56 protein-coding genes (2 of these 56 cut by a window edge) are annotated in these 56619 nt (G+C 73.2%); 44 read left to right on the top strand and 12 right to left on the bottom strand.

The genetic code is table 11. The annotated features are described in order from the left end of the window. Positions 1 to 673, top strand: partial view of a glycogen debranching N-terminal domain-containing protein gene (locus ACFUUZ_RS01885; protein WP_378691391.1) — the 3' end only. It extends 1451 nt beyond the left edge of the window; only the last 673 of its 2124 coding nucleotides appear in the window; its start codon lies off the left edge, out of view; it ends in the stop codon at positions 671 to 673. 10 nt (positions 674 to 683) lie between these two features. Further along, positions 684 to 890, top strand: coding sequence for a hypothetical protein (locus tag ACFUUZ_RS01880; protein ID WP_378691388.1), 207 nt, complete (start codon positions 684 to 686; stop codon positions 888 to 890). Here ACFUUZ_RS01880 and ACFUUZ_RS01875 read toward each other — a convergent pair. The 3 genes from ACFUUZ_RS01875 to kdpA are packed head-to-tail and all read right to left on the bottom strand — an operon-like array spanning position 875 to position 5551. Continuing rightward, positions 875 to 1741: a potassium-transporting ATPase subunit C gene (locus ACFUUZ_RS01875; protein WP_378691385.1), complete on the bottom strand. Its 867-nt coding sequence runs from the start codon at positions 1739 to 1741 to the stop codon at positions 875 to 877. The two genes, ACFUUZ_RS01880 and ACFUUZ_RS01875, sit on opposite strands and share 16 nt — an antisense overlap. A 1-nt stretch (position 1742) precedes the next feature. After that, complete coding sequence (gene kdpB / locus ACFUUZ_RS01870; protein ID WP_378691382.1) at positions 1743 to 3881, bottom strand: potassium-transporting ATPase subunit KdpB; 2139 nt, start codon at positions 3879 to 3881, stop codon at positions 1743 to 1745. Continuing rightward, the gene (gene kdpA / locus ACFUUZ_RS01865) at positions 3878 to 5551 is read right to left on the bottom strand and encodes a potassium-transporting ATPase subunit KdpA (RefSeq protein WP_378691379.1); all 1674 of its coding nucleotides are present in this window, start codon (positions 5549 to 5551) and stop codon (positions 3878 to 3880) included. Before kdpA ends, kdpB begins: the two co-directional genes overlap by 4 nt. A gap of 545 nt (positions 5552 to 6096) precedes the next feature. On the opposite strand from kdpA, the gene ACFUUZ_RS01860 reads away from it, so the two are divergent. The 8 genes from ACFUUZ_RS01860 (at position 6097) to ACFUUZ_RS01825 (ending at position 13188) form a co-directional block, all read left to right on the top strand. Continuing rightward, positions 6097 to 8592 carry an ATP-binding protein gene (locus tag ACFUUZ_RS01860; RefSeq protein WP_378691515.1) on the top strand — a complete coding sequence of 832 codons (2496 nt, stop codon included), beginning with the start codon at positions 6097 to 6099 and terminating at the stop codon, positions 8590 to 8592. Next, the gene (locus ACFUUZ_RS01855; protein WP_378691376.1) at positions 8589 to 9287 is read left to right on the top strand and encodes a response regulator; all 699 of its coding nucleotides are present in this window, start codon (positions 8589 to 8591) and stop codon (positions 9285 to 9287) included. The genes ACFUUZ_RS01860 and ACFUUZ_RS01855 overlap by 4 nt, the downstream gene beginning before the upstream one ends. Positions 9288 to 9355: 68 nt before the next feature. Beyond that, on the top strand, positions 9356 to 9781 hold the full coding sequence (locus ACFUUZ_RS01850; RefSeq protein ID WP_378691373.1) for an OsmC family protein: 426 nt from the start codon (positions 9356 to 9358) through the stop codon (positions 9779 to 9781). Beyond that, positions 9781 to 10059 carry an acylphosphatase gene (locus ACFUUZ_RS01845; RefSeq protein WP_378691370.1) on the top strand — a complete coding sequence of 93 codons (279 nt, stop codon included), beginning with the start codon at positions 9781 to 9783 and terminating at the stop codon, positions 10057 to 10059. Before ACFUUZ_RS01850 ends, ACFUUZ_RS01845 begins: the two co-directional genes overlap by 1 nt. A gap of 472 nt (positions 10060 to 10531) precedes the next feature. Next, on the top strand, positions 10532 to 11005 hold the full coding sequence (locus tag ACFUUZ_RS01840) for a hypothetical protein (protein WP_378691368.1): 474 nt from the start codon (positions 10532 to 10534) through the stop codon (positions 11003 to 11005). A gap of 2 nt (positions 11006 to 11007) precedes the next feature. After that, positions 11008 to 12177, top strand: coding sequence for a glutathionylspermidine synthase family protein (locus ACFUUZ_RS01835; RefSeq protein ID WP_378691365.1), 1170 nt, complete (start codon positions 11008 to 11010; stop codon positions 12175 to 12177). A 25-nt stretch (positions 12178 to 12202) separates the two neighbouring features. Next, complete coding sequence (locus ACFUUZ_RS01830) at positions 12203 to 12655, top strand: DUF350 domain-containing protein (RefSeq protein ID WP_378691362.1); 453 nt, start codon at positions 12203 to 12205, stop codon at positions 12653 to 12655. A 95-nt stretch (positions 12656 to 12750) separates the two neighbouring features. Next, complete coding sequence (locus ACFUUZ_RS01825; protein ID WP_378691359.1) at positions 12751 to 13188, top strand: DUF1707 domain-containing protein; 438 nt, start codon at positions 12751 to 12753, stop codon at positions 13186 to 13188. 7 nt (positions 13189 to 13195) lie between these two features. On the opposite strand, the gene ACFUUZ_RS01820 is transcribed toward ACFUUZ_RS01825, so the two are convergent. Continuing rightward, positions 13196 to 14413: a hypothetical protein gene (locus tag ACFUUZ_RS01820; protein ID WP_378691356.1), complete on the bottom strand. Its 1218-nt coding sequence runs from the start codon at positions 14411 to 14413 to the stop codon at positions 13196 to 13198. Positions 14414 to 14665: 252 nt separating this feature from the next. Here ACFUUZ_RS01820 and smc point away from each other — a divergent pair, with 252 nt between their 5' ends. Then, positions 14666 to 18283: a chromosome segregation protein SMC gene (smc, locus tag ACFUUZ_RS01815; RefSeq protein WP_378691354.1), complete on the top strand. Its 3618-nt coding sequence runs from the start codon at positions 14666 to 14668 to the stop codon at positions 18281 to 18283. A gap of 61 nt (positions 18284 to 18344) precedes the next feature. Here the strand turns inward: smc and ACFUUZ_RS01810 are convergent, their stop codons facing one another. Continuing rightward, entirely contained in the window at positions 18345 to 18734 is a 390-nt protein-coding gene (locus tag ACFUUZ_RS01810; protein WP_378691352.1) for a DUF2237 family protein, read from the bottom strand. Between the two features lie 121 nt (positions 18735 to 18855). On the opposite strand from ACFUUZ_RS01810, the gene ftsY reads away from it, so the two are divergent. The 12 genes from ftsY (at position 18856) to trmD (ending at position 30880) form a co-directional block, all read left to right on the top strand. Then, positions 18856 to 20400 carry a signal recognition particle-docking protein FtsY gene (gene ftsY, locus ACFUUZ_RS01805; protein WP_378691350.1) on the top strand — a complete coding sequence of 515 codons (1545 nt, stop codon included), beginning with the start codon at positions 18856 to 18858 and terminating at the stop codon, positions 20398 to 20400. A gap of 195 nt (positions 20401 to 20595) precedes the next feature. Continuing rightward, the gene (locus tag ACFUUZ_RS01800) at positions 20596 to 21942 is read left to right on the top strand and encodes an ammonium transporter (RefSeq protein WP_378691348.1); all 1347 of its coding nucleotides are present in this window, start codon (positions 20596 to 20598) and stop codon (positions 21940 to 21942) included. Positions 21943 to 21945: 3 nt separating this feature from the next. Then, on the top strand, positions 21946 to 22284 hold the full coding sequence (locus ACFUUZ_RS01795; protein ID WP_378691345.1) for a P-II family nitrogen regulator: 339 nt from the start codon (positions 21946 to 21948) through the stop codon (positions 22282 to 22284). A gap of 113 nt (positions 22285 to 22397) precedes the next feature. Continuing rightward, positions 22398 to 24818, top strand: coding sequence for a [protein-PII] uridylyltransferase (locus ACFUUZ_RS01790; protein WP_378691342.1), 2421 nt, complete (start codon positions 22398 to 22400; stop codon positions 24816 to 24818). Between the two features lie 114 nt (positions 24819 to 24932). After that, complete coding sequence (locus ACFUUZ_RS01785) at positions 24933 to 25199, top strand: hypothetical protein (RefSeq protein ID WP_378691339.1); 267 nt, start codon at positions 24933 to 24935, stop codon at positions 25197 to 25199. Between the two features lie 111 nt (positions 25200 to 25310). Beyond that, positions 25311 to 26861: a signal recognition particle protein gene (gene ffh / locus ACFUUZ_RS01780; RefSeq protein WP_378691337.1), complete on the top strand. Its 1551-nt coding sequence runs from the start codon at positions 25311 to 25313 to the stop codon at positions 26859 to 26861. A gap of 185 nt (positions 26862 to 27046) precedes the next feature. Continuing rightward, on the top strand, positions 27047 to 28141 hold the full coding sequence (locus ACFUUZ_RS01775; protein WP_378691334.1) for an amidohydrolase family protein: 1095 nt from the start codon (positions 27047 to 27049) through the stop codon (positions 28139 to 28141). Between the two features lie 58 nt (positions 28142 to 28199). Continuing rightward, positions 28200 to 28757: a dihydrofolate reductase family protein gene (locus ACFUUZ_RS01770; protein WP_378691331.1), complete on the top strand. Its 558-nt coding sequence runs from the start codon at positions 28200 to 28202 to the stop codon at positions 28755 to 28757. Positions 28758 to 28969: 212 nt separating this feature from the next. After that, on the top strand, positions 28970 to 29401 hold the full coding sequence (gene rpsP, locus ACFUUZ_RS01765) for a 30S ribosomal protein S16 (protein WP_378691329.1): 432 nt from the start codon (positions 28970 to 28972) through the stop codon (positions 29399 to 29401). After that, the gene (locus tag ACFUUZ_RS01760) at positions 29401 to 29643 is read left to right on the top strand and encodes an RNA-binding protein (RefSeq protein ID WP_233019760.1); all 243 of its coding nucleotides are present in this window, start codon (positions 29401 to 29403) and stop codon (positions 29641 to 29643) included. Before rpsP ends, ACFUUZ_RS01760 begins: the two co-directional genes overlap by 1 nt. Further along, entirely contained in the window at positions 29644 to 30168 is a 525-nt protein-coding gene (gene rimM, locus ACFUUZ_RS01755; protein WP_378691326.1) for a ribosome maturation factor RimM, read from the top strand. It abuts the gene before it with no gap. A 7-nt stretch (positions 30169 to 30175) separates the two neighbouring features. Further along, positions 30176 to 30880: a tRNA (guanosine(37)-N1)-methyltransferase TrmD gene (gene trmD / locus ACFUUZ_RS01750; RefSeq protein ID WP_378691323.1), complete on the top strand. Its 705-nt coding sequence runs from the start codon at positions 30176 to 30178 to the stop codon at positions 30878 to 30880. Positions 30881 to 31033: 153 nt separating this feature from the next. Here trmD and ACFUUZ_RS01745 read toward each other — a convergent pair whose 3' ends face one another. Both ACFUUZ_RS01745 and ACFUUZ_RS01740 read right to left on the bottom strand, forming a co-directional pair. Next, the gene (locus ACFUUZ_RS01745) at positions 31034 to 32194 is read right to left on the bottom strand and encodes a PQQ-binding-like beta-propeller repeat protein (protein WP_378691320.1); all 1161 of its coding nucleotides are present in this window, start codon (positions 32192 to 32194) and stop codon (positions 31034 to 31036) included. 61 nt (positions 32195 to 32255) lie between these two features. Next, on the bottom strand, positions 32256 to 33116 hold the full coding sequence (locus tag ACFUUZ_RS01740; RefSeq protein WP_378691317.1) for a LuxR C-terminal-related transcriptional regulator: 861 nt from the start codon (positions 33114 to 33116) through the stop codon (positions 32256 to 32258). Positions 33117 to 33215: 99 nt separating this feature from the next. Here ACFUUZ_RS01740 and ACFUUZ_RS01735 point away from each other — a divergent pair, with 99 nt between their 5' ends. From ACFUUZ_RS01735 to ACFUUZ_RS01670, 14 genes are all read left to right on the top strand, one after another. Further along, positions 33216 to 34862, top strand: a complete 1647-nt coding sequence (locus tag ACFUUZ_RS01735; RefSeq protein WP_378691314.1) for an AMP-binding protein — start codon at positions 33216 to 33218, stop codon at positions 34860 to 34862. Beyond that, positions 34859 to 36484, top strand: a complete 1626-nt coding sequence (locus ACFUUZ_RS01730; protein ID WP_378691311.1) for an AMP-binding protein — start codon at positions 34859 to 34861, stop codon at positions 36482 to 36484. Before ACFUUZ_RS01735 ends, ACFUUZ_RS01730 begins: the two co-directional genes overlap by 4 nt. A gap of 37 nt (positions 36485 to 36521) precedes the next feature. Continuing rightward, positions 36522 to 38900, top strand: a complete 2379-nt coding sequence (locus ACFUUZ_RS01725) for a Tex family protein (protein ID WP_378691308.1) — start codon at positions 36522 to 36524, stop codon at positions 38898 to 38900. 18 nt (positions 38901 to 38918) lie between these two features. Continuing rightward, on the top strand, positions 38919 to 39785 hold the full coding sequence (locus ACFUUZ_RS01720; protein ID WP_378691305.1) for a hypothetical protein: 867 nt from the start codon (positions 38919 to 38921) through the stop codon (positions 39783 to 39785). A 159-nt stretch (positions 39786 to 39944) separates the two neighbouring features. Beyond that, the gene (rplS, locus tag ACFUUZ_RS01715; RefSeq protein WP_357027152.1) at positions 39945 to 40286 is read left to right on the top strand and encodes a 50S ribosomal protein L19; all 342 of its coding nucleotides are present in this window, start codon (positions 39945 to 39947) and stop codon (positions 40284 to 40286) included. Positions 40287 to 40414: 128 nt separating this feature from the next. Continuing rightward, positions 40415 to 41194: a signal peptidase I gene (gene lepB, locus ACFUUZ_RS01710; protein ID WP_378691301.1), complete on the top strand. Its 780-nt coding sequence runs from the start codon at positions 40415 to 40417 to the stop codon at positions 41192 to 41194. 61 nt (positions 41195 to 41255) lie between these two features. Then, positions 41256 to 41972 carry a ribonuclease HII gene (locus tag ACFUUZ_RS01705; protein WP_378691513.1) on the top strand — a complete coding sequence of 239 codons (717 nt, stop codon included), beginning with the start codon at positions 41256 to 41258 and terminating at the stop codon, positions 41970 to 41972. A 46-nt stretch (positions 41973 to 42018) separates the two neighbouring features. Then, positions 42019 to 42324, top strand: a complete 306-nt coding sequence (locus ACFUUZ_RS01700; protein WP_019929973.1) for a DUF2469 domain-containing protein — start codon at positions 42019 to 42021, stop codon at positions 42322 to 42324. A 173-nt stretch (positions 42325 to 42497) separates the two neighbouring features. Next, positions 42498 to 42872, top strand: a complete 375-nt coding sequence (locus ACFUUZ_RS01695) for a YraN family protein (RefSeq protein WP_378691511.1) — start codon at positions 42498 to 42500, stop codon at positions 42870 to 42872. After that, positions 42872 to 44380 (top strand): YifB family Mg chelatase-like AAA ATPase, encoded by a 1509-nt coding sequence (locus ACFUUZ_RS01690; RefSeq protein WP_378691299.1) that lies wholly within the window; start codon positions 42872 to 42874, stop codon positions 44378 to 44380. Before ACFUUZ_RS01695 ends, ACFUUZ_RS01690 begins: the two co-directional genes overlap by 1 nt. Continuing rightward, positions 44377 to 45333, top strand: a complete 957-nt coding sequence (gene dprA, locus ACFUUZ_RS01685; protein ID WP_378691296.1) for a DNA-processing protein DprA — start codon at positions 44377 to 44379, stop codon at positions 45331 to 45333. The genes ACFUUZ_RS01690 and dprA overlap by 4 nt, the downstream gene beginning before the upstream one ends. Before the next feature lie 203 nt (positions 45334 to 45536). Next, positions 45537 to 46460, top strand: a complete 924-nt coding sequence (locus tag ACFUUZ_RS01680) for a tyrosine recombinase XerC (protein ID WP_378691293.1) — start codon at positions 45537 to 45539, stop codon at positions 46458 to 46460. After that, complete coding sequence (locus ACFUUZ_RS01675; protein ID WP_378691290.1) at positions 46457 to 46852, top strand: YidH family protein; 396 nt, start codon at positions 46457 to 46459, stop codon at positions 46850 to 46852. The genes ACFUUZ_RS01680 and ACFUUZ_RS01675 overlap by 4 nt, the downstream gene beginning before the upstream one ends. Further along, positions 46849 to 47163 (top strand): DUF202 domain-containing protein, encoded by a 315-nt coding sequence (locus tag ACFUUZ_RS01670; protein ID WP_378691287.1) that lies wholly within the window; start codon positions 46849 to 46851, stop codon positions 47161 to 47163. Before ACFUUZ_RS01675 ends, ACFUUZ_RS01670 begins: the two co-directional genes overlap by 4 nt. A 223-nt stretch (positions 47164 to 47386) precedes the next feature. Here the strand turns inward: ACFUUZ_RS01670 and ACFUUZ_RS01665 are convergent, their stop codons facing one another. Both ACFUUZ_RS01665 and ACFUUZ_RS01660 read right to left on the bottom strand, forming a co-directional pair. Next, positions 47387 to 47905, bottom strand: a complete 519-nt coding sequence (locus tag ACFUUZ_RS01665; protein ID WP_378691284.1) for a DUF1990 family protein — start codon at positions 47903 to 47905, stop codon at positions 47387 to 47389. Positions 47906 to 48134: 229 nt separating this feature from the next. Then, a complete protein-coding gene (locus ACFUUZ_RS01660) occupies positions 48135 to 48707 on the bottom strand; it encodes a M23 family metallopeptidase (RefSeq protein ID WP_378691281.1) in 573 nt (190 codons plus the stop codon). Between the two features lie 363 nt (positions 48708 to 49070). Here ACFUUZ_RS01660 and rpsB point away from each other — a divergent pair, with 363 nt between their 5' ends. From rpsB to ACFUUZ_RS01635, 5 genes are all read left to right on the top strand, one after another. Continuing rightward, a complete protein-coding gene (gene rpsB, locus ACFUUZ_RS01655) occupies positions 49071 to 49910 on the top strand; it encodes a 30S ribosomal protein S2 (protein ID WP_378691278.1) in 840 nt (279 codons plus the stop codon). Between the two features lie 105 nt (positions 49911 to 50015). Continuing rightward, positions 50016 to 50843: a translation elongation factor Ts gene (gene tsf / locus ACFUUZ_RS01650; protein ID WP_378691275.1), complete on the top strand. Its 828-nt coding sequence runs from the start codon at positions 50016 to 50018 to the stop codon at positions 50841 to 50843. A 195-nt stretch (positions 50844 to 51038) separates the two neighbouring features. Continuing rightward, on the top strand, positions 51039 to 51767 hold the full coding sequence (pyrH, locus tag ACFUUZ_RS01645) for a UMP kinase (protein WP_378691272.1): 729 nt from the start codon (positions 51039 to 51041) through the stop codon (positions 51765 to 51767). Between the two features lie 66 nt (positions 51768 to 51833). Further along, positions 51834 to 52391, top strand: coding sequence for a ribosome recycling factor (frr, locus tag ACFUUZ_RS01640; RefSeq protein ID WP_378691269.1), 558 nt, complete (start codon positions 51834 to 51836; stop codon positions 52389 to 52391). Positions 52392 to 52443: 52 nt separating this feature from the next. Next, on the top strand, positions 52444 to 53394 hold the full coding sequence (locus ACFUUZ_RS01635; protein ID WP_378691266.1) for a phosphatidate cytidylyltransferase: 951 nt from the start codon (positions 52444 to 52446) through the stop codon (positions 53392 to 53394). Positions 53395 to 53398: 4 nt separating this feature from the next. On the opposite strand, the gene ACFUUZ_RS01630 is transcribed toward ACFUUZ_RS01635, so the two are convergent. Continuing rightward, a complete protein-coding gene (locus ACFUUZ_RS01630) occupies positions 53399 to 53764 on the bottom strand; it encodes a lipopolysaccharide assembly LapA domain-containing protein (RefSeq protein WP_378691263.1) in 366 nt (121 codons plus the stop codon). 57 nt (positions 53765 to 53821) lie between these two features. Here ACFUUZ_RS01630 and rlmN point away from each other — a divergent pair, with 57 nt between their 5' ends. Then, positions 53822 to 54931, top strand: coding sequence for a 23S rRNA (adenine(2503)-C(2))-methyltransferase RlmN (gene rlmN, locus ACFUUZ_RS01625; RefSeq protein WP_378691260.1), 1110 nt, complete (start codon positions 53822 to 53824; stop codon positions 54929 to 54931). On the opposite strand, the gene ACFUUZ_RS01620 is transcribed toward rlmN, so the two are convergent. Then, on the bottom strand, positions 54928 to 55338 hold the full coding sequence (locus tag ACFUUZ_RS01620; RefSeq protein ID WP_378691257.1) for a DUF5997 family protein: 411 nt from the start codon (positions 55336 to 55338) through the stop codon (positions 54928 to 54930). The genes rlmN and ACFUUZ_RS01620 overlap by 4 nt on opposite strands. A gap of 35 nt (positions 55339 to 55373) precedes the next feature. On the opposite strand from ACFUUZ_RS01620, the gene ACFUUZ_RS01615 reads away from it, so the two are divergent. Beyond that, entirely contained in the window at positions 55374 to 56297 is a 924-nt protein-coding gene (locus ACFUUZ_RS01615) for a LysR family transcriptional regulator (RefSeq protein WP_378691255.1), read from the top strand. Positions 56298 to 56463: 166 nt separating this feature from the next. Here the strand turns inward: ACFUUZ_RS01615 and ACFUUZ_RS01610 are convergent, their stop codons facing one another. Then, positions 56464 to 56619, bottom strand: the 3' portion of a protein-coding gene (locus ACFUUZ_RS01610) for a DUF2631 domain-containing protein (protein WP_378691252.1). It continues 114 nt past the right edge of the window; 156 of the gene's 270 nt are visible here — the last part of the coding sequence; the start codon falls outside the window, past its right edge; its stop codon occupies positions 56464 to 56466.

Below are 56619 nucleotides of genomic sequence, written 5' to 3'. Positions count from 1 at the left end.
GGAGCGGTTCTGGCTGCCCGAGCGCGGCTGGTACGCCGTCGCGCTGGACCGGGACAAGCGCCGGGTGGACGCGCTCACCAGCAATGTCGCGCACTGCCTGTGGTCCGGGATCGCCACCGACGAGCACGCCGAGCAGATCGTGCGGCGGCTCGGCGACCCGGCGATGGACAGCGGGTTCGGGCTGCGCACGCTCGGCTCCGACATGGGTGCCTACAACCCGATGAGCTACCACAACGGCTCGGTCTGGCCGCACGACACCGCGCTCGCGGTGGCCGGGCTGCTGCGCTACGAGCACGTGCCCGGCGCGGTCGAGCTGGCGACCCGGCTGGCGGGCGGGCTGCTGGACGCGGCCGCCGCCTTCGGCGGGCGGCTGCCCGAGCTGTTCTGCGGCTTCCCGCGTTCCCGCTTCGCGGCGCCGGTGCCGTACCCGACCTCCTGCTCGCCGCAGGCCTGGGCCAGCGCGGCGCCGCTGCTGCTGGTGCGCTCCTTCCTCGGCTTGGAGCCGAACGTGCCGGAGCGCACGCTCGGCGTGCGGCCGCGGCTGCCCGCGTCCTGGGGCACGGTGACGCTCTCCGCGCTGCGGCTCGGCGCGGTCACCCTCGACGTGCAGGCCAAGGGCGACGAGGTCGCCGAGGTGCAGCTGCCGGACGAGTGGAAGTTGATCGCGGAGTGACCGACCCCCGATGACCGAACCCCCGAGAGGCGCGACCATGCAGACCTCGCTGGACACCAGGGACCTGTGGAGCTCGCGGCACAGCGACTGCGCCGCCGAGCCCGCCACCCCGCTCGACCCGGAGCTGGCCCGCTTCATCTGCGGCATGCACGCGGGCCACGGACCGGAGTGCCGCCAGTACCTGGCCGCCGCCGCATTCTGCTACGGCGCCGGGTAGCGCCGGTCCAGCGCGAGATTCAGCTCGAGCACGCGCACCGTCGGCCGGCCGAGGAAGCCGAGGGCGCGGCCGTCGGTGTGCGCGTCGACGAGCTCGCGCACCTCGGCCTCCGGCACCCCGCGGGCCGCGGCCACCCGGCGCGACTGCAGCGCGGCGTACTCCGGCGAGATGTGCGGGTCGAGCCCGCTGCCGCTCGCGGTGACCGCGTCGGCGGGCACCGCCGGGGTGTCGCTCGCCGGGCCGCGCACCGGGACCAGCCTGGCCGCGGACCAGTCCTCCCGGTCCCCGGCGCATTCCACGGCGACGCCGCGGTAGGCGTCGAGGAAGGGGCGGGTCGGGCACGGCTGGTTCACGCTCACCACCCGCACCGGGGCGGCGACGGTGCCGTCGGCGGCGCGCGGGCCGAAGACGGCGAGCACCGCCCCGACGCCGTCGGGGGTGCAGAACGGGCGGGAGCCGTCCACGCCCTCGCGCGCGCCGATCTCCCTGCTGCGCGTGCAGACCTGGGTGAGCAGGCTCGGCGTGGCGGCCGTGTCCACGATGTCCTCGGGGCCGCGGTTGCTCGCGCCGCTGGCCAGCGTGTCGTAGCCGTCGCCCGCGGCGGACGGGCGGCTCTGGAAGTACGCGGGCAGCGCGGAGCCGTCGGCGGCGGTGAAGGACTGGCCGAGCAGCCGGGAGCCGACCGCGGTGCCGTCGACCGTGATCACCGACCCGTCGGCGCGCTGGTTCAGCCCGGGCAGCTGCCCGATCGCGGTCACCGCGAGCGGGTAGGCGATGCCGGTGACGACGGTGAGCGCGGCGAGCGCGCGCGCCGCGGCCAGGTGCTGCCGGAGCCAGGTGGTCGTACGCATGTCAGGACATCCCGGGGAGAAGGTGGACGAACAGGTCGATGAGCTTGATCCCGAGGAACGGGACCACGATGCCGCCGAGGCCGTAGATCGCGAGGTTGCGGCCGAGCAGCCCGGCGGCGTCGCCTGCCCGGTACCGCACTCCGCGCAGCGCCAGCGGGATGAGCGCGACGATCACCACCGCGTTGAAGATCACCGCGGAGAGGATCGCCGACTGCGGGCTCGCCAGCCGCATGACGTTCAGCGCGGCCAGGCCGGGGAAGAGCGGCACGAACAGCGCCGGGATGATCGCGAAGTACTTGGCGATGTCGTTGGCGATGGAGAAGGTGGTGAGCGCGCCGCGGGTGATCAGCAGCTGCTTGCCGATCGCCACGATCTCGATCAGCTTGGTCGGGTCGGAGTCGAGGTCGACCATGTTGCCCGCCTCCTTCGCCGCCGAGGTGCCGGTGTTCATGGCGACCCCGACGTCGGCCTGGGCCAGCGCGGGGGCGTCGTTGGTGCCGTCGCCGGTCATGGCGACCAGCTTCCCGCCCTCCTGCTCGGCGCGGATGAGCGCGAGCTTGTCCTCCGGGGTGGCCTCGGCGAGGAAGTCGTCCACCCCGGCCTGCGCGGCGATGGCGGCGGCGGTGGCCGGGTTGTCACCGGTGATCATCACCGTGCGGATGCCCATCCGGCGCATCTCGTCGAAGCGCTCGCGCATGCCGTCCTTGACCACGTCGACCAGCGCGAGCACGCCGAGCACCCGCGCGGTGCCGTCGCGCACCTCGCCGACGACCAGCGGGGTGCCGCCCGCGCCGGAGATCGACTCGACCCGCGCGCCGATCTCGTCCGGCACCGAACCGCCCTCGGCGCGAACCCACTCCACCACCGCGGCGGCGGCGCCCTTGCGCAGCCGGTGGCCGTCGGCGAGGTCGACGCCGGACATCCTGGTCTGCGCGGTGAAGGGCACCCAGGTGGCGCCGGTCAGCTCGCCGGTCGCGCGCTCGGGGCGGCCGTGCACCTGCCTGGCGTGCACGACGATCGAGCGGCCCTCGGGGGTCTCGTCGGCGAGGCTGGCGAGCTGGGCCGCGTCGGCCAGCTCGTCCGCGGTGACGCCGGGGGCGGGCAGGAACTCCGCGGCCTGCCGGTTGCCGAGCGTGATGGTGCCGGTCTTGTCCAGCAGCAGCGTGTTCACGTCGCCCGCCGCCTCCACCGCGCGGCCGGACATGGCCAGCACATTGCGCTGCACCAGCCGGTCCATCCCGGCGATGCCGATGGCCGAGAGCAGCGCGCCGATGGTCGTCGGGATCAAACACACCAGCAGCGCCACCAGCACGATGCCGGAGATGCCGTCGGCGCTGAGCGCGAGGGTGTCGGCGACCCCGGTGTCGTTGCCGCGGGCGTAGATCGCCATGGGCTGCAGCGTGACCACCGCGCAGAGGAAGACCACGGTGAGCGCGGCGAGCAGGATGTTCAGCGCGATCTCGTTCGGCGTCCGCTGCCGCTTCGCCCCCTCGACCAGGGCGATCATGGTGTCGATGAAGCCGGCGCCCGGCTCCTGGGTGATCCGCACGACGATCCGGTCCGAGAGCACCGTCGTGCCGCCGGTGACGGCCGAGCGGTCGCCGCCGGATTCCCGGATCACCGGCGCGGATTCGCCGGTGATGGCCGATTCGTCGACCGAGGCGATGCCGTCGACCACGTCGCCGTCGGCGGGCACCACCTCGCCCGCCTCGACCACGACCCGGTCGCCGCGGCGCAGCTCGGGGGCGGGTACCGGCTCTTCGGCATCGTCCGCGGTGAGCCTGCGGGCGACGGTGTCGGTGCGGGCTCTCCGGAGCGAGTCCGCCTGTGCGCGGCCCCGGCCCTCGGCGACCGCCTCGGCCAGGTTGGCGAAGAGCACGGTGAGCCAGAGCCAGGCGACGACGGCCCACGCGAAGAAGCTCGGGTCGGCGACCGCGAGCACCGTCGACCAGGCCGCGCCGATCTCGACGATGAGCATGACCGGGTTGCGCCAGAGCGTGCGCGGGTCCAGTTTGCGCAGCGCCTGCGGCAGGCAGGTGAGCAGCATGGCCGGGTCGAGCACGCCCGCGCGCACGGCGGCGGGGCGGCGGGGCGCGGGCGCTGCGGCGGCCGGGGCGGGGGAGGAGAGCGTGGAGGTCATGAACCGATTCCTTCGGCGAGCGGGCCGAGCGCGAGGGCGGGCAGGAAGGTGAGCGCGACCAGGACGACGGTCACGCCCGCGACCAGCCCGACGAACTGGGGGCGGTGCGTGGGCAGCGTGCCCGCCGACTCCGGGGTCCTGCCCTGCGCGGCGAGCGACCCCGCCAGCGCGAGCACCAGCACGATCGGCAGGAACCGGCCGAGCAGCATGGCAAGGCCGAGCGCGGTGTTGAACCACTCGGTGTTGCCGGAGAGCCCGCCGAAGGCCGAGCCGTTGTTGGCGGCGGCCGAGGTGAAGGCGTAGAGCACCTCGGAGAGGCCGTGCGGGCCGTCGGCGAGCATGCTCGCCCGCTGGCCGGGCATGGCCACCGCGAGCGCGGTGCCGATCAGGATCACCAGCGGCGTCACCAGGATGTAGGTCGCGGCCAGCTTGATCTCCCGCGGGGTGATCTTCTTGCCCAGGTACTCCGGGGTGCGGCCGACCATGAGCCCGGCGACGAACACGGTGATCACCGCGAGCACGAGGATGCCGTACAGCCCGGAGCCGACGCCGCCCGGCGCCACCTCGCCGAGCTGCATGTGGATCATCGTCATCATGCCGCCGAGGCTGGTGTAGGAATCGTGGAACGAGTTCACCGCGCCGGTCGAGGTGAGCGTGGTGTTCGCCGCGAAGACCGCGGAGTCCACGACGCCGAAGCGCTGCTCGACGCCCTCGGTGGCGGCGCCGACCGCGGTCGGCACGGTGCCGTCGGCGCGCACCTGGAAGAGCACGGTGAGCGCGATGCCGGTGAGTGCCAGCCCGGCCTGCACCGCGAGGATGGCGTACCCCTGCTTCGGGCTGCCGACCATCCGGCCGAAGGTGCGCGGCAGCGAGCAGGCGATGACCAGCAGCAGGAAGATCTCCACCCAGTTGGTCCAGGCGGAGGGGTTCTCGAACGGGTGCGCGGAGTTGGCGTTGAAGAAGCCGCCGCCATTGGTGCCGAGCTCCTTGACCGCCTCCTGGCTCGCCACCGGCCCGCCCGGGATCGGCTGCGCTGCACCGGCCACCGTCTGCGCGACCTGGTCGTGCAGCTGGAAGTTCTGCACGACGCCGCCGACCAGCAGCACCACCGCGCCGACGAAGGCCAGCGGCAGCAGGATGCGCACGGTGCCGCGCACCAGGTCGACCCAGAAGTTGCCGAGCTCGCCGCTGCGGGTGCGGGCGAAGCCGCGCACCAGCGCGACCGCGACCGCCATGCCGACCGCCGCGGAGACGAAGTTCTGCACCGCGAGCCCGGCCATCTGCACCAGGTGCCCCTGGGTGCTCTCGCCCGCGTAGTTCTGCCAGTTCGTGTTGGTCACGAAGCTGACCGCGGTGTTCCAGGCCAGCGCCGGGGTCAGCTCGGTGCCGGGGTCGGCCAGGTGCAGCGGCAGCACCCGCTGCACCAGCTGGAAGGCGAAGAGCGCCAGCACGCTCACCGCGGAGAAGGCGAGCACGCTGCGGGCGTACACCGGCCAGCTCTGCTCCACATCGGGGCGCACCCCGATCACCCGGTAGACGAGCCGCTCCGCGCGGGAGTGGGTCGTCCCGGAGTAGACGCGGTACATGTGGTCGCCGAGCGGCACGTGCACCAGCGCGAGCGCCGCCACCAGCGAGCCGACCACCAGCACCGCCTGGGTCGTGTCGTTCACCTAGAACCTCTCGGGGAAGAGCAGGGCGGCCAGCGCGAGCAGCGCGATCGGCACCGCGAGCACCAGCCCGGCGATATTCGCGATCACAGCCGCTCCACCCCGCGCTGGACCAGGCCCAACAGGGCGAACACGGCCACGGTGAGCACCGTGAACACGACGACGGACATCGGGTCGAACCTCCTCGAGCTGCTCCGCGGTGGAGCACGCCCGATCGAGTGAACGACGGCGGCGGCGCCTTTCCGCCGGTCCTTACGGCTTCTTGGCGGGGCTGCGCCTCGCCTTGACGGTTTGTTGACGCCCACCGCCCGCAGTCGGCGCCGCGGGGCGTGAACACCGCTGCGGGGCACCGCGATACGGAAGCGTCAGGAAAGGCGGCGGCGGCGTCAACGAACCGTAAAGAAGCCCGCCCGCGGCGGCGGAGGCGGGCAGAGTGATCGGGAATCCGGAGGAATGATGTCGAAGGTGGTGGTGACCGCGATGGCCGGTTTCCCGAGCGGCGTGATCGCGACCGACGCGGTGGCGTGGTGGCGGCACCACCGCGGGCGGTGACCCGCGGCGAGCTGCGGATTCACCTGGGCGCGGCGCCCGGCGTCGGCAAGACCTACGCCATGCTCGCCGAGGCGCACCGCCGGTTGGCGGCCGGCCGCGACGTCGTCGCCGCGGTCGTCGAGACGCACGGCCGGGCGCAGACCGCCGCGCTGCTGGAAGGGATCGAGCGGATCCCGCCCCGGCGGGTGCCGTACCGCGGCACCGTGCTGGACGAGCTCGATGTCGACGCGGTGCTGCGCCGCGCGCCCGGCGTCGCGCTGGTGGACGAGCTCGCGCACACCAACGCGCCGGGCAGCCGCAACCGCAAGCGCTGGCAGGACGTGAACGAGCTGCTCGACGCCGGGATCGACGTGGTCGCCACGGTCAACGTGCAGCACCTGGAGAGCCTGAACGACGTGGTCGAGCAGATCACCGGGGTCGAGCAGCGCGAGACCGTGCCGGACGCGGTGGTGCGCGGCGCGGACCAGGTCGAGCTGGTCGACATCACCCCGGAGGCGCTGCGCCGCAGGCTCGCGGACGGCGATGTCTACGCCGCCGACCGGGCCGACGCCGCGCTGCGCAACTACTTCCGCGCGGGCAACCTCACCGCGCTGCGCGAGCTGGCGCTGCTCTGGCTGGCCGACCAGGTGGACGCCGCGCTCGCCAAGTACCGCGCCGAGCACCGGATCACCGCGACCTGGGAGGCGCGCGAGCGGGTGGTGGTCGCGGTCACCGGCGGCCCGGAGTCGGAGACCATCGTGCGCCGCGCGGCCAGGATCGCAGGCCGGGCAGGCGCCGAGCTGGCGGTGGTGCACGTGGTGCGCGGCGACGGCCTGGCCGGGGTCTCCACCGCGCGGCTGGCCCGGCTGCGCGAGCTGGCGGGCGGGCTGGCGGCCTCGCTGCACACCGTCACCGGCGAGGACGTCCCGGCCGCGCTGCTCGGCTTCGCGCGCGAGGTCAACGCCACCCAGGTGGTGCTCGGCACCTCGCGCCGCTCGCGCTGGGCGCGGCTGCTCGACGAGGGGATCGGCGCCGCGGTGGTCAGGCAGTCGGGCAAGATCGACATTCACATGGTGACCCACTCCGAGACCCACCGCCCGCTGCGCCGCGCGGTGCTGCGGCCGCGGCGCCCGGCCGCCGCGTGGCCCGCGGCGGTGCTGGTGCCGCTGCTGGTCTGCGCGCTCTGCGCCTGGCTGCTGGACGGTGTGCTCGACCTGCCCGGGCTCTCCTCGGTCTTCGTGGTCGGGGTGGTCGCCGTCTCGCTCTTCGGCGGGGTGCTGCCCGCGACGCTCTCGGCGCTGCTCTCCGGGCTGCTGCTGAACTGGTTCTTCGCCACCCCCCGCTACAGCCTCTCGGTCGCCGAGCCGGACAACTTCGTCGCGGTGGTGGTGCTGCTGGTGGTCGCGCTCGCGGTGGCCGCGCTGGTCGACCTCTCCGCGGCGCGGGCCGAGCAGGCGCGCCGGGCCTCGCGCCAGGCCGAGCTGCTCACCCAGTTCGCGGGCGCGGTGCTGCACGGCGCCGACCTGCCCCGGCTGCTGGAGCAGCTCCGGGAGACCTACGCTCAGCGCTGGGTCGCCGTGCTGGACAGCGACGCCGTCGTCGCCGCGGTCGGGGCCGAGCCGCCCGCGCGGCCGAGCGAGGCCGACACCGTGGTCGGGGCCGGGGACGGGCAGTTGGTGCTCGCGCTCGCAGGCAGGCCGCTGGCCGCCGCCGACCGGCCGGTGCTCGCCGCCGTCGCCAACCAGGCGGCCGGGCTGGTGCGCCAGGCCGGACTCACCGAGGAGGCCGCCGCCGCGGTCGCGCTGCGCGAGACCGACCGGCTGCGCCGCGCGCTGCTCTCCGCCGTCGGGCACGACCTGCGCACCCCGCTGGCGGGCGCCAAGGTCGCCGTCTCCAGCCTGCGCAGCGAGGACGTCGAGTTCTCGCCGGAGGACACCGCCGAGCTGCTGGAGACGATCGAGGAGTCGGTGGACCAGCTCACCGCGCTGGTGGAGAACCTGCTCGACTCCTCGCGGCTCGCGGCGGGCGTGGTCGCGCCCCGGGTCGCCACGGTCTACCTGGACGAGGCGGTGCACCGCGCCCTCGTCGGCATCGGGATGGGCACCCGCGGGCTGCGCCGGGACTCCATGGCGCGGGTCGAGGTCGAGGTCGGCGAGGCCGCGGTGGCCGCCGACCCCGGGCTGCTGGAGCGGGTGCTGGCCAACCTGATCGACAACGCGCTGCGGCACGCCCCGCGCGGCACCCCGGTGCGGGTGACCGCCCAGCGCGGCGGTGCCGGGGTCACCATCGCGGTCGCCGACACCGGGCCGGGGCTGCCGCGCGGCGGTGCGGAGCACGCCTTCGAGCCGTTCCAGCGGCTCGGCGACCGGGACAACACCACCGGGGTCGGGCTCGGCCTCTCCGTGGTCCGCGGCTTCGTCGAGGCCATGGGCGGTACCGTGCACGCCGAGACCACGCCGGGCGGCGGGCTGACCATGCTCGTCGACCTGCCCGCAGCCCAGGAGCGCCCATGACCGATTCGGCCCCGGCGGCGACGACGGTGCTCGTGGTGGACGACGAGCCGCACATCGTGCGCGCGCTCCGGATCAACCTCTCGGTGCGCGGCTACGACGTGGTCACCGCCGCCACCGGCGCCGCCGCGCTGCGCGCCGCCGCCGACCGGCACCCGGACGTGGTGATCCTCGACCTCGGGCTGCCGGACATGGACGGCACCGAGGTGCTGGCCGGGCTGCGCGGCTGGACCGCCGCCCCGGTGATCGTGCTCTCCGCCCGCACCGACTCCGCGGACAAGGTGGAGGCGCTGGACGCGGGCGCCGACGACTACGTGACCAAGCCCTTCGGCATGGACGAGCTGCTGGCCCGGCTGCGCGCCGCGGTGCGCAGGGCGGGCGCCGACACCGGCGGCGAGCCGGTGGTGGTGACCGACTCCTTCACCGTCGACCTCGCCGCCAAGCGGGTGACCAGGCACGGCGAGCCGGTGCACCTCACCCCGACCGAGTGGGGCATGCTCGAGATGCTGGTGCGGCACCGCGGCAAGCTGGTCGGCCGCAAGGAGCTGCTGCGCGAGGTCTGGGGGCCCGCGTACGCCACCGAAACCCACTACCTGCGCGTGTATCTCGCGCAGCTGCGGCGCAAGCTGGAGGACGACCCGGCGCACCCCAGGCACCTGCTTACCGAGCCGGGCATGGGGTACCGGTTCCAGGAGTGAGCGGAATGCCGCCGCCCGGCGCGGTGTTGCCCGGCAGGTCCCACACCGCGAATGGCAGGATCGTGATCATGTCCGAGCAGAAAACCGCGGCGCTCCGGGTGGAGCGCACCGGCACCCGCGCCTACACCGGCCGCAACGACAGGGGCGCGCAGGTGCGCATCGCCTCCGCGGGCACCCCCGACACCTTCACCCCGGGGGAGCTGCTCAAGGTCGCGGTCGCGGCCTGCTCCGGGCTGGCCGCCGACTTCACGCTCTCCCGCAAGCTCGGCGACCACTTCGACGCCGCCGTGCGGGTCTCCGGCGACCCGGACCGGGAGAACGAGGTGTACCCCGAGATCGACGAGGTCTTCGAGCTCGACCTGAGCGAGCTCTCCGAGGTCGAGCGGGAGCGGCTGCTGGTCAGCGTGCAGCGCGCCGTGGACAAGGTGTGCACGGTCGGCCGCACCCTCAAGTCCGGGAGCAAGGTGACGCTCACCTTCGACGTGGAGCTGTAGTGGCCGCCGCCGAGCGGCTCTCCGCCTGGGTGCACGGGCAGGTGCAGGGCGTCGGATTCCGCTGGTGGACCCGGTCGCGCGCGCTGGAACTCGGGCTCACCGGGCACGCCACCAACACCGCGGACGGCCGGGTGCACGTGGTCGCCGAGGGGCCGCGGCAGGCAGCGGAGCGGTTGCTCGCCCTGCTCCGCTCGCCCGATACACCTGGCCGGGTGCGGCTGGTTGTGGAAAGCTGGGAGCCCGCGCGGGGCGATCTGTCCGGATTCGAGGAGCGGTAGCGGCGTGAGCACAGACGAACACCGTCCGGGGGACGATCGGAACGACGGCGGCAGGCCGCAGTGGGACGAGGGGACCGCCGCGTCCACCGGCCCGGTGTACGAGGAGGGCTCGGCGCCCAACGTGCCCGCGGCCGGCGCGGGATCCGGTTCGCCGACAGGCGCTCCCGGTTCGCGTCCGCCCGCGGAGGAGCCGGGTACCCGCTCCACGTCGGGCGCGGATCAGCCCGGTACGCAGCCGTTCCCGGCTGCGGGGCAACCCGGCACGCAGCCGTTCCCGGCGGCCGAGCAGCATGCCCCGCCCCCCTTTCCGTGGCCCGGTGCGGAGCCGCAGGCGGGCGGTTTCCAACCGCCTCCCGGCTCGTTGCCCGGCGCGGGCGCGCCACCTGCGGGAAGCACCCCGCCGGGAAGCGGTAAGCGCACGGGGCGCGTTCAGCAGCAGCGGGCGGGGGTCACGCAGCCGCGCCCGCCGACGGTGGCCGAGGCCCGCGCCAGGGACAAGTCGCGCAAGCAGGCCCGCGAGGCCGAGCGCGCCGCCGCCGAGGCCGCGGCGGCGAAGAAGCGCTCCCGCAACCGGGTGCTCATCGGCGGCGCCGCCGTCGTCGGGGTCGCCGCGCTGGTCGGCGGCGGCTACCTCGCCTACCTGGCGCTCACCGCACCGGACACGGTGACCGCGTCCTGCGTGCGCACCGACGAGAACGGCAACGAGATCGTCGTCGAGGACTCCTACTGCGGCACCGGCCGCCCCGGCTTCGTCGGCGACACCGCGAGCGTCGTCGTGCTGGCGGGCTGGCCGCAGTACCGGTACTACTACGGCGGCACCACCGCCATCGGCAGCAAGCCGACCGGCGGAACCACGGTGAAGCCGAAGAACACCGAGATCAAGACCAAGACCGGGACGACGGTGCAGCGCGGCGGGCTCGGCAGCAAGATCGGCGGAGGTTCCTAGCGGTGCGCAGGGTCCGCGTGGAACCGCGCCGGGGCTGGGAGCAGATCGTCGAGGGGCAGGGGCTGGTGTACGGCACCCCCGGCCGCGACGCGCAGGGGCAGCCGCGGCCCTACTGGGACGAGTCGGTCTACTACGAGTTCGACATGGCCGAGATCCTCGCCCTGGAGGCCGATGTCGAACTGCTGCACAGCATGTGCCTGAAGGCGGTCGAGCACGTCGTGCTGACCGAGCGCTACCGCGACTTCGGGTTGCCGGAGTGGAGCTGGCAGCCGATCGCGGAGTCGTGGCGCCGCGCCGACCCGCACGTCTACGGCCGCTTCGACCTGCGCTACGACGCCCGCCGCCCGGCCAAGCTGCTGGAGTACAACGCCGACACCCCGACCTCGCTGCTGGAGGCGGCGATCGTGCAGTGGCACTGGCTTACCGCGCTGTACCCCGGCTACGACCAGTGGAACTCGCTGCACGAGAAGCTGGTCGAGCGCTGGGGCGAGCTGCGCGCCGTGCTGCCCAGCGACCAGCTGCACTTCAGCTGGTCCGGCGCCGAGCCGACCGGCGAGGACGGCGTCACCACCGCCTACATCCAGGAGACCGCCGCCGAGGCCGGGTTCGACACCATCGGGCTGCCGATCGAGGAGGTCGGCGTCGATATCGACCTGGAGCGCTTCGTCGACCTCGCCGAGGACCCGATCCAGGCGATCTTCAAGCTCTACCCGTGGGAGTGGGTGCTCGACGACGACTTCGGCAAGCGGGTCGTCGCGAGCCTGCCGCAGACCATGTGGATCGAGCCGCTGTGGAAGACGCTGCTCAGCAACAAGGCGATCCTCGCGGTGCTCTGGGAGATGTACCCGGGACACCCGAACCTGCTGCCCGCCTACCTGGACCGGCCCAACGAACTCACCGAGTACATCCGCAAGCCCAAGCTCGGCCGCGAGGGCGCCAACATGACCATCGTCGGCGCCGGGATGGAGACCGCCACCGGCGGCATCTACGGCGAGGAGGGCTTCGTCTACCAGCTGCTCGACCCGCTGCCGCAGTTCGACGACATGCGGCCGGTACTCGGCGCCTGGATCGTCGGCGACAGCTCGGCCGGGCTCGGCATCCGCGAGACCGCGGGCCTGATCACCGACGACGGCTCCGCCTTCGTCCCGCACCGCATCCCCACCGACGACTGATCGTCAACCCCTCGGAAGGACCACGATGACCGCCGCTCTCGCCCTCGAATCGGGCTACTGGAGTTCGCTCGGCGAAGGGGTGGGCGCGATCCTGCTCTACGCCCTCGTCGGCCTGGTGCTCATGCTCGTCGGCTTCTACGCCATCGACCTCACCACCCCGGGGCACCTGCGCCAGCTGGTGCTCGAGGGCAAGCCGAACGCCATCGTCGTGACGGCGGCGGGCATGGTGAGCATGGCGTTCATCGTGGTGCTCGCCATCTTCGCGTCGTCCGGGAAGCTGCTGGAGGGGCTGATCGCCGCGCTGGTCTTCGGCCTGGTGGGGATCATCGCGCAGGTGGTCTCGGTGCGGGTGATCGAGAAGGCGCTCGGCATCGATATCGGGGAGGCGCTGCACGCCGAGGTCTACACCCCGGCGGTGCTCGTGGTCGCCGCCGCGCACTTCGCGCTCGGTCTCGTGGTGGCGTTCGCGATCCTCTGAGATCGCCTTGACATTCCACTGTGGAATAACCATGATGGTGCTATTCCGCAGTGGAGGGCGATGTCGCGTCTCCCTCCCGCCGAGAGGACTCGAGCATGGACATCGCACCCGGTACCCGCGCCTCCGACGCCGAACGGAACGTGGTGGTGCAGCTGCTCGGCAGGCACCTCGCGGACGGGCGGTTGGATCTCGGCGAGTACGACGAGCGGGTCGCCAGGGTGTACGCGACCAGGTCGCGCGAGGAGCTGGAGCCGGTCCTCGCCGACCTGCCGCAGCTCGCCGATCCCGGTGCCGCGCCCGCGAAGTCGCGGGCGAGCCGGCTGCGGCGGCAGCCGCTCTGGCTGCAGATCGAGTTCGCCACCTGGGCGGGCGTCGGGCTGCTCGTCCTGGTGATCTGGGCGGCGATCTCGCTCGGCGTCGGGGAGTTCACCTACTTCTGGCCGGTCTGGGTGATCGGGCCGTGGGGCGCGGTGCTCGCGTTCCGCGCGCTGACCGGGTTCGAGGGGCGGGCCTGCGTGTCCAGGGCCGCGTAGGGGCCGGTCACTCGTCGCGGCGGCGGCGCGGATTCGACAGGCGGGGCGGGGGCGGCTCCCGGTAGGTGCGATCCGTCGGGCCGTCGGCCGTCTCCCACCAGCTCTCCGGGTCGGGGCGCTGCTGCCTGCCCATCCCGCGCCGCCGGATCGGGCCGCTGTACTGCTGCCCCTGCGAGTCATCGTGCGACTGCGGGCGTTCCACCGGCCGCGGGCGATCCACCGGCCCCGGCGTCTCCCGTTGCTGCCGTCGCGCCCCCGGACGATCCGCCGCCGTCCGCCGCGCCCCTCGCTCGGCCGCTGCGCCGCCCCCGCGACCGTCGCGCGGACCGGTCCGCTCGGTCGCCGCCTCCGCCGAACCCGCGCCCCCATCGCCGGGTCGAGCCCGTCCGCGGCGCGGCGCGGCTTCGATGGCGTCGGCGGACCCGCCCCCGGACCCCCGTGTCCTGGTGGGCCTGCCGCCGGACCCCTGTGTCTCGGTGGGCCTGCCGCCGGACCCCTGTGTCTCGGTGGGTCTGCCCCCGGACCCCCGCCCTTCGGCCGATTTGCCGCCGGACCTCCGCGTCTCGCCCGAGTTGCGCGCAACTTCGCCCGCCGCCGTGCGCCGCTTCGCGCCCCCACCTCGCACCGGCCGGGCGAGCGGAGCGGTGATGATCGGCAGCGTCCGCGTGGTCCGCGTCGGATCCACCCCCCATTCGTGTCGCTCCCCGGGCACCCCGTGCCCGTGCAACCACGCCCCTGGATCGGCCTGCGCGACCGGGTCGAGCACCGCGGCCGCTTCGACGAGCAGGTCGAGCAGGTCGAGTTCGTCGGCGTCGGCATCGGGAAGGCAGGCGGCGGCGAGCACGCCGCGCACCGCGTGCGCGGATTCCGCCGGAAAACTCCAGACCCAGCCGGAGGGCGCGTCCTCGGGATCATCCGAATCCTTCGGCTCCTCGTCGTACCCCACGAACTCCAGCGCACCGTCGGGAGCGATCCTGGCCAGCACCCGCCAGCGCCCGTCCGCCATGGTGACCGTGCGCCGCGCCGCCCGCACGGCCCTGATCTCGAACCACCCGGCGACCAGCCCGCCCACCGCCGCCAGCCCGGCGAGCACCAGGTACTCCGGCACGTCCCCGAGCGTGGCGCTCCGGCTCACCTCGCACCCCCACAGGAACACCAGGCAGGCGACGATCAGCGCGCCGATCCGGAGCAACCGGAACGCGGTGCCGGACGACAGCGCAGCCACGGTGCGGAGCTCCTGACGGACGGGAAGCGGGAATCAGGTGGATCGTATGCGCGATCCATCCCCCGCGGCAGCCCCGCGAACACCGCTGTGACGTCGGCTAATGCCGAGCACACCGGCGCTGTGTGATGCCAGGGGCCCGGCACGCAGCGACACCGGGGAGCGGGGTCACCGGCGGCGGATACGATGGCAGGTCGCCGCGCCCCCTCGCTGTCGTCGGAGCAAACCCGCCACATCCACGGAAAGGTCCCGGCCGTGCACCTGAAGAGCTTGACGTTGAAGGGCTTCAAGTCCTTCGCGTCCGCGACGACGCTGCGCTTCGAGCCGGGCATCACCTGCGTGGTCGGCCCGAACGGCTCCGGCAAGTCGAACGTGGTGGACGCGCTGACCTGGGTGATGGGCGAGCAGGGCGCCAAGGCGCTGCGCGGCGGCAAGATGCAGGACGTGATCTTCGCGGGCACCGCGGGCCGGGCCGCGCTCGGCCGCGCCGAGGTCACCCTGACCATCGACAACTCCGACGGTGCGCTGCCGATCGACTACGCCGAGGTGTCGATCACCCGCCGGATGTTCCGGGACGGCGCGGGCGAGTACGAGATCAACGGCTCCTCCTGCAGGCTGATGGATGTCCAGGAGCTGCTCAGCGACTCCGGCATCGGCCGGGAGATGCACGTCATCGTCGGCCAGGGCCAGCTCGCCGCCATCCTGGAATCGCGCCCCGAGGACCGCCGCGCCTTCGTCGAGGAGGCCGCGGGCGTGCTCAAGCACCGCAAGCGCAAGGAGAAGGCGGTGCGCAAACTCGAGGCGATGCAGGCCAACCTGGCCCGCCTCACCGACCTCACCACCGAGCTGCGCAGGCAGCTGAAACCGCTCGGCAGGCAGGCCGAGGTGGCCCGCCGCGCCGCCACCGTGCAGGCCGACCTGCGCGACGCCAGGCTCCGGCTCGCCGCCGACGACCTGGTCACCCGGCGCGGCGAGCTGGCGGGCAGGCAGAGCAAGGAGGCCTACGCCCGCGAGCAGCAGATCACCGTGCAGGCCGAGCTGGACGCCGCGGGCGCCGCGCTGGCCGGGCAGGAGCACCAGCTCGCCGAGCTGACCCCGAGCTCGGAGGCCGCCGCGCAGACCTGGTTCCAGCTCTCCGCGCTGGCCGAGCGGGTCAACGCCACGATCCGGATCGCCCGCGACCGGGCCCGCCACCTGGACACCGCCACTCCGGCGGGCAGCGGCCGCGACCCGGACCAGCTGGAGGCCGAGGCCGACCGGGTGGCGGCCGAGGAGGCCGAGCTGCGCGAGACCGTCGAGATGACGGTGGAGACGCTGGAGGCCGCGCGCGACGCGCTGGCCGAGCGCGAGCAGGCCGCCAAGGCCGCCGAGCAGGCGCACCTCGCCGCCGTCCGCGCCATCGCCGACCGCCGCGAGGGGCTGGCCCGGCTCGCCGGGCAGGTCGAGACGCTGCGGCACAAGACCCAGTCCGCGGACGCCGAGATCACCAGGATCTCGGTCGCGATCACCGAGGCGGGCAGGCGCGCCGACACCGCGCGCGCCGAGTTCGACGACGTGCAGGGCGAGCTCGCCGAGCTGGACGCGGGCGAGGCCGGGCTGGACGCCCAGCACGAGCACGCCGTCGAGGCGCTGGAGCTGGCCGACCACCGCGTCGCCGAGCTGCGGCAGGAGGACCGGGACGCCACCAAGCGGGTGGCCTCGCTGAGCGCCAGGATCGAGGCGCTCGGCATGAACCTCACCCGCAAGGACGGCACCGCCTGGCTGGCCGAGCACAGCCCCGCCGGGCTGCTCGGCCCGCTCTCCGGGGTGCTGCGGGTGCGGGCGGGGTTCGAGGCCGCGGTGGCCGCCGTGCTCGGCCCGCTCGCCGACGCCACCGCCGCGGAGTCCACCGCCGCCGCCTACGCCGCGCTGCACGCCATCAAGGCGGCCGACGGCGGCCGGGTCGGGCTGGTGTTCCACACCGGGGAGCTGGCGGCGACCGCCGTCGCCGAGCTGCTCGACGGCGCCACCGCGCTGGCCGAGGTGGTCGAGTACCCGGACGAGCTGGCCCCCGCGGTACTCGCGCTGACCGCCGCCGTCGCCGTCGTCGACGACCTCGCCGCCGCGGCCGCGCTCCTCGCCGCCCGCCCCGAGCTGCGGATCGTCACCAGGGACGGCGACCTGGCAGGCACCGGCTGGGTGCTCGGCGGCTCCGAGCGGGCGCCGAGCAGGCTGGAGATCCAGGCCGAGATCGACGCCGCCGCCACCGAGCTCACCGCCGCCCAGCGCCGCGCCGCCGAGCTGGAGGCCGCGCTGGCGGGCGCGCTGGACGAGCAGACCGACCGCAGGCAGGCCGTCGACCACACCCTGCTCGCGCTGCACGAATCGGACCAGGCGCTGGTCGCGGTGTACGAACGGCTGGCCAGGCTGGGCGAGACCACCCGCACCGCGGAGAAGGAGAGCGCCCGCCTCTACGACCAGCGCACCGCCGCCGAGACCGGCCGGGAGCAGAGCCTGGCGACCCTCGCCGAGCTGGAGGACCGGCTGCGCAACGCCGAACTCGAGCAGGCCAGGATCGACGCCGACGGCTACGGCGCGGCGGGCACCGAGGCCGCGGGCCGGGAGCGTGAGGAGGCCGCCGCCGCGCTGGCCGAGGCCAGGACCATGGAGGTGGAGGCGCGGCTGGCCGTGCGCACCGCCGAGGAGCGCGCGCAGTCGGTGCACGGCAAGGCCGACTCGCTGCGCCGCGCCGCGCGGGCCGAGCGCGAGGCGCGGGCCAGGGCCGAGCGCGCGCAGGCCGCCCGGCGCAAGGCCGCCGCGGTCGCCGCCGCCGTCGCGGAGTCCGGCGCGCAGGTCGCGGGCGAGCTGGAGCAGGTGGTGGCGCGGGCCGCCGCGCGCCGCGACGAGCTGGTCCGCCGCCGCACCGAGGTGGCCGCCGAGGTGGAGCGGGTCAGGGAGCGGGTGCGGGTGCTCACCGCGCAGCTCACCCAGCTCACCGACGCCGTGCACCGGGACGAGGTCGCCAAGGCCGAGGCCGCGCTGCGGATCGAGCAGGTCGAGGCGACCATCGCCGAGCAGTTCGGGATCGCGCTGGACGACCTGGTCGCCGAGTACGGCCCCGACGTCCCGCTGCCCCCCTCCGAGCTGGAGCTGCACGAGTACGAGCAGGCGAAGGAGCGCGGCGAGGCCGTGACCCCGCCGCAGCCCATGCCCTACGACCGTGCCTCCCAGGAGCGCAGGGCGCGCCGCGCCGAGAAGGACCTCACCACGCTCGGCAAGGTGAACCCGCTCGCGCTGGAGGAGTTCGCCGCGCTGGAGGAGCGCTACAACTTCCTCGCCACCCAGCTGGAGGACGTGAAGAACGCCAGGCAGGACCTGCTCGACGTGGTCGCCGAGGTGGACGCGCGCATCCTGCAGGTCTTCACCGAGGCCTACGCCGACGTGGAGCGCGAGTTCGTCGGCGTCTTCGCCCGGCTCTTCCCCGGCGGCGAGGGGCGGCTGGTGCTCACCGACCCGTCGAACATGCTCACCACCGGCATCGAGGTGGAGGCGCGGCCGCCGGGCAAGAAGGTCAAGCGGCTCTCGCTGCTCTCCGGCGGTGAGAAGTCGCTGACCGCGGTGGCGCTGCTGGTGGCGATCTTCCGGGCGCGGCCGTCCCCGTTCTACGTCATGGACGAGGTCGAGGCGGCGCTCGACGACACCAACCTGCGCCGCCTCATCGGCCTCTTCGAGCAGCTGCGGGAGAAGAGCCAGCTGATCGTCATCACGCACCAGAAGCCGACCATGGAGATCGCCGACGCGCTCTACGGCGTCAGCATGCGCGGGGACGGCATCACCCAGGTGATCTCGCAGCGGCTGCGTGGGGAGAACCTGGCCCCGGCCGCCTCGGGGTAGGGGAGGCCCGCCGCTCGGAACGGTGACCGGTTACGTCGTTCCGAGGCGGACCGGTCGCGAACTAGAGCAGGTCGCTGACGTCGTCCGGGACGTCGACGGCGTACTTCCGCAGGATCTCCATGGAGATCACCTCGAGCGCGTTTTCGTGCGTGGCGGCCAGGATCACCGGCGCGGCCACGCCGTCCTCGTGCGCGTGCAGCCAGCGCACCGCGACGACGCACCAGCGGTCGCCCGGCTGCAGGCCGGGGAAGTTGTTCTCCGGGCGCGGGGTGCTGAGGTCGTTGCCGATGGAGGCCTGGTGTTCCAGGAACTCCGCGGTCGCGACGGTGCACACGGTGTGGCTGCCGAGATCCTCCGGGCCGGTGCTGCAGCAGCCGTCGCGGTAGAAGCCGGTGAGCGGATCGGCGCCGCACTCTTCCAGCGGCCCCCCAAGCACGTTTCGATCGGTCACGCCGCCGATCCTATTGGCCTCCGCCGAGAAGTTCCGCAGGACAAGAAATCTCGATGGCCGGTGTTTCGCCGCGCGGGCACCCTGACCAGCAGCTCAGCGGGGCTCTGCAAGGATGTCCGGTGTGAGTGCCGAAGCCTGGATTCTGATCGCCGTGATCGCCGCCGTCGTACTGGTGGTGTTGGTCGCGGGCTACGTCCTGTCCAAGCGGCGCCGGGTGTCGCTGACCGCCCCGGCGGAGGAGAAGGAGCTGACCGACCGCTCCGGCGGGTACTCCGCCGCGGGCGGATTCAGCTTCAGCAGGGGCGGTGCCGCGACCGCGGAGCCGGAGCCGCGGCTGCGCGACCGCACCGACACCGAGGGGCAGCCGCACGTCGGCGACGACGCCGCCGTGCCGCGCGACGCGCCCCGGCGCGGGATCACCGAGGTGCGGCTCCCGGACGCCGACGTCGAACAGTCCGGAACTGTCACCCGCCCCGATGAATCCACCGATCCCGCCACCGCCGCGCCGACCGGAACGGACACTCCCGACCCCGGGACCGCCGCCCCCGGCGAAACTGCTGCTGCCGGTGGTACGGCTGCTCCCGGCGGAACCCCCGCTCCGACCGGGACCGCCCCCGGCGACACCGATGCGGCGTCCGAGAGCACCGCCACCACCCCGACGGCCCCGTCCACCGCCGACACCGCGCCGTCCATCCCGGTACCCGACCCCTCGGCCGCCGCGGTCACCCCACCGACCGACGAGATCGCCCCGACCTCCGGCCGCCTGACCCGCCTCCGCGGCAGGCTCTCCCGCTCGCAGAACGCCGTCGGCAAGAGCCTGCTCGGCCTGCTCGGCGGCGGCGACCTGGACGAGGACTCCTGGGAGGAGATCGAGGACACCCTGGTCCTCGCCGACCTCGGCACCGCCAGCACCGGCGTGATCGTGCAGCGGCTGCGCGAGGAGATGGCGGCGCGCTCGGTGCGCACCACCGACGAGGCCCGCGCGGTCCTGCGCGCCGTCCTGGTCGAGGCGCTGCGCCCGGAGCTGGACCGCGCCGTCCGCGCCCTCCCGCACGCCGACCACCCGTCGATCCTGCTCGTGGTCGGCGTGAACGGCACCGGCAAGACCACCACCACCGGCAAGCTGGCCAGGGTGCTGGTCGCCGACGGCCGCCGGGTGCTGCTCGGCGCCGCCGACACCTTCCGCGCCGCCGCCGCCGACCAGCTGCAGACCTGGGGCGAGCGGGTCGGCGCCGACACCGTGCGCGGCCGCGAGGGCGCGGACCCGGCCTCGGTCGCCTTCGACGCCGTGACCGCGGGGATCGAGCGCGGCGTCGACGCCGTCCTGGTCGACACCGCGGGCAGGCTGCACACCAAGACCGGGCTGATGGACGAGCTCGGCAAGGTCAAGCGGGTGGTGGAGAAGAAGGCCGCCGTGGACGAGGTGCTGCTGGTGCTGGACGCCACCGTCGGGCAGAACGGCCTGGCCCAGGCGCGGGTCTTCGCCGAGGTGGTCGACATCACCGGCGTCGTGCTCACCAAGCTGGACGGCACCGCCAAGGGCGGCATCGTCTTCCAGGTGCAGCACGAGCTCGGCGTGCCGGTGAAACTGGTCGGCCTCGGCGAGGGCGCCGACGATCTGGCCCCGTTCGAGCCGGGCGCCTTCGTGGACGCGCTGCTCGGCTGAGACGCCCCCGTGACGGACCCCGCGGCGGCCCGAGATGCCGCCGTGGGCCGCGCGAAACGTGGCCGCAACACAACCGGCGCACCCGTTCACCTACGCGAAACACGGGAGATCGCCGGATGAAACACCAGGTGAGGATTCTTCTTCCCAGGTCCTGATGCCGAAGTCGGCCGGGCCCGAGATGAGGAGGACATCAAGGTGGATTTTCCCACGATCGGCGCGCCGGACGCCGGTGACACCGCATGGATGCTGGCGGCCGCTGCGCTCGTCTTGCTGATGACGCCAGGGCTCGCGTTCTTCTACGGCGGCATGGTCCGCGCCAAGAACGTGCTGAACATGATCATGATGAGCATCAGCGCGATGGGGCTCGTCACGGTCCTCTGGGCGCTGTACGGCTTCTCCGTCGCCTTCGGTGAGGACAAGGCCAACCTGATCGGCGACCCGACGCAGTACTTCGGGCTCGCGAAGGTCTTCGGTGGCGAGTACCTGGCCTCCACCGACCCGGAGGCGCCCGCGGCCATCCCGCTGTTCGGCACCATCCCGCTCTCGGTGTTCGTCGCCTTCCAGCTGATGTTCGCGATCATCACGGTCGCCCTCATCTCGGGTGCGGTGGCCGACCGCATCAAGTTCGGCTCCTGGCTGGTCTTCGCCGGTCTCTGGGCCACCATCGTCTACTTCCCGGTGGCGCACTGGGTCTTCGCCTTCGACGGCTACACCGCCGAGGAGGGCGGCTGGATCGCCAACAACCTCAAGGCCATCGACTTCGCCGGTGGCACCGCGGTGCACATCAACGCCGGTGTGGCGGGCCTGGTGCTGGCGCTGATCCTCGGCAAGCGCCGCGGCTGGCCCAAGACCCCGTTCCGCCCGCACAACCTGCCGTTCGTGATGCTCGGCGCCGGGCTGCTGTGGTTCGGCTGGTACGGCTTCAACGCGGGCTCCGCGGTCGGCGCCAACGGCATCGCGGGCGCCACCTTCCTGACCACCACGATCGCCACCGCCGCCGCCATGCTCGCCTGGCTGCTGGTGGAGAAGATCCGCGACGGCAAGCCGACCTCGCTCGGCGCCGCCTCCGGCATCGTGGCGGGCCTGGTCGCCATCACCCCGGCCTGTTCCTCGGTGAACACCGTCGGCGCGCTGGTGATCGGCGTCGTCGCGGGTGCGCTCTGCGCCCTCGCGGTCGGGCTGAAGTTCCGCTTCGGCTTCGACGACTCGCTCGACGTGGTCGGCGTGCACCTGGTCGGCGGTCTGGTCGGCACCCTGCTGGTCGGTCTGGTCGCGGCGCCGGAAGCACCGGCGGCGGTCTCCGGGCTGTTCTACGGTGGTGGCCTGGAGCCGCTGAAGCTGCAGGCCGTCGGCGCCTTCGCGGTGCTGGCCTACTCCGCGATCGCGACCGCGATCATCGCCCTCGCCATCAAGTTCACCATCGGCCTCCGGGTGTCCGACGAGGACGAGGCGCTGGGCGCGGACGAGTCCGAGCACGCGGAGAGCGCATACGATTTCGCTGCTGTGGGCGGCACGGCACGTACCACCGTCAAGGAGGCATGACGCATGAAACTGATCACCGCCATCGTCAAACCGTTCACCCTCGAGGACGTCAAGAGCGCGCTCGAGCAGGCGGGCATCCTCGGGATGACCGTGAGCGAGGTGCAGGGCTACGGCAGGCAGAAGGGCCACACCGAGGTCTACCGCGGCGCCGAGTACTCGGTGGACTTCGTGCCGAAGGTGCGGGTCGAGGTGGTCGTGGACGACGCCTCGGTGGACAAGGTCGTCGAGGTGATCGTCGAGGCATCGCGCACCGGCAAGATCGGTGACGGCAAGGTCTGGGTGACCCCGGTCGAGACCGTGGTGCGAGTGCGCACCGGCGAGCGCGGCAGCGACGCACTGTAGTACCGGGGCCGGTGGACGGACCGGCCCCGGATTCAGCACGAGAGAGCGGCGGCCCCGCTCCGGCCCGCACAGGGACCGGAGCGGGGTCGCGCGCGTGGAACGGGCGGTGAGTAGTGGGCAACAATCAGAACAACGGGGCTGCCGATCTGGTCCGGGCACGGGCTCAGCTGCTCGAGGGGGGCCATCCGCGCAATCCGCGGCTGGACGCGGAATCACTGCGGTCGGCGCTGGTCGACCTGTTCGACCTCTGGCTCACCGGCAAGGGCGCCGAGCTCGGCATCGGGCCGGACAGCGGGCTGGCGCTGGTCGCCGTCGGCGGGCTGGGGCGGCGCGAGATGCTGCCCTACTCCGACCTGGACCTGCTGCTGCTGCACGACGACGTCGACCCGGCCCGGGTGGCCGAGGTGGCCGACCAGCTCTGGTACCCGCTCTGGGACGCGCACATCAAGCTGGACCACAGCGTGCGCACGGTGCCGCAGGCGCTCCGCGTCGCCGCCGACGACATCCCGGCCGCGCTCGGCATGCTGGAGGCCAGGCACATCGTAGGCGACGCCGACCTGAGCAACCTGCTGATCGGCGGGGTGCGCCGGGAGTGGCGCACCAATATCCGCTCCCGCTTCGATGACCTGATCGCGCAGACCCGCACGCGCTGGCAGCGCAGCGGCGAGATCGCGCACCGGGCCGAGCCGGACCTGAAGAACGGCCGCGGCGGGCTCCGCGACATCCAGCTGCTCGACGCGCTCGCCATCGCCCAGCTCACCGATGCCATGCCCGGCCTCGGCCCGGACGTCCCCGGCGGCGGGCTGAAGCACGCGCACCGCAGGCTGCTCGACGTGCGCACCGAGCTGCACCGGGTGGCGGGCCGCGCCCGCGACCAGCTGCGCGCCCAGGACGCCGACGAGATCGGCGCCGCGCTGCGCATCGGCGACCGCTTCGACCTGGCCAGGACGCTCAGCGACTCGGCGCGCACGGTGAGCTACTCGGTGGATGTCGGGCTGCGCACCGCGGCCAACGCGCTGCCGCGCCGCGGCCTGGCCCGGCTGCGCCGGATGCCGGTGCGCCGCCCGATCGACGAGGGCGTGGTCGAGCACGCGGGCGAGGTGGTGCTGGCCCGCGATGCCAGGCCGCAGCGCGACCCCGGGCTGATCCTGCGGGTGGCCGCGGCCTCCGCCGTCACCGGGCTGCCGATGTCGGCCACCACCCTGAACCGGCTCTCCGAGGACGCGCCGGAGCTGCGCGAGCCGTGGCCCAAGGACGCCCTGAACGACCTGCTCGTGCTGCTCGGCGCGGGCCGCAACGCCATCGGCGTGATCGAGGCGCTGGACCGCACCGGGCTCTGGGGCAGGCTGCTGCCGGAGTGGGGCGCGGTGCGCGACCTGCCGCCCCGGGACGCCATCCACACCTGGACCGTCGACCGGCACCTCATGGAGACCGTCGCCTACGCGGGCGCGGGCAGCACCAGGGTCGCCAGGCCGGACCTGCTCGCGCTCGGTGCGCTGCTGCACGACATCGGCAAGGGCCGCGCGGGCGACCACAGCGTGGTCGGCGCCGAGCTGGCCACGCACATCGGGCGCAGGCTCGGGCTCTGGCCCTCGGATGTGCGCACGCTCAGCGCCATCGTCCGGTACCACCTGCTGCTGCCGGACACCGCGACCCGCCGCGACCTGGCCGACCCGGCCACCGTCGAACACGTGGTGACCGCGCTCGACGGCGATGTGCAGCTGCTGGAGCTGCTGCACACCCTGGCCGAGGCGGACTCGCTGGCCACCGGCCCCGGCGTCTGGGGCGACTGGAAGGCCTCGCTCATCGGCGACCTGGTGCGGCGCTGCCGGACCGTCATGCGCGGCGACGAGCTGCCAGCGCCGGAGCCGATCGCCCCTGAGCTGCTGGCCAAGGCCGCCGCGGGCGGGGTGCACGTGGAGCTGCAGCCCGGCGACGGCAAGCACACCCACACCGTTACGGTGATCGCCCCGGACGCGCCGGGGCTGCTCTCGGACGCCGCCGGGGTGCTCGCGCTGCACTCGCTGCGGGTGCTCTCGGCCGCGCTCGGCGTCGAGGGGGAGTCGGCCGTCGACACCTTCGTGGTGACCCCGCGCTTCGGCGGCCCGCCGGACGCCGGGCTGCTGCGCCAGGAACTCATCCGCGCCATGGCGGGCGACCTCGACCCGGGCGCGGTGCTGGCCAAGCGCGAACGCGACGCCGACGGCCCCGGCCCCGGCCCCTACGCGCAGGCGCAGCCGCGGGTGATCTGGTCGGAGGGGTCGGCGCCGGGCCGGGTGATCATGGAGCTGCGCGCCGAGGACCGGCTCGGCATGCTCACCCGGCTGGCCGCGGTCTTCGCGGAGTCCGCGGCCTCGGTGCGCTGGGCCAAGGTGGTGACCATGGGCTCGGCGGTCGTCGACACCTTCTGTCTCGAGCTCGGCGCGGGCGACACCCCCGAGCGCAGGGCCGCGCTGGAGCGGAGCGTGCTGGCGGTGGTGCCGCAGCCCGCCCCGAAGAAGCCGGAGGAGACGGGAGATTCGGCTGTCGGTTGAATCACCGACGCGATTCCGCTACCGCATCGAATGTGACGCAGATTACTATCGGGTGACCGGAAACGTCGATGAGAGGTGGGTCCGTTGGCGCTGGAGGTGGTATCGGCGTCGCTGATGACCAGCGACGGGACCAGGCACATCGCCCGCTGCGTCGGCAACGGGAACTGGGTGGTGTCCTGGCTGCCCGGCCGCACCCTCAGCGCGCCGCAGGCCGTCACCGCCATGACCATCGCCTCCGCGGTGGCCACCGGCGGCGCCGACGGCGCGGGCGAACTCGACGCGGCCGCCGCCGAACTCGGCCTCACCGGCCGCGAGGCGGTGTTCCTCGTCGCGGTGGAGGACCACGACTACCAGACCCAGCGCCCGCGGCCGCGGCGCTGAGCCCGCGGCGGGCACCGGCGGGCGGAGTTCACCGACCGCCGCGTGGTACGCCGCGTCCGCCGATTACCCTGGACGGGAAATGTCGTCCCCCCGAGTCCAGGAGCGCGATCGGTGTTCGAATCACTGTCCGACCGGCTGACAGGTGCCCTCAAGGATCTGCGTGGCAAGGGGCGTCTGTCACCGGCCGACATCGACGCCACCGCGCGCGAGATCCGGCTGGCGCTGCTGGAGGCCGACGTCGCGCTGCCGGTGGTGCGCGGCTTCATCGCCCGGATCAAGGAGCGCGCCAACGGCGCCGAGGTCTCGGCGGCGCTGAACCCGGCGCAGCAGGTCGTCAAGATCGTCAACGAGGAGCTCGTCGGCATCCTCGGCGGCGAGACCCGCAGGCTCACCCTGGCCAAGACCCCGCCGACCGTCATCATGCTGGCCGGTCTGCAGGGCGCCGGTAAGACCACGCTCGCGGGCAAGCTCGCGAAATGGCTGCGCGGGCAGGGCCATCAGCCGCTGCTCGTCGCCTGCGACCTGCAGCGCCCCGGCGCCGTCACCCAGCTGCAGGTGGTCGGCGAGCGGGCGGGCGTCCCGGTCTTCGCGCCGCATCCCGGCACCGGGCTCGGCGGGGAGAACCAGCTCGGCGTCTCGGCCGCCGACCCCGTGCGGGTCGCGGAGTCCGGCATCGCCGAGGCGAAGGCCAAGCAGTACGACGTGGTCATCGTCGACACCGCGGGTCGGCTCGGTATCGACGCCGAACTGATGCAGCAGGCCTCCGGCATCCGCGATGCCGTGCAGCCGGACGAGGTGCTCTTCGTCCTCGACGCCATGATCGGCCAGGACGCGGTGAGCACCGCCGAGGCGTTCCGCGACGGCGTCGGCTTCACCGGCGTGGTGCTGACCAAGCTGGACGGTGACGCCCGCGGCGGTGCGGCGCTCTCGGTCCGCAATGTCACCGGCGCGCCGATCATGTTCGCCTCCACCGGCGAGAAGCTGGAGGACTTCGACGTCTTCCACCCGGACCGGATGGCCAGCCGCATCCTCGGCATGGGCGACGTGCTCACCCTCATCGAGCAGGCCGAGCAGGTCTACGACCAGCAGCAGGCCGAGGAGGCGGCGCGCAAGATCGGCAGCGGCGAGCTGACGCTGGAGGACTTCCTGGAGCAGATGCTCGCCATCCGCAAGATGGGGCCGATCGGCAACCTGCTCGGCATGCTCCCCGGCGCGGGCCAGATGAAGGACGCGCTCGCCGCCGTCGACGACAAGCAGCTGGACCGGGTGCAGGCCATCATCCGCGGCATGACCCCCGCCGAGCGCGCCGAACCCAAGATCATCAACGCCTCCCGCAGGCTGCGCATCGCGAACGGCTCGGGTGTCCAGGTCTCCGACGTGAACCAGCTGGTGGACCGGTTCTTCGAGGCCAGGAAGATGATGGCGGCCATGGGCAGGCAGATGGGCATGCCCGGCGCCAACCGGCGGAACAACCGCAAGGGGAAGAAGGGCAAGAAGGGCGGGCGCGGCCCGACCCCGCCGAAGGTGCGCGGCGGCTTCCCCGGCATGCCGGGGCTTCCGCCCGGCATGCCCGACATCTCCAACATGCCCGCCGGGCTCGACCAGCTGCCGCCCGGGCTGGAGGGGTTCGACATCTCGAAGCTGAAGTTCCCCAAGCAGTAGCGGTTTCCCGGCCCGGCCCGGCCCGGCCGCGAGGTCCGGGAGCCGGGACGCGGGCTCTCTCCGCGATGCTGGGTTCCCGCGGCGCGGGGTTTTCAGAGCGCTGGGCAACTCCGTGACGGGGGAGAGAGCCGCAGCACGGGTGTGGACCGTCCCGGGCGGGGACGGTCCGGGCAAAGGAGGTCGTGGTGCATCTGCGAGGTGTGGTTCTGCCCGAGGCCGAGGTGCGTGACCTCTGGGTGCACGAGGGACGGGTCACCTACGAGCCCGTGCCCGGTGCCGAGACCTTCGCGCGGGACGGCTGGATCGTGCCCGGCCTGGTGGACGCGCACTGCCACGTCGGCATCCGGTACGGCGGCGGGCACGAGGACCGGGACGGCGCGATCGAGCAGGCCGTCACCGAGCGGGAGGCGGGCGCGCTGCTGCTGCGCGACGCGGGCTCGCCGATCGACACCCGCTTCGTGGACGAGCACGAGGAGCTGCCGCGGATCATCCGGGCGGGCAGGCACATCGCGCGCCCCAAGCGCTACATCCGGGAGCTCGGCATCGAGCTGGACGACGAGCGCGACCTGCCGGAGATCGTGGCCGAGCAGGCCAGGTTCGGCGACGGCTGGGTGAAGATCGTCGGCGACTGGATCGACCGCGCGGTCGGCGACCTGCGCCCGCTCTGGAGCGACTCTGTGCTGCGGGAGGCGATCGACGCCGCGCACGCCAACGGCGCCAGGGTCACCGCGCACGTGTTCGGCGAGGACGCGCTGCCCGGGCTCATCAATGCCGGGATCGACTGCCTGGAGCACGGCACCGGCCTCACCGACGACACCGTCGCGCTCATGGTCGAGCACGGCACCGCGCTGGTGCCGACGCTGGTCAATATCGACACCTTCCCCGGCATCGCCGACGGCGCGGGCAGGTTCCCGGTCTACGCCGCGCACATGCGCGACCTGCACCGCCGGGTGCGCGACACCGTCGGCCGCGCGCACGAGGCCGGGGTGCCGATCTACGCGGGCACCGACGCGGGCGGCTCGATCCGGCACGGCCGGATCGCCGACGAGATCGGCGCGCTCGCGGGCGCCGGGCTCTCCGCGCACGACGCGCTCGGCGCCGCCTCCTGGGCCGCCCGCCGCTGGCTCGGCCGCCCGGTCCTGGAGGAGGGCGCCCCCGCCGATTTCGTCCTCTACGACACCGATCCGCGCACCGACCCGGCCGCGCTGACCGCCCCGCGCGCGGTGATCCTGCGCGGCAGGCCCTACCCGCGGCGCGACCCCGTGACCGCGCACCGCTGAATTCCGGACCGCGGGCCCGTCACAACAGGGAGAAGCGCCACCGACCGGAAGGAATCCCGTGCGCGAACTCGTCGTGACCCAGAACATCACCCTCGACGGTGTGATCGAAGCCGCCGACTGGTTCTCGGTGGCGGGCACCGACCCGGAGGCCACCGCCGACCTGGACGCCGCGCTGCGCGCGCAGGCCGCCGCCTCGGACGCGGTGCTCTTCGGCAGGCGGACCTTCGAGGAGATGCGCGGCTTCTGGCCCGAGCAGACCGACGACACCACCGGCGTCACCGAGCACCTGAACTCCGTCACCAAGTACGTCGTCTCCCGCACCCTCACCGAGCCCGGCTGGGCCAACTCGGAGATCCTCTCCGGCCCGCTCGCCGCGGAGGTCGCGGGCATCAAGGCGCGGCCCGGTCGCGCCATCGTGGTCACCGGCAGCATCCGGCTGTGCCACGCGCTCATCGCCGCGGACCTGGTGGACGAGTACCGGCTCTTCGTCTACCCGGTGGTGGTCGGCTCCGGCGCCCGGCTCTTCGCGGACGCCACCGGGGTGCCGCCGCTGCGGCTCGCCGAGTCCATGGCCTTCCGCTCCGGCGTGGTGCTGCTCAGCTACCGACGGAGCTGACCGAGCCGATTTCGGGCGGACCGCCCCCGTCTGGCACAATGATCCACCGTCCTTCTGGACGCGTGTCAGCCCGTCTCCGGTTCCGTACCGCGCGGCGGTCACACACTTCGAGCGCGAAACCGGACCCGCAGACCGTGCGGGGTCGCTGAATCGCGCAGTGACCATTCGGCCGCCCCCGCGGCGGCCACCACCGAAAGGCAGAACTCACAGCCATGGCTGTTCGCATCAAGCTCACCCGCCTGGGCAAGATCCGCAACCCGCAGTACCGCGTCGTCGTCGCCGACGCCCGCACCCGCCGCGACGGCCGGGCCATCGAGTCGATCGGCAAGTACCACCCCAAGGAAGAGCCCTCGCTGATCGAGATCGACGCGGAGCGCGTGGCGTACTGGCTCGGCGTCGGCGCCCAGCCCACCGAGCCCGTGCAGCGGCTGCTGGAGATCACCGGTGACTGGCAGAAGTTCAAGGGCCTGCCGGGCGCGGAGGGCACCCTCAAGGTGAAGCCCGCCAAGCCGAGCAAGCTGGACCTGTTCAACGCCGCGCTGGCCGCCGCCGACAACGAGCCCTCCGCCGAGGCCGTGACGCCGAAGAAGAAGGCGAAGAAGGCCGACGACGCTGCGGCCGAGTCGACCGAAGCCGCCGAGTAATGAGCGTGGTCGTCGCCGATGCCGTGGAGCACCTGGTGCGCGGCATCGTCGCCAACCCGGACGATGTCCGGGTCGAGCTGATCACCGGCAGGCGCGGCCGCACCGTCGAGGTGCACGTGCACCCGGACGACCTGGGCAAGGTCATCGGCCGCGGCGGCCGCACCGCCACCGCGCTGCGCACGCTGGTCGCCGGGATCGGCGGCCGCGGCATCCGGGTCGACGTGGTCGACACCGACGCGTAGATGGAACTCGTCGTCGGACGGGTCGCCAAGTCGCACGGCGTGCGCGGCGAACTCGTCGTCGAGATCCGCACCGACGATCCCGGCGCCCGCTTCGCGCCCGGCGCCGTCCTGCTCGGCAGGCCGCCGCGGGCGCGCACCGGGGGCACGGAGTTCACCGTGGAGTCGGCCCGAGAGCACTCGGGCCGGCTTCTCGTGCGTCTGCGCGGGGTGGACGGTCGCGACGCGGCGGACGCGCTGCGCGGCACGCTGTTTCTGGTGGACAGCGCCGACCTGCCGCCGAGCGAGGACCCGGACGAGTTCTACGACCACGAACTCGAGGGGCTCGCGGTGCGGCTCACCGACGGCACCGCCGTCGGCACCGTCACCGAGGTGCTGCACTCGGCCGCGGGCGAGCTGCTCTCGGTGCGCGCCGAGGACGGCAGGGAGATCCTGGTCCCGTTCGTCACCGCCATCGTGCCGACCGTCTCGGTGGCCGACGGCCTCGTGGTGATCGACCCGCCCGCGGGGCTGCTCGATCCGGAATGAGGCCGTCGTGAAACTGGATGTGCTCACGATCTTCCCCGAGTACCTGGAGCCGCTGCGCGCCGCGCTGCTCGGCAAGGCCATCGACCGCGGGCTGATCTCGATCGGCGTGCACGACCTGCGGAACTGGACGCACGACGTGCACCGGTCGGTGGACGACTCGCCGTACGGCGGCGGGCCGGGCATGGTCATGAAGCCCTCCGTGTGGGGTGTCGCGCTGGACGAGGTCTGCCCGGACGAGGCGCTGCTGGTGGTGCCGACCCCGGCGGGGGTGCCGTTCACGCAGGCCACCGCGGAGCGCTGGGCGGCCGAGCGGCACCTGGTCTTCGCCTGCGGCCGGTACGAGGGCATCGACCAGCGGGTCTTCGACGATGCCGCGCGCCGGGTGCGGGTCGAGGAGGTGAGCATCGGTGACTACGTGCTCATCGGCGGTGAGGCCGCCGTCCTGGTGATGGTCGAGGCGGTGGTCCGGCTGCTGCCCGGCGTGCTGGGCAACCAGCAGTCGCACCGGGAGGACTCCTTCTCCGACGGCCTGCTCGAGGGCCCCAGCTACACCCGTCCGGTGGTGTGGCGCGATCTCGAGGTGCCGCCGATCCTGCTCTCCGGCGACCACGCCAAGATCGCGGCCTGGCGGCACGAGCGGGCGCTGGAGCGCACCCGCGCCCGCAGACCCGACCTGCTCCCCGGCGACGACGGCGTCCCCGACCCGGCCTGACCGCGCCCGTGATGCGGCTTTACCGCGCCCGTGACCCGGCCTGACCACGCCCGTGACCCGGCCTGACCGCGCACGCGACCCGCCCGACCGTGCACGCGACCCGGACTGGCCGCGCACGCGACCCAGCCCGACCGATCGGGCCGGCGCGCCCGCTCAGCCGGACGGGATCACCGCGGCCCGCCCGTCCGCACCGGGCACCAGCACACCCCAGGGCGCGGCGTGCAGCCGCGCGGTCTGCGCGACCGGCATGGCCAGCGCCGGTTCCTCCCCGCGCGCCGTCGGTCGCGGCCCCGCGAGGTGGGTGCGCTCACCGGTCCGGAGGTCGTAGGCGACCAGCGACCCGTCGTCGCGCGCCCCGCCGCGCGGCCGCAGCGTCGCCAGCAGCACGCCGTCGGGGGATTCGGTGCTCATCAGCACCTCCTCTCCCGCATCGAGCGGCGCGGTCCAGCGCACCCCGCCGTCCGGCTCCACGAACCGCATCTCGGTGTTCTGCGCCAGCACCGAGCTGTCCATGATCAGCGCGGTGCCGCCCGGGCGGGCGAAGCGGTAGCGGGACTTCTCGCCGACCGCCTGACGGCCGAGCTCCTCGCCGCTCCGCAGCGCGAGGAACACCCGCTCGGCGTCGGACTTCAGCGTCAGGGTGTCGGACGAATCGACCACGACGGTGTCGGTTCCGGTGAACGTGCGCGCCCACAGCTCGGCGCCGGTGAGCCGGTCGAACGCGGCGACCGCGAGGTCGAGCCCGGTGCCGTCCTGCGCGAAGCGGGTGGGGCAGCGCAGCAGCGCGACCTCCCGCGTCAGCAGCACGGAGAGGTCGTCCTCGGTGAACGGCGGGGCGCAGCCCCACCGTGCCGGGTCGGCCGTCCAGCGCGGCCGGTTCGTCGCCGGGTCGCGGAGCACGACCCTGCCCTCCTCGATGCCGCTCTCCCACCACAGGTCGGCGGCGGTGCTCCACAGCTCGGCCCCGGTCTCGGCGGAGTAGGCGACGAAGCCGGGAGAGTTCGTCCAGCGCACCAGCAGCACGTCGCTGAAGGGCAGCGCCGTCGTCCGCTGCCGGTCGGGGGCGCTCCCGGCCCGCTGGATCGTCCACCGCTGCTCGCCCCCCGGACTCCGGCCGAGGATCGTGGTACCGCGCACGGTGTAGATGCCGGAATCGGTCACCCCCGCGTCGTCGAAGGCGCCGAGCTCGACGGCGCGGATCCCGGACAGCTCCAGCCCGCCCGGCGGCCGCGACCCCGCGGCACCCCCGCACGCCGCCAGCAGCAGTACCAGCCCGAACGCGGCCACCGCCCGGACCGCTCGATTCCACCCCATGCCGAACTCCTCCCCCGAGGTACGTGTCGGCGAGGATCATTGCACGCCCCACCGACAGGGTCTACGGCAGCAGCCGGGCCCGCCGCGCCCTGGCGACCGCCTCCACCCTGGTGTGCGCGTCCAACTTGCTCATAGCGCTGCGCAGGTAGCTCTTCACCGTCTCCGCGCCGACCGAGAGCCGCGCCGCCGCCTCCTGATTCGTGCAGCCGAGCGCGATCTGGGCGAGCACGTCGAGCTCCCGGCGGGAGAGCCGGGGCGCGTCGACGGCGGGGGCGCCCGCGAGCATGCGGGTGATCCGGTCGCCGACGGCGTCGACGCGGGCGCGCAGCGCGGGGTCGGCCACGGCGCCCGCGATCTCCCTGAGCTCGGCGTGGATATCGCGCAGCTCCTCGCTGTCCGCGCCCGCGGGCGCCGGGTCGGCGAGCCGGAGCAGCCGCAGCCGCCGGTCCACCTCGTCGCGGACGGTGATCTCGCGGGCCAGGTGCCGCGCCGCCCCGATCATCAGCTCGGCGGTGCGGCCGCCGAGCGGGGAGCCGCCGCGGTTCGCGGCGTACAGCACCGCGCGGGGTTCCCGGTCCACCACCACCGGCACCGCGAGCACCGAGCGGATGCCCTCGCCGAGCACCGGCCGGTCGTAGTCGTGCGTGATGGAGGAGGCGCTGCGGTAGTCGGCCACCGAGGCGGGGGCGCCGGTGTCCATGACCTGCCCGCCCAGGCCGGACATCCGGAGCACGGTGAGCCCGCGCAGCGCGTTGGTCGTGGTGCCGACGAACTCCGAGAGCAGCAGCGCATCCCGCGCGACCTCGCCGCCGAACGCCACCGGCACCCCCGCCTCCCCGGCCACCAGCCGCAGCGCCGCGCGCAACGCGTCACCGTCGCGCGGGCGGAGCAGGTGCCCACCGGGCGCACGATCGCGGCTCATTCGAAGGTCACCCCTTTTCGGGGGTAGTGCGGGACGTGACGTGTCCCACATTCTAGGCGGACTCCGGCGCGCGGCCGGAGCCGCACGAGGGAGGACCACATGGTGACCGAACCGGCCACGCTCGACAGCACCCCGGACCAGCGGGTGAGCACTCTGCTGGCGACCTACGACGGCCCGGCCGCGACCGCCGCGGTGCTGCTCTGCGACCGGCACCCGGCCGACCGGGTCGCGGTCACCGTCGTCGATCCCGACCTGCGCCACACCGACCTCACCTACGGCGAGCTGCGCGAGCGCTCGGAGCGGTTCGCCGCCGCGCTGGCCGAGCTCGGCGTCGGCCCCGGCGACCGAGTGGCCACGCTGATGGCCAAGTCGGCCGACCTGGTGGTCGCGCTGCTCGGCATCTGGCGGCGCGGCGCGGTACACGTCCCGCTCTTCACCGCCTTCGCCCCGCCCGCCATCGCCTTCCGGCTCACCGCGAGCGCGGCGCGCTGGGTGGTCGCCGACGCCGACCAGGCCGCGAAGCTGCGCCCCGGCGACGACATCCCGGCCGACGCGCCGTGGGGCGTGATCGTCGCGGGCGGCGAGCAGCCGGGCGCGCTGCGCTTCGAGGAGCTGCTCGCGCGGTACTCCGCCGCCGACCCGCGCGCCGCCGCGGTGACCGTGGGCGGCGACGGCCCGCTGGTGCAGCTCTTCACCAGCGGCACCACCGGGACCCCGAAGGGCGTGCCGATCCCGCTGCGCGCGCTGGCCTCTTTCCACGCCTACCAGGAGTTCGCGCTGGACGTCCGGCCGGAGGACGTCTTCTGGAACGCCGCCGACCCCGGCTGGGCCTACGGGCTGTACTACGCGATCCTGGCGCCGCTGGCGTCCGGGATCCGCTCCCTGCTGCTGCACGCGCCGTTCTCGCCCGCGCTCACCTGGCAGGTGCTGGAGCGCTTCGGCGTCACCAACTTCGCGGCCGCACCCACCGTCTACCGGGCCCTGCGCGCCGAACCCGCGCCGGAGGGGATCGCGCTGCGCCGCGCCTCGTCGGCGGGCGAGCCGCTCACCCCCGAGGTGGTGGCCTGGTCGGCGCGGACGCTCGGCGTCCCGGTCCGCGACCACTACGGCCAGACCGAGCACGGCATGGTGATCTGCAATGCCTGGCACGAGGCGCTGGACGCCACCGTTCCGCTCGGCTCGATGGGCAGGCAGCTGCCCGGCTGGCACTGCGCGGTCCTCGCCGACGACGCCGACACCGAGGCGCCCACCGGCGAGCTCGGCCGGGTCGCCATCGACACTCGGAACAGCCCGCTGCTCTGGTTCACCGGTTACCTGGACGCCCCCGAGCGCACCGCGCAGCGCTTCACCGCGGACGGCCGCTGGTACCTCACCGGCGACGCGGGCTCCGTCGACGCCGACGGCTTCTTCCGCTTCTCCGCCAGGGACGACGACGTGATCATCATGGCCGGCTACCGGATCGGCCCGTTCGAGGTGGAGAGCGTGCTGCTGCTGCACCCCGCGATCGCCGAGGCCGCGGTGGTCGGGATGCCGGACGAGCTGCGCGGCGAGGTGCTGGAGGCCTTCGTCGTGCTGCGGCAGGAGGCCACCGGCGACACCGCGCTCGCCGCCGAGCTGCAGAAGCTGGTCAAGGAGAAGTTCGCCGCACACGCCTACCCGCGCCGGGTGCACTTCGTCGAGGCACTGCCCAAGACCCCCAGCGGCAAGGTGCAGCGCTACCTGCTCCGCCAGGGCGGCCCCCGGTGACCGCCCCCGCCTACGACAGCGGCCTCGCCGACACCCCGCTGCTCGGCGAGACCATCGGGGGCAACCTCGAGCGGATCGCCGCCGCGCACCCGGGGCGCGAGGCCCTGGTCGACCGGGTCTCCGGCCGCCGCTGGCGCTACCGCGAGCTGCTCGCCGCGGTCGACGCGCTCGCGACCGGGCTGCTCGGGCACGGCGTCCGCGCAGGCGACCGGGTCGGAATCTGGGCGCCGAACTGCGCGGAGTGGTTCCTGGTGCAGTACGCCACCGCGAAGATCGGCGCGATCCTGGTGAACATCAACCCGGCGTACCGCACCTCGGAGCTGGAGTTCGTGCTCCGCCAGGCCGGGGTCGGGGTGCTGGTGACCGCGGAGTCCTTCAAGACCTCGGACTACGTCGCGATGGTCGGCGAGGTGCGTCCCGCGGTCCCGGAGCTGCGATCGGTGCTGGTCCTCGGCTCGCCGGAGTGGGCGGCGCTGGCGGCCACCGCACCGGACCCCGCCCGGCTGGCCGCCGTCGCCGCCGAGCTCTCCGCCGACGACCCGATCAATATCCAGTACACCTCGGGCACCACCGGCTTCCCCAAGGGCGCCACGCTCAGCCACCACAACATCCTGAACAACGGCTGGTTCGTCGGCGAGCTCTGCGGCTACACCGAGCACGACCGGATCTGCGTCCCGGTGCCCTTCTACCACTGCTTCGGCATGGTCATGGGCAACCTGGCGAGCACGACGCACGGCGCCGCCGTCGTCATCCCGGCGCCGTCGTTCGACCCGGAGGCCACCCTGGCCGCGGTCGCCGCCGAGCGCTGCACCTCGCTCTACGGCGTGCCGACCATGTTCATCGCCATGCTCGCCGCGCTCGACGCGGGCGCCGAGCACGACCTCTCGACGCTGCGCACCGGCATCATGGCGGGCTCGCCGTGCCCGGTCGAGGTGATGAAGCGGGTCATCGAGCGGATGAACATGGTCGAGGTCTCGATCTGCTACGGCATGACCGAGACCTCGCCGGTCTCCACCCAGACCCGCCGCGACGACAGCCTCGACCGGCGCACCGCCACGGTCGGCCGGGTCGGGCCGCACCTGGAGGTGAAGATCGTCGACCCGGCGACCGGGCGGACGCTGCCGCGCGGCGAGCCCGGCGAGCTCTGCACCCGCGGCTACTCGGTGATGCTCGGGTACTGGGGCGAGCCGGAGAAGACCGCCGAGGCGGTGGACGCCGCGCGCTGGATGCACACCGGCGACATCGCCGTCATGGACGGCGCCGGCTACCTCGCGGTGACCGGGCGGATCAAGGACATGGTGATCCGCGGCGGGGAGAACATCTACCCGCGCGAGATCGAGGAGTTCCTCTACACCCACCCGGATGTACTGGACGCCCAGGTGATCGGGGTGCCGGACGCCACCTACGGCGAGGAGCTGATGGCCTGGATCCGGCTGCGCGACGGCGCGGCCCCGCTGGACGCCGAGCGGCTGGGCGCGTACTGCGCGGGCAAGCTGGCGCACTACAAGATCCCGCGCTACGTACACCTGGTCGAAGAGTTCCCGATGACCGTCACCGGCAAGGTGCGCAAGGCCGAAATGCGCGAGCTGGCACGGGATCTGCTCGCCCGCCCGGACGCCTGACCCGCGGCGTCGGTGGGCGCCGGTAGGGTGGCGCCTCGTGACGACAGTGCCCGAGACCTCAGCTCCGCCCAGCCCCGGTGTGCCCAGCGTCGACCGCCGTCTCGCCGAGGAACTCGGCGTCCGGGAGAGCCAGGTGCGCGCCGCCGTCGAGCTGCTCGACGGCGGCGCCACCGTCCCCTTCGTCGCCCGGTACCGCAAGGAGGCCACCGACGGGCTGGACGACGCGCAGCTGCGCACCCTGGAGGAGCGGCTGCACTACCTGCGCGAGCTGGACGAGCGCCGCGCTGCCGTCGTGGAATCCATTCGCGGCCAGGGCAAGCTCGACGACGAGCTGCACCGGCAGCTGCTGCTCGCCGACACCAAGGCCAGGCTGGAGGACATCTACCTCCCGTTCAAGCCGAAGCGGCGCACCAAGGCGCAGATCGCGCGCGAGGCCGGGCACGAGCCGGTCGCCGACGCCCTGATCGGCGACCCCGCCACCGACCCGGCCGGTTACACCGCCGAGCAGCTGGACGGCGCCCGCGCCATCCTGGTCGAGCGCTTCGCCGAAGACGCCGACCTGGTCGGCGAGCTGCGCGAGCTCATGTGGCAGCGCGGCCGGGTCAGCGCGGCCGTCCGCCCCGGCAAGGAAGAAGCGGGCGCCAAGTTCGCCGACTACTTCGAGTTCGCCGAGGCCTTCGCCTCGCTGCCGTCGCACCGCATCCTCGCGCTGCTGCGCGGGGAGAAGGAAGAGATTCTCGCGCTGAAACTGGAGCCGGACACCGAGGAGCCGGAGCCGGGTGAGCGCACCGTCTACGAGGGCCGGATCGCCACCCGCTTCGGTATCGCCGACCGCGGCCGCGCCGCCGATGGCTGGCTGCTCGACACCGTGCGCTGGGCCTGGCGCACCAAGCTCCAGGTCAGCCTCGGCATCGACACCAGGATGCGGCTGCGCCAGGCCGCCGAGAAGGACGCGGTCGACATCTTCGCCGCCAACCTGCGCGACCTGCTGCTCGCCGCCCCCGCGGGCACCCGCACCACCATGGGGCTCGACCCCGGGTACCGCACCGGGGTCAAGGTGGCCGTGGTGGACGCCACCGGCAAGGCGGTCGCCACCGAGGTCATCTACCCGCACAAGCCGCAGGGGCAGACCGAGAAGTCGCTGGCCGTGCTGGCCGCGCTGGTCGCCAGGTTCGGCGTCGAGCTGATCGCGATCGGCAACGGCACCGCCTCCCGCGAGACCGACGCGCTCGCCGCCGAGCTCATCGCCAGGATCCCGGAGAACAAGCCGACCAAGATCGTGGTCTCCGAGGCGGGCGCCTCGGTCTACTCCGCCTCGGCCTACGCCTCGCAGGAGCTGCCGGACATGGACGTCTCGCTGCGCGGGGCGGTCTCCATCGCACGCAGGCTGCAGGACCCGCTGGCCGAGCTGGTGAAGATCGACCCGAAGTCGATCGGGGTCGGGCAGTACCAGCACGACGTCTCCGAGACGCTGCTGGCCCGCTCGCTGGGCGCGGTCGTCGAGGACGCGGTGAACGCCGTCGGCGTCGACGTGAACACCGCCTCGGTGCCGCTGCTCTCCCGGGTCTCCGGCATCAGCGGCTCGGTGGCCGAGAGCATCGTCGCGCACCGCGACCAGAACGGCCCGTTTCGCAGCCGCACCGCGCTCAAGGAGGTGCCGCGGCTCGGGCCGAAGGCCTTCGAGCAGTGCGCGGGCTTCCTCCGGATCCGTGACGGCGATGACCCGCTCGACACCTCCGCCGTGCACCCCGAGGCCTACCCGGTGGTGCGCCGCATCCTGGACTCCACCGGCGGCGGCATCACCGAGATCATCGGCAACCCGCGCGCCCTGCGCGCGCTGCGGCCCGCGGACTTCACCGACGAGCGCTTCGGCGTCCCCACGGTCACCGACATCATCGCCGAGCTGGAGAAGCCGGGCCGGGACCCGCGCCCGGAGTTCAAGACCGCCGAGTTCGCCGCGGGCGTGGAGAAGGTCGCCGACCTGCAGCCCGGCATGGTGCTGGAGGGCGTGGTCACCAATGTCGCCGCCTTCGGCGCCTTCGTCGACGTCGGGGTGCACCAGGACGGGCTGGTGCACGTCTCGGCCATGTCGAAGAACTTCGTCGACGATCCGCGCAGCGTGGTGAAGTCCGGCGACGTGGTGAAGGTCAAGGTGCTCGAGGTCGACGTGGCCAGGCAGCGCATCGGGCTCTCGCTCCGGCTGGACGACGAACCGGGCAAACCGGCCGGGCGCGAGGAGCGCGGCGGCCGCGGTGATCGCCCCCGTGGCGGCGGCAGGCCCAGGCAGAATGGACAGGGCAAGCCGCAGGGCGACGGGCGCGGCCAGGGCCGACAGAACCAGCCTCAGCAGCGCCGCCCGGCCCCGACGAACGGTGCCATGGCCGACGCCATGCGGCGCGCGGGGTTCGGCAAGTAGACCGGGAGGAGCGCGGTGTTGCGGCGATGGCTCGAGCAGGACGTGATCGCCCAGGGCCGGTTGCCGCTGCTGTGCTTCCTGCTCGGCTTCATCGTCGGGTTCGTGCTCATCCGGATCAGCGTGCGGATGATCCGGGCGAAGGTGCGCTGGTGGCCGGGGAACGTCAGGGCCGGTGACACGCACATCCACCACGTGGTGTTCGGCGTGATCCTGGTGCTGGCCTCCGGCATCGGCATGATCTCCACCTCGGAGACGGCGAGCCGCTCGACGGCCGCCCTGCTCGCGGCCGCCTTCGGGGTGGGCGCGGCGCTGGTGCTCGACGAGTTCGCGCTGATCTTCTACCTGCGCGACGTGTACTGGGAGAAGCAGGGCCGCACCTCGGTGGACGCGGTGTTCGTCGCGATCGCCGTCACCGGGCTGCTGCTGCTCGGCTTCCACCCGCTCTGGCTGCTGGAGATCAACGACTTCCGGGCCGACCCGAGCCTCGCCGTCCGGGTCGTCGTCGCGGTCTTCGCACTGGTGAACCTGGTGCTCGCGGCGATCGTGATCGCCAAGGGCAAGATCTGGACCGGGCTCTTCGGCATGTTCTTCCTGCCGCTGCTCGTGGTCGGGGCGCTGCGGCTGAGCAGGCCGGGGGCGCCGTGGGCACGCTGGCGGTACGCGGACCGGCGGCGCAGGCTGATGGTGCGCGCCATCGTGCGCGAGCGGCGCTACCGGCGTCCGGTGATCCGGGCCAAGATCTTCGTCCAGGACCTGGTGGCGGGGAAACCCGACGTCGACCACGTGCGCCACGCCGCCGAGGCCGAGCTGGCCCGCAAGGTGGTGCCCGCGCCCGCAGCGCCGCACCGGCACGCCCACCACCGCGAGCCCGCCGAGCAGAGCTGACCGGCCCCGATTTCAACGCGGCCGGCTCGTCTGGCACACTGTTCGGGTTGCCCCGGGCCGTTCCCCGGCTCCGGCATCCCTTGTACCGAGCACGAACCGGCCGAGCACGCGAGTGCCGCCAGGGTCCTCTGTTCCACCATGAACCGTTAAGGACGGACAATGAACACCCTTGACTTCGTCGACGAGAAGTCGCTGCGCAGCGACATCCCGGCCTTCCGCCCGGGTGACACGCTGAACGTGCACGTGAAGGTCATCGAGGGCTCCAAGGAGCGCATCCAGGTCTTCAAGGGCGTCGTGATCCGCAGGCAGGGCGGCGGCATCCGCGAGACCTTCACGGTCCGCAAGGTGTCGTTCGGTGTCGGCGTGGAGCGCACCTTCCCGGTGCACAGCCCCAACATCGACCACATCGACGTGGTGACCCGCGGCGACGTCCGCCGGGCCAAGCTGTACTACCTGCGTGACCTGCGCGGCAAGGCCGCCAAGATCAAGGAGAAGCGCTGAGCTTCCGCGCGGGGGCGCGCTGACGCGCCCCGCGCCGACGATCTCCTTCGGCCCGGTACCGGATTCTCATCCGGTACCGGGCCGAAGTGCGCGTGGCGTCCTCGAGTGCGGCGGCTACGCTGTTCGGCGTGGCAGACGAGAGCGGTTCGGTGGGCGTGTCCGGAGCGGGCGAGGGCAGGTCGGGGGAGGGCGGCCGGGCGGCGCGGCGCAAGCAGCAGCAGCGCAAGCAGCGGCCGTTCTGGCAGGAGCTGCCGATCCTGATCGCCATCGCGGCGGTGATCGCCGCGCTCATGGTCTCCTTCGTCGGGCGCCCGTACGTCATCCCGTCGCAGTCGATGGACCCGACGCTCGCCATCGGCGACCGCATCTACGTGCAGAAGATCAGCTACTACACCGCCGACCCGGAGCCGGGCGACGTCGTCGTCTTCGTCGGCCCGCCGAGCTGGAACACCAACTACCGGTCGATCCGCTCGGACAACGCGGTGGTGCGCGGCGTGCAGAACTTCTTCTCCTGGTTCGGCCTGGTCCCGCCGGACGAGAACGACCTGGTGAAGCGGGTGATCGCGGTCGGCGGCCAGACCGTGCAGTGCTGCGACGCGCAGGGCAGGGTCACCGTGGACGGCAAGCCGCTGGACGAGCCGTACGTGCAGGACGACTTCGCCTGGCGCCAGGGGCAGGCGAACGCCGTGTACCCGGCGGGCCGGGTGTTCGGGCCGGTCACCGTGCCGGAGGGGCACCTGTGGGTGATGGGCGACAACCGCAACGAGTCGGCGGACTCCCGCGCGCACGTCGGCGACGAATTGCAGGGCACCGTCCCGATCGAGAACGTGCGCGGCATGACCGTCTTCAAGATCTGGCCGCCCGGCCGGATGGGCCCGGTGAGCGCGGAGAACCCGCAGTCCGAGTGACCCGGCGAGCCGAATTGTCGGTGGCCGCAGCATAATCGCAGTGGTGGGGCAGAGTTCAGTGATCCGATCGGGGAAGTGGCCGCCGCGCGTCGTCATGCGCCCGGCGGGCGGGCTGCGCACGCTGGAGGCCGCGCTGATCCGCAGCGGCCTCGGCCCGGTGGCGGGCGTCGACGAGGCGGGCCGCGGCCCGTGCGCGGGCCCGCTGGTGGTCGCCGCCTGCCTGCTGCCGCCGAAGGGCTACGACCGGCTGGCCGGGCTCGACGACTCCAAGAAGCTCACCGAGGCGGTCCGCGAGGAGCTGTACCCGGTGATCACCCGGCTCGCGCTGAGCTGGACCGTGGTCACCGTGCCCGCCTGGGAGGTGGACGCGATCGGCATCCACGTCGCGAACATCGAGGGCATGCGCCGGGCCGTCGCCGGGCTCACGCGCACCCCCGGGTACGTGCTCACCGACGGCTTCCGGGTGCCGGGCATCCCGGTGCCGTCGCTGCCGGTGATCGGCGGCGACGCGACCGCCGCCTGCATCGCGGCCGCCAGCATCCTGGCCAAGGTCACCCGGGACCGGATCATGACCGGGCTCGACGCGCGCTTCCCCGGCTACGGCTTCGCCGCGCACAAGGGCTACAACACCGCCGAGCACACCGAGGCGCTGCGCCGCCTCGGGCCGTGCAGCGAACACCGGCGGAGCTGGAAGAACGTGCGCGAGCTCGGCGAACCGCACCCCGCGGCGGCCGGGGATGACCTCCGGATGGCTGCCGCGCCGGCGCATGCGCGATGATTACCCCCGACGACGCACTGCGGCGAGAAGGAGGACGTCCCACCCGATGAGTGCCGAGGACCTCGAGAAGTACGAAACCGAGATGGAGCTCTCGCTGTACCGGGAGTACAAGGACATCGTCGGTCAGTTCTCGTACGTGGTGGAGACGGAGCGGCGTTTCTACCTGGCCAATTCGGTCGAGCTGCGCCCGCAGAACGCCGACGGCGAGGTGTACTTCGAGGTGCGGATGAGCGACGCCTGGGTCTGGGACATGTACCGGCCCGCGCGCTTCGTCAAGCACGTCCGCGTGATCACCTTCAAGGACGTGAACATCGAAGAGCTGGAGAAAACCGACCTGCGGCTGCCCGAGTAGCGCCCGGTTGTGCACAGGGGCGCGCTGATCCACAGGGAATTCGTTTCCCCAGGTCGGCGCGGAGGGGAAGGGCGGGGGGACGCGCCACGCTGAGCGGCGTGACCAACGAAATCCTGGCAGCTGACAGCCCGGCCCCGCTCCCCGCGCCCTCGCTGGCGGCCATCGCGGCCGCGGTGCCGCGCCCGGCCAACGGCGCCGACCGCCGCGCCCTCGGCGCCTACGGCGAAGAACTCGCCGCCCGCTACCTGGAAACCTCGGGCATGGAGATCGTCGCCCGCAATTGGCGCTGCCGCTACGGCGAACTCGACCTGATCGCCAGTACGCCGGAGCTCACCGCCTTCGTCGAGGTGAAGACCCGCTCGGGGCTCGGCTTCGGAATCCCCGCCGAGGCGGTCACCTTCGCCAAGCGGCAGCGCATCCGGCGCCTGGCCCTGCTCTGGCTGGCCGAGCAGGAGCGGCCGTGGCGGCGGCTCCGCTTCGACGTGGTGTCGGTGCTGCTGCAGCGCGGCCACCAGCCCGTCGTCGACCACCTGCAGTCGGTGTTCTGATGGCGCTCGGACGCGCGCACTCGGTCGCCGTCGCCGGGGTGGACGGTCAGCTGGTCGAGGTGGAGGCCGACATCGGCCAGGGGCTGCCGTCGGTGCACCTGGTCGGGCTGCCGGACGCGGCGCTCCAGGAATCGCGCGACCGCATCCGCGCCGCGGTGGTGAACTCCGGCGAGAAATGGCCGGACGGCCGGGTCATCCTGGCGCTCTCCCCGGCCACCCTGCCCAAGCTCGGCAGCGTCTACGACCTGGCGCTCGCCGTCGCGGTGCTGCACGCGGGCGGCGGCATCCCCGGTGATCGGCTGGCGAAGTCGGTGCTCCTCGGCGAGCTGGCGCTGGACGGCCGGGTGCGCCCGGTGCGCGGCATCCTGCCCGCGGTGCTCGCCGCGCGGGTCGCCGGGGTGCCGACGGTGGTGGTCCCGGAGTCGGCGCTCGCCGAGGCCGGGCTGGTCGACGGCATCGAGGTCCTCGGCGCACCCGACCTGCGCGCCCTGCTCGCCTGGCTGCGCGGCGACGGCGCGCTGGCCGAACCCGACGGTGTCCGACCCGGCCAGGCGCTCACCGGCGGCGACCTGGGTGAGGTGACCGGCCAGCAGGAGGCGAGGTACGCCCTGGAGGTGGCCGCCGCCGGTGGGCACCACCTGCTGCTCACCGGGCCGCCGGGCATCGGAAAGACCATGCTGGCGCAGCGCCTCCCGAGCCTGCTCCCGCCGCTCACCGATGCCGAGGCGCTGGAGGTCACCGCCATCCACTCGCTGGCGGGTGCCCTCGCGGGCGACCGGCCGCTGCTCACCACCCCGCCCTTCGTCGCACCGCACCACTCGACCTCGGTGACCGCCATGATCGGCGGCGGCTCCGGCATGGCCCGCCCCGGCGCGGTCTCGCGGGCGCACCGCGGGGTGCTCTTCCTCGACGAGTGCGCCGAGATCGGCGGGAAGGTGCTGGAGTCGCTGCGGCTCCCGCTGGAGGAGGGCGAGGTCAGGGTGGCCAGGCGGGATGGCGTCGCGCGCTATCCGGCCCGGTTTCAACTGGTCCTGGCCGCGAACCCGTGCCCGTGCGCCCCGGCGCGGGACGTGGACTGCCGCTGCACGCCTGCCGTGCGCCGCCGCTACCTCGGCAAGCTCTCCGGCCCGCTGATCGACCGGATCGACCTCTGGGTCCGGATGAACGGTGAGCAGAGCGCGCCCTTCGCGACCGAGCCCGCGGAGTCCAGCGCGGAGGTCAGGGCGCGGGTCGTGGAGGCCCGCGAGCGGGCCGCCGCGCGCTGGCGCGCCGACGGATGGTCGACCAATGCCGAGGTCCCCGGCCACGTGCTGCGCCGCCGTTCGGCGCTGCCCGCCGAAACGCTGGCCCCGGTGCAGCGGGCGATGCGAGTCGGCCGGGTCTCGGCGCGCGGCGCCGACCGCGCGCTCCGGGTCGCGTGGACGCTGTGCGATCTGCGCCGCAGCGACCGGCCGACGGAGCAGGACGTGCAGGCCGCGCTGCGGTTCCGGCAGCGGGGCACGCCGTGAGCACCCCCGAGGAGCGGATCCTCGCCTGGGTCTACCTCTCCCGCGTCGTCCTCGGCCCGTGCGCCCCGCTGGCCGCGCTGATCGACGCGGTCGGCGTGCTCGAGGCGGCCAGGGCCGTACGCGAACGCGACCTGCCCGCGGCGCTGCGCGGCCCGACCGAGGCCCGCCGCTCCGTGGACCGGGTCGCCGACGACCTCGCGGCCATCGTCCGGCTCGGCGGCCGGGTGGTGACGCCGGACGACCCCGAGTGGCCCGCCTGGCGCATGCTCGGCCTCTCGCGACTGACCGACGACCCGGACGGCTCGACGCCGCTCGTGCTGTGGGTGCGCGGCGCGGCATCGCTGACCGCGTGCACCGAGCGGGCCGTCGCGGTGGTCGGCACCCGCTGCGCCAGCGGCTACGGCGCGCACGCCACCAGCGAGATCGCCGGTGATCTCGCGGCGCGCGGCTGGACCGTCGTCTCCGGCGCCGCCTACGGCATCGACGCCGTCGCGCACCGCGCCGCGCTCGCCGTCGGCGGCACCACCGTCGCCGTCCTCGCCTGCGGCCTCGACCGCCCCTACCCGCTGCAGCACGACCGCCTGCTGGCCGAGATCGCTGAGACCGGCCTGGTCGTCAGCGAGTACCCGCCGGGCACCCCCGCCCACCGCCACCACTTCCTCTCCCGCAACCGCCTGATCGCCGGGCTGGCCGACGCCGTCCTGGTCACCGAGGCGGGAGTCCGCAGCGGTGCCCGCAACACGGTCAAGTGGGGCCGCCGCCTCGGCCGCCCCACCCTGGCCGTTCCCGGCCCGGTCACCTCGGCGCTCTCGGTCGGCTGCCACCGCATGATCCGCGAGGGGGAGGCGGTCCTCGTCACCGATGTGGAGGAGGTGATAAGCGAAGCCGGCCCCCTGCGCCTCGACGATGTCGGGGTGCAGGGGACCGGCAGGCATCGAACTCCGCGTGACTGACTGTCCCGCGGACCTGTCGGGGGGTCCGCGGGACACCACGGCCGCCCGCGCGGTTCATCGCGCTCGCCCGGGGCGCGCGCGGGACTCGCGATCAGGGGTCTGTGATGGACCAGTGCGATCACTCGCTCGGGCGCGCGCGAGGCGCTTCGCCCGGAGCGGCGCGGCTTCTTGCGTGCGCGGGGTCGGGACGCCACGGTGGAGGGATGGAGGCTCTGCCCGACGATCTGTGCGCGCTGCTCGGCGAATACGAGCGGCACCTGCGGTTGGGGCGCAATCGCTCGGCGCACACGGTGCGGGCGTATGTGGGGGACGCGCGGTCGCTGCTCGCGCACCTGGTGGCGCGGGCGGCGGATTCGGCGGTGCGCGAGCTGGATCTGGCGCTGCTCCGCTCCTGGCTGGCGGAGCAGTCGACGGCCGGGGTGGCGCGGACGACCGTGGCGCGCCGCGCGTCGTCGGCGCGGACCTTCACCGCGTGGCTCACGGCGACCGGACGGCTCGCCGCCGACCCCGGCCTGCGGCTCGCGGCGCCGAAGCGCCCGCGCACCCTGCCCGCGGTGCTGAACACCGAACACGCCGCCGCGGCGATGGACGCCGCGGAATCGGGAGCGGCGCAGCGGGATCCGATGGCGCTGCGTGATCGGCTGATCGTGGAGCTGCTCTACGCCACCGGCGTCAGGGTGGGCGAGCTGTGCGGGCTCGACATCGACGACCTGGACCGGGAGCGCCGCGTGCTGCGGGTGCTCGGCAAGGGCAACAAGGAGCGCTCCGCGCCCTTCGGCAAACCCGCCGACGCCGCACTGGACGACTGGCTGCGCTACGGCCGCCCCGCCCTCGCGGTCCCGGCCTCCGGGCGGGCGCTGCTGCTGGGGCGGCGCGGGAAGCGGCTGGACCAGCGGCAGGCGCGGACGGTGGTGCACGAGGTGGTCTCGGCCATCCCCGGCGCACCGGACCTCGCGCCGCACGGGCTGCGGCACTCGGCCGCGACCCACCTGCTGGAGGGCGGCGCGGATCTGCGGGTGGTGCAGGAGCTGCTCGGGCACGCGAGCATGGCGACCACGCAGCTCTACACGCACGTGTCGATCGAGCGGCTGCGCAAGGTGCACGATCAGGCGCACCCGCGCGCATGATCGCGGGTCCCGGCTCTGCGGCGGGCGGCGAAGGGAGTGGTGTGGACGAGGCGGAGAACGGATCGGGGCCGGAGGTCGACTACCGGTTCACGCTCGCCAACGAGCGCACCTTCCTGGCCTGGATCCGCACCTCGCTCGGCCTGCTCGCCGGCGGTGTCGCGGTGCACACCCTGGTGCAGCCGTTCCAGGTCACCGGGTTCCGCCGGGCGATCGCGGTGAGCTGCGTCGCGCTCGCCGTCGTGCTGGCGGTGGGCGCGCTGCTGCGCTGGCGCCGGGTGACGCGGGCGATGCACGCCGGGCGGGCGCTCCCGGAGACGGTGATGGTGCCGATCCTCGCCGTCGGGATCGCCGTCATCGCCTTCATCGCCGCGCTCGCGGTGCTGATCGAATGAGCGACGCCGACACCGGCCTTGCCGTCGAACGCACCGTGCTGGCGTGGCGACGCACCGCGATCGGCGCTGCCGCCCTCGCGCTCCTGCTCGGAAACGCCGCGCTGCACCGGGGCTGGGCACCGGGAGCGCTCGTGCCGTGCGCGGCGGCGGTCGTCATGGGCGTCCTGGCGGCCGCGGGCTTCCGCCGCGCACGCGACCTCAGGCACGGCCGATTCGCCGGCGCCGACCGCACGATCGCGCTCGCCGCCACCGTGGTCGCGATCGTGGGCTGCCTGGCCGTGGTGATCACCCTGATCGCACCGGCCCGGTGATCCTGCCGACCTGCCCGCGTCGCGCGCGGCTGGTCGGCGGCGGCCGCGGTCTCGGCCGGTCCGGCAGTCCCGGGCCGCCGGGCATTGCTCCGTACGGATGCCGACCGGAATGCCCGCATGCGCCACCCGGTCGGGAGTTCGGCGGTGCCCATACTGCTCGGCGAGCCGGCGCTGTGGTCGCCCGCAGCGAGTGAGCGGGTTCGCTGGAGATGTTCGGGACGCCCTACTGCCAGCCGACGGGGGTGCGGCGGAGCGTCGCCAGGTAGGCCGCGGCGGCGGTGCGCTGGGCGAAGCGGCCCAGCGGGCCCGCGAGGCGGGTGTACCAGGCGGCGGGGCGGGAGAAGGCGGTGACGAGGCCGTAGACGGTGTCGGTGGGGCGGTCGTACTCGACGGCGAAGAGCTCCTCGCCGGATTCGGGGTGGCCGGGGAGGGTGCCGTAGGCGAAGCCGCGGCGGTCGGGTTCGTCGAGGACGTAGACGACGCGGCAGGGGGCGGGGATGCCGACGGGGCCCGCGCCGAGGCGGACGGTGACGAGGCTGCCGGGCTCCGCGACGGGGGTGTCGGCGCCGCGGAAGATGCCGAGGCCGCGCTGCATGCGGTAGGCGAGGACGGCGTCGCCGAGGCGGCGGAACTCGCTCTCGCCCTTGGCGATGGCGCGGCGCACCTCCAGGTGGTCGTAGCCTGCGGGGAGCGGGCCACGGGTGGCGCCGACATCGGGGTAGGTGAAGGGGGCGTCAGGCATAGGGCGATCATGCCCCCGCCGCGGGCTCCGCGGAAAGGGCATACAGCGCCACCAGCGGTTCCAGCCGCAGCGGGAGGTAGGGAACGGGCTCATGGAGCCACAACGTTTCAGCCGCAGCGGGATGTGGGGCAGGGCTCCGGGCGGCTACCAGCGGCTTCAGCTGCAGTGGGCTGAGGGAGAGGGCGCGGGGCGTCACCAGGGTTCTGGCTGTAGCGGGGTGGGGAGAGGCTCACCGCGCCGGGAGCGGTTTCAGGCGCAGCGGGGCGAGGCGGAGCAGGCCGAGCGGGTCGACGTACTGCGGGCGGTTGCGGATGGTCGGGTCGCGCCGAGCGCCCCAGTGCAGGCAGGCCGGGGCGGGGCAGCCCTCGTGGCCGGGGGCGAGGGTGCCGATCGGTGATCCGCGGGTGATCCTGGCACCGACGGTGACGCTGGGTTCGACCGGTTCGTAGGTGGTGCGCAGCCCGCCCTCGTGACGCAGCGAGACCACCGGTTTGCCCGCGACGGTGCCCGCGAAGACCACGATGCCGTCGCCGGGCGCGAGCACCGGGCTGCCCGGCGCCGCGCCGAGGTCGACGCCGCGGTGCCCGGGCAGCCAGTCGTACTCCGGGTTGTCGAAGCGGCGCAGGACGGTCGGCCGCGGCCGCAGCGGCCAGTCGAAGTGCGGCTCGGCAGCGGGCGTGACCTGCTCGGCGGCGACGACCGCGGACGGCCAGGCACGGCTCGGCGCGGCACCGGCGACGGGTGCGACGGCGAGCGCGACGACCGCGGTGCAGAGCAGGGCGCGAACGAGAGGGGGAGCCACGACGCAGACCCTGCCGGGTCACCGCGACCCCCGCGAGACCTCACCGCGCGACTGTGGACAACCCGGGACCTGGGGATAACTCACCGGGGGCGATTTCTTCCCTGACGTCTCGCGACGTAGACTGACCGAGCGGTCCGTGCATCGCACCGACCGACTTCGCGCGCCATCGTGCCCGTCGCCTCGGCGCTGTTCGAACAGAGCTCCTCTTCGCAGGATAATCGCTCGCCTCGATCGGTGCCCGTCGGCGACAGGGAATCGTCGGCTGGTCCCGCCCTCACCGGCGGGCCGGCGATTCGATGACGCCAGGGCAGCGGGTCACCGACCCGCCGCGACAACCGGCAACGAAAGCGAGATACGGGAGCCATGGCTGTCGTAACCATGAAGCAGCTGCTCGACAGCGGCGCGCACTTCGGGCACCAGACCAGGCGCTGGAACCCGAAGATGAAGCGGTTCATCTTCACCGACCGCAACGGCATCTACATCATCGACCTGCAGCAGACGCTGACCTACATCGACAAGGCGTACGAGTTCGTCAAGGAGACGGTCGCCCACGGCGGCACCGTGCTCTTCGTCGGCACCAAGAAGCAGGCGCAGGAGTCGATCGCGGCCGAGGCCACCCGCGTGGGCATGCCCTACGTGAACCAGCGCTGGCTCGGCGGCATGCTGACCAACTTCTCCACCGTGCACAAGCGTCTGCAGCGCCTCAAGGAGCTCGAGGCGATGGAGCAGACCGGTGGCTTCGAGGGTCGCACCAAGAAGGAAATCCTCATGCTCACGCGTGAGATGAACAAGCTGGACCGGACCCTCGGCGGCATCCGGGACATGCAGAAGGTGCCCTCGGCCATCTGGGTCGTCGACACCAACAAGGAGCACATCGCCGTCGGCGAGGCGCGCAAGCTGAACATCCCGGTCATCGCGATCCTGGATACCAACTGCGACCCCGACCTGGTCGATTACCCGATCCCGGGCAACGACGACGCGATCCGCTCCGCGGCGCTGCTGACCAAGGTGGTCGCCTCCGCGGTCGCCGAGGGCGTGCAGGCGCGGGCCGGTGGCTCCGCGAGCGACGACAAGCCCGAGGCGGGCGCGGGCGAGCCGCTGGCCGAGTGGGAGCAGGAGCTGCTGGCGCAGGCCGCCCCCGCGGCCGAGGCCGAGGCCGCCCCGGCCGCGGAGGCACAGACCGAGGCTCCGGCCGAGGCCTGATCGCCCCTCTCGTTACCTGCTGTTCCAGCGGTGGTCACGGCGCACTGCCACCGTGACCACCGCTGACCGGTATTCCCACCTTTTCTCGAAGGAGGCTCGCCACCGATGGCGAACTACACCGCTGCCGATGTGAAGCGGCTCCGCGAGCTCACCGGCTCCGGAATGATGGACTGCAAGAACGCACTGGTCGAGACCGAGGGTGACTTCGACAAGGCCGTCGAGCTGCTCCGGATCAAGGGCGCCAAGGACGTGGGCAAGCGCGCCGAGCGCACCACCGCCGAGGGCCTGGTCGCCGCCAAGGGCGGCGTCCTGATCGAGATCAACTCGGAGACCGACTTCGTCGCCAAGAACGGCGAGTTCCAGGCGCTGGCCGACCGGATCGTCACCGCGGCCGCCGCGGCCAAGCCCGCCGACCTGGAGGCGCTGAAGGCGCTCGACCTGGGCGACGGTGAGACCGCCGACGGCGCGCTGCAGGCGCTCGCCGCCAAGATCGGCGAGAAGCTCGAGCTGCGCCGCGTCGTCGCGCTGGACGGCCCGGTCGCCACCTACCTGCACAAGCGGGCCTCGGATCTGCCGCCCGCCGTCGGCGTGCTGATCGAGTACCAGGGCGAGGGCGACGGGGCGGCCGAGGCCGCGCGCGCCGCCGCCATGCAGGTGGCCGCGCTCAAGGCCAAGTACGTGACCCGCGACGAGGTCCCGGCCGATCTGGTGGAGAACGAGCGCCGCATCGCCGAGCAGACCGCGCGCGAGGAGGGCAAGCCGGAGGCGGCGCTGCCCAAGATCACCGAGGGCCGCGTGAACGGCTTCTTCAAGGACGTGGTGCTGCTGGAGCAGGCCTCCGTCACCGATTCAAAGAAGACCGTCAAGGCGCTGCTGGACGACGCGGGCGTCACCGTGACCCGGTTCGCCCGGTTCGAGGTCGGCGCGAGCTGATCCGCCGCACCAGGCACTCGAAGGCCCCCCGGTGTACACCGGGGGGCCTTCTGCCGTCCCGCGCGGGGCATGAGGCAGGATAGGGGCATCCGTGTGTCGCCACCCCCGCTCGAGCGGGTGCGTCGGCGCGCCCGGAGCGCCCGCAGCCAGTACGTTCCGGCCCGCCGGAACCAGCTCTGAAGGAGATCAGCACCGATGACGGACCCGGGGATCGTTCGCCCAGGCTACGACCGGGTGCTGCTCAAATTGGGCGGCGAGATGTTCGGCGGCGGCCGGGTCGGCCTCGACCCGGACGTGGTGCAGACGGTGGCGGAGCAGATCGCCGAGGTCGTCGCCACCGGCGTGCAGGTCGCGGTCGTGATCGGCGGCGGCAACTTCTTCCGTGGCGCCGAGCTGGAGGAGCGCGGCATGGAGCGCGCCCGCTCGGACTACATGGGCATGCTCGGCACCGTGATGAACAGCCTTGCGCTGCAGGACTTCCTGCAGAAGCAGGGGGTGGACACCCGGGTGCAGACCGCGATCACCATGGGCCAGGTCGCCGAGCCCTACCTGCCGCTGCGCGCCAAGCGGCACCTGGAGAAGGGCCGGGTGGTGATCTTCGGCGCCGGGATGGGCATGCCGTACTTCTCCACCGACACGACGGCGGCGCAGCGCGCCCTGGAGATCGGCGCGGACGTGGTGCTCATGGCCAAGGCCGTGGACGGCGTCTTCAGCGCCGACCCGCGGATCGATGCCGACGCCATGCTGTACACCGAGATCACGCACCGGGAAGTCATCGAACGCGGGCTCAAGGTCGCCGACGCGACGGCCTTCAGCCTCTGTATGGACAACCAGATGCCGATGCTGGTGTTCAATCTTCTGATCGAGGGCAATATCGCCCGGGCCGTTGCCGGTGAGAAGATCGGCACATTGGTCAGGTCCTAGCAGGCCGCGACCCCGCGCGGTATCCGCCCGCGGAACCGGAATGACGACGCTGTGGAGGAAACGGTCGTGATTGAAGAAGCGCTCTTCGACGCCGAGGAGAAGATGGAGAAGGCCGTCTCGGTGGCGAAGGACGATCTCGGCTCCATCCGCACCGGGCGCGCCAACCCCGGCATGTTCAACCGGATCGTGGTCGACTACTACGGCAGCATGACGCCGATCACCCAGATGTCCAGCATCACGGTGCCGGAGCCGCGCATGGTCGTGATCAAGCCCTACGAGAAGAGCCAGATGGGGCCGATCGAGACCGCGATCCGCAACTCCGACCTCGGCGTCAACCCCACCAACAACGGGGACATCATCCGCATCTCCATCCCGCAGCTGACCGAGGAGCGCCGCCGCGAGCTCGCGAAGCAGGCCAGGGGCAAGGGAGAGGACGCCAAGGTCGCGATCCGCAACGTCCGGCGCAAGGCGATGGACGAACTCGGCCGCATCCAGAAGGATGGCGAGGCGGGCGAGGACGAGGTCGGCAGGGCCGAGAAGGAACTGGACAAGACCACCGCCAGGTACGTGGCCCAGATCGATGAACTGGTCAAGCACAAGGAAGCCGAACTGCTCGAGGTCTGAGATCCGATCGCGGGTCCGCCACGGGGTCGGGGAACGAACGGGAACTTTTGAGTTGAGCGACGGGACGATCGTGGTCGAGAAAGCCGCTGCGGCCGAGGAGCCGACGCCGCCGGGCACAGAACCTCCGCCTGCCGGGGCGGTCTCCGCGCCGACCCCGGCGCCGCAGGCGCCCGCGCAGGCCAAGGGCTCGCGGGCGGGCCGGAACCTACCGGCCGCGCTCGGCGTCGGGTTCGGGCTCGGGCTCTCGCTGATCGGCATCCTGCTCTTCGTCCCGAAGGTCTTCATCCTGGTCGCGGCCACCGCGATCGGCATCGCGACCTGGGAGGTCGCCAAGCGGCTGCGCGAGGCCGACGTGCTGGTCCCGCGCATCCCGCTGATCGTGGGCGGGCAGGCGGTGTTCTGGCTGGGCTGGCCGTTCGGCCCGAACGGCGTCGCGGGCGCCTTCGCGGCCACGGTGCTGGTCTGCATGGTGTGGCGGCTGTTCGACCACGGCCTGACCGTGGCCCCGCGGAACTTCCTCCGGGACACCGCGATCACCGTGTTCACGCTCTCCTGGATCCCGCTGCTCGCCGCCTTCTCGGTGCTGCTGCTGCTGGAGCCGGACGGCAACCTGAAGGTGCTCACCTTCATGATCCTGGTGGTCTGCTCGGACGTCGGCGGCTACGTCGCGGGCGTGCTGTTCGGGCGGCACCCGATGGTGCCCTCGATCAGCCCGAAGAAGTCCTGGGAGGGGTTCGGCGGTTCGCTGGTCTTCTCGGTGATCGGCGGGCTGCTGACGGTGACGCTGCTGCTCGAGGCGAATTCCATGATCGGCGTCGTGCTCGGCGTGGGGCTTGTCGCCGTCGCCACCATCGGCGACCTGATCGAATCGCAGATCAAGCGGGAGCTCGGGATCAAGGACATGGGCACGCTGCTGCCCGGGCACGGCGGCATCATGGACCGGCTGGATTCCATGCTGCCGTCCGCGTTCGTCGCCTGGCTGGTGCTCTCCGCGCTGCTGTAGCGGGTCAGCGCGGGTGCTTGGCCAGCCTGCGCAGCTGCAGGATGCGCAGCCCGCCGACGAGCGCCATGAGCAGCGCGCCGATGATGACGCTGAGCAGCACGGTGACGCCGAGCGGCAGGGTGAAGTCCCAGAAGAAGAGGCTCAGCGGCACCTGGTCCAGGTTCTGCAAGATGAAGATCAGCAGCACAATGAGGATGACGGCGCCCGCGACCAGCCCGCTCCAGGCGTAGCCGGTCTTCGAGGAGACCGAGACCTTCTTGCGCTGCACCGGGGCGCTGACTTCGCGCGGTGCGGTGCCGGTGGCATCGCCGAGCGGATCGGCGGTCGCCTTCGACAGCGGATTCGGTTCGGGTGCCGGCGTGGTGGTCATGCCGCACGGATACCCGCTACCAGCGCGATTACGCGCGGATGGGACACTGGGGGCATTATGGCCGTCTCCCTGCCCCTCGTCTTCGATGCCCCGCGCCGCGGGATGCCGCGCACGCATCTCGCCGACCTCGATGCGGAGGGCAGGCGCGCCGCCGTCGCCGAACTCGGGCTGCCCAGGTTCCGCGCCGACCAGATCGCCAGGCAGTACTACGCCCGGCTGCAGGCCGACCCCGCGCAGATGACCGACCTGCCCGCGCCGCTGCGCGAGCAGATCGCCGACGCGCTCTTCCCGCCGCTGCTGAGCGTGGTCAAACACGTCGCCTGCGACGACGGCAGCACCCGCAAGACGCTCTACCGCGCGGGCGACGGCACGCTGCTGGAGAGCGTGCTCATGCGCTACCCGGACCGCAACACGCTCTGCATCTCCAGCCAGGCGGGCTGCGGCATGGCCTGCCCGTTCTGTGCCACCGGCCAGGGCGGGCTGAACCGCAACCTCTCCACCGCCGAGATCGTCGACCAGGTGCGCGCCGCCGCGGCCGCGCTCCGCGACGACGAGGTGGCGGGGGGCCCGGGCAGGCTCTCCAACATCGTCTTCATGGGGATGGGCGAGCCGCTGGCCAACTACAAGCGGGTGGTGGCCGCGGTCCGCCGGATCACCGAGCCCGCGCCGGACGGGCTCGGCATCTCGCAGCGCAACGTCGTGGTCTCCACCGTCGGGCTCGCCCCCGCCATCCGGAAGCTGGCCGACGAGGGGCTCTCGGTGACGCTGGCCGTCTCGCTGCACACCCCGGACGACGAACTGCGCGACACCCTGGTCCCGGTGAACAACCGCTGGCCGGTCGCGGAGGTGCTGGAGGCCGCGCGCTACTACGCCGACACCACCGGCCGCCGGATCTCGATCGAGTACGCGCTCATCCGGGACGTGAACGACCAGCCGTGGCGCGCCGACATGCTCGGCAAGAAGCTGCACAGGGCGCTGGGGTCGCGGGTGCACGTCAACCTGATCCCGCTCAACCCCACCCCGGGCAGCGAGTGGGACGCCAGCCCGAAGCCGGTGGAGCGGGAGTTCGTGCGCCGGGTGAACGAGCAGGGCGTGCCGTGCACGGTGCGCGACACCCGCGGCCAGGAGATCGCGGCCGCCTGCGGGCAGCTGGCCGCGGAGAACTAGTAGTTCTTCTGCGGGCGGTTGCTCGCCGCCCGCTTGCGCTCGCGCTCCTCCTCGACCCGCGCGGCCTCGGCCTGCACCGCGCGCAGGTTCTCCCGCTCGCGCAGCAGCCACTCCGGCGGGTCGGCGAGCAGGGCGTCGATCTCGGCGGCGGTGAGGTGGTCGGAGACCTCGGCGCGGGCCAGCCCGCTGTTGCTGACGCCGAGCTTGCGGGCGACGACGTCGCGCGGGAACGGGCCGGTGCGGCGCAGCTCGCGCAGCCACTCCGGTGGGTCGTCGCGCAGCGCGGCCAGCTCGTCGCGGGTGATCGGGTGCGTGCGGAACTCCTCCGGCGCGGCGGGCAGGTAGATGCCCAGCTTGGCGGCGGCCGTGAGCGGTTTCATGGTCTGCGGGTTCGGCACGCCGAGCATCCTATCCGCCGGGGCGGTGCACTACTGTCACCCGGGTGAGCAGCCCCGATTCGATCGACCCCGAGCGGCTGCGGCAGTTCGTCGCGGTCGCCGACGAACTGCACTTCGCGCGCGCCGCGCGGGCGCTCGGCATCGCCAGGCAGCGGCTCAGTCGCACCGTGATCGAGCTGGAGCAGGAGCTGGGGGAGCGGCTCTTCGTGCCCGGCGCGCAGCCGACCGAGCTGACCGAGGCCGGTATGGCGTTCCGGGAGCAGGCCCTGGCGGTGCTCGCGCGGCCCGCGCCGCCCGCGCCGGAGCCCGCGGCGGCGTCGCTGCGGGTCGGCTTCGCGCCGGGGGTGACGGTGTCGAAGTGGGAGCGGATCTGGGCCGAGCGGTTCCCCGAGGTACCGCTGGCGACGGTGCCGCTGGCGCAGGCCGAGCAGGAGCGGGCGCTGCGCGCGGGCGAGGTCGACATGTGCTTCGTCCGGCTGCCGGTCGAGCGGGACGGGCTGAGCGTGATCCCGCTGTACCGGGAGCTGCCGGTCGCGGTGGTGCCGAAGGAGCACCCGGTGGCGGCGTACGACGAGATCGGCACGGCGGAGCTGGCCGGGGAGCAGCGGCACGACGGCGCCGACATCGACGGCGCGGCGGGGATTCTCGAGCTGGTCGCGGCCGGGGTCGGGATCGCGGTGCTGCCGCACTCCATCGCGCGGCTGCACGCCAGGCGTGACCTCGTCTACCGGACCGTCACCGACCTGCCGCCCACCGAGGTCGCGCTGGCCTGGCCGAGCGCGGCGACCACCGACGAGATCGAGGAGTTCGTCGGCGTCGTGCGCGGCCGGACCGCGCGCAGCACGCGCTCGCCATCGGCCCGCGCCGAGCCGCAGAAGAACGCTCGTTCCCAGCCGAAGAAGGGCGCGGCCAAGCGCAGCACCCCGCGCGCCGCGCCACCGAAGCAGAACCGCCGCCGCGGTCGCTGAGCGTGGGCCGCTCCGAAGACGTCATGCGGGGAGTGCCTGCCTGCGGAGCAGACACCCGGCCGAGCTGCCGACCGGGCCGTGCCTGGCCGTCGAGCGCGGCTCGGCGCGCTGCCGGAGCTGAGCCCGATGCCGAGCGCGGGCGGCCCGTTCCCGGCCCGACCGGGAACTACCTGGGCCGACGCCGGTAGATCGCGTCGTAGATGAAGAGGCCTGCGATGGAGAGGGCGAAGCCGATCAGGAACAGGTCCTCGACCCGGCCGTCGTGGTTGCCGATGATCATGGCGAGCAGCGCGAGCGCGACGAACCAGCCCGCGATGCGGAA

This window comes from Nocardia sp. NPDC057353, from assembly GCF_042667085.1.
Lineage (GTDB): Bacteria > Actinomycetota > Actinomycetes > Mycobacteriales > Mycobacteriaceae > Nocardia.
The sequence above is the reverse complement of the archived record's forward strand: the minus strand, read 5'-3'. Positions and strand labels throughout refer to the sequence as shown.

Bases quoted from the DNA above. Each gene is read 5' to 3' on its own strand.
- ACFUUZ_RS01875 (WP_378691385.1), bottom strand. From the start codon at position 1,741: ATGCGTACGACCACCTGGCTCCGGCAGCACCTGGCCGCGGCGCGCGCG.
- ACFUUZ_RS01665 (WP_378691284.1), bottom strand. From the start codon at position 47,905: ATGCCTGACGCCCCCTTCACCTACCCCGATGTCGGCGCCACCCGTGGC.
- ACFUUZ_RS01830 (WP_378691362.1), top strand. From the start codon at position 12,203: ATGACCGCCGCTCTCGCCCTCGAATCGGGCTACTGGAGTTCGCTCGGC.
- rlmN (WP_378691260.1), top strand. From the start codon at position 53,822: ATGGCCGTCTCCCTGCCCCTCGTCTTCGATGCCCCGCGCCGCGGGATG.
- ACFUUZ_RS01850 (WP_378691373.1), top strand. From the start codon at position 9,356: ATGTCCGAGCAGAAAACCGCGGCGCTCCGGGTGGAGCGCACCGGCACC.
- ACFUUZ_RS01700 (WP_019929973.1), top strand. From the start codon at position 42,019: ATGAGTGCCGAGGACCTCGAGAAGTACGAAACCGAGATGGAGCTCTCG.
- kdpB (WP_378691382.1), bottom strand. From the start codon at position 3,881: ATGACCTCCACGCTCTCCTCCCCCGCCCCGGCCGCCGCAGCGCCCGCG.
- ACFUUZ_RS01825 (WP_378691359.1), top strand. From the start codon at position 12,751: ATGGACATCGCACCCGGTACCCGCGCCTCCGACGCCGAACGGAACGTG.
- ACFUUZ_RS01680 (WP_378691293.1), top strand. From the start codon at position 45,537: ATGGAGGCTCTGCCCGACGATCTGTGCGCGCTGCTCGGCGAATACGAG.
- ACFUUZ_RS01760 (WP_233019760.1), top strand. From the start codon at position 29,401: ATGAGCGTGGTCGTCGCCGATGCCGTGGAGCACCTGGTGCGCGGCATC.
- ACFUUZ_RS01675 (WP_378691290.1), top strand. From the start codon at position 46,457: ATGATCGCGGGTCCCGGCTCTGCGGCGGGCGGCGAAGGGAGTGGTGTG.
- ACFUUZ_RS01795 (WP_378691345.1), top strand. From the start codon at position 21,946: ATGAAACTGATCACCGCCATCGTCAAACCGTTCACCCTCGAGGACGTC.
- rimM (WP_378691326.1), top strand. From the start codon at position 29,644: ATGGAACTCGTCGTCGGACGGGTCGCCAAGTCGCACGGCGTGCGCGGC.
- ACFUUZ_RS01690 (WP_378691299.1), top strand. From the start codon at position 42,872: ATGGCGCTCGGACGCGCGCACTCGGTCGCCGTCGCCGGGGTGGACGGT.
- rpsB (WP_378691278.1), top strand. From the start codon at position 49,071: ATGGCTGTCGTAACCATGAAGCAGCTGCTCGACAGCGGCGCGCACTTC.
- ACFUUZ_RS01785 (WP_378691339.1), top strand. From the start codon at position 24,933: ATGACCAGCGACGGGACCAGGCACATCGCCCGCTGCGTCGGCAACGGG.
- ACFUUZ_RS01735 (WP_378691314.1), top strand. From the start codon at position 33,216: ATGGTGACCGAACCGGCCACGCTCGACAGCACCCCGGACCAGCGGGTG.
- ACFUUZ_RS01620 (WP_378691257.1), bottom strand. From the start codon at position 55,338: ATGCTCGGCGTGCCGAACCCGCAGACCATGAAACCGCTCACGGCCGCC.
- pyrH (WP_378691272.1), top strand. From the start codon at position 51,039: ATGACGGACCCGGGGATCGTTCGCCCAGGCTACGACCGGGTGCTGCTC.
- ACFUUZ_RS01745 (WP_378691320.1), bottom strand. From the start codon at position 32,194: ATGGGGTGGAATCGAGCGGTCCGGGCGGTGGCCGCGTTCGGGCTGGTA.
- tsf (WP_378691275.1), top strand. From the start codon at position 50,016: ATGGCGAACTACACCGCTGCCGATGTGAAGCGGCTCCGCGAGCTCACC.
- ACFUUZ_RS01740 (WP_378691317.1), bottom strand. From the start codon at position 33,116: ATGAGCCGCGATCGTGCGCCCGGTGGGCACCTGCTCCGCCCGCGCGAC.
- ACFUUZ_RS01880 (WP_378691388.1), top strand. From the start codon at position 684: ATGACCGAACCCCCGAGAGGCGCGACCATGCAGACCTCGCTGGACACC.
- ACFUUZ_RS01855 (WP_378691376.1), top strand. From the start codon at position 8,589: ATGACCGATTCGGCCCCGGCGGCGACGACGGTGCTCGTGGTGGACGAC.
- rpsP (WP_378691329.1), top strand. From the start codon at position 28,970: ATGGCTGTTCGCATCAAGCTCACCCGCCTGGGCAAGATCCGCAACCCG.
- ACFUUZ_RS01670 (WP_378691287.1), top strand. From the start codon at position 46,849: ATGAGCGACGCCGACACCGGCCTTGCCGTCGAACGCACCGTGCTGGCG.
- rplS (WP_357027152.1), top strand. From the start codon at position 39,945: ATGAACACCCTTGACTTCGTCGACGAGAAGTCGCTGCGCAGCGACATC.
- ACFUUZ_RS01630 (WP_378691263.1), bottom strand. From the start codon at position 53,764: ATGACCACCACGCCGGCACCCGAACCGAATCCGCTGTCGAAGGCGACC.